General features: G+C 37.9%; 44 protein-coding genes and 1 tRNA gene (1 of these 45 cut by a window edge). 26 read left to right on the plus strand and 19 right to left on the minus strand.

Annotated features, from left to right (window positions below; genetic code table 11):
* From LC419_RS21560 to LC419_RS21590, 7 genes are all read left to right on the plus strand, one after another.
* A protein-coding gene (locus tag LC419_RS21560; RefSeq protein WP_223609281.1) for a HAMP domain-containing sensor histidine kinase crosses the window boundary here: on the plus strand, positions 1–696 show its final stretch. The gene continues 2,301 nt to the left of window position 1, outside the view; 696 of the gene's 2,997 nt are visible here — the last part of the coding sequence; its start codon lies off the left edge, out of view; it ends in the stop codon at positions 694–696.
* Entirely contained in the window at positions 689–1,303 is a 615-nt protein-coding gene (locus LC419_RS21565) for a response regulator transcription factor (protein ID WP_223609282.1), read from the plus strand. Before LC419_RS21560 ends, LC419_RS21565 begins: the two co-directional genes overlap by 8 nt.
* 270 nt (positions 1,304–1,573) lie before the next feature.
* The gene (locus tag LC419_RS21570) at positions 1,574–2,689 is read left to right on the plus strand and encodes a hypothetical protein (protein ID WP_223609283.1); all 1,116 of its coding nucleotides are present in this window, start codon (positions 1,574–1,576) and stop codon (positions 2,687–2,689) included.
* Positions 2,690–2,764: 75 nt separating this feature from the next.
* Positions 2,765–3,691, plus strand: coding sequence for a hypothetical protein (locus tag LC419_RS21575; protein WP_223609284.1), 927 nt, complete (start codon positions 2,765–2,767; stop codon positions 3,689–3,691).
* A gap of 505 nt (positions 3,692–4,196) precedes the next feature.
* Entirely contained in the window at positions 4,197–4,553 is a 357-nt protein-coding gene (locus LC419_RS21580) for a hypothetical protein (protein ID WP_223609285.1), read from the plus strand.
* Positions 4,554–4,555: 2 nt separating this feature from the next.
* On the plus strand, positions 4,556–5,029 hold the full coding sequence (locus tag LC419_RS21585; protein ID WP_223609286.1) for a hypothetical protein: 474 nt from the start codon (positions 4,556–4,558) through the stop codon (positions 5,027–5,029).
* A 420-nt stretch (positions 5,030–5,449) separates the two neighbouring features.
* Positions 5,450–5,614, plus strand: a complete 165-nt coding sequence (locus LC419_RS21590) for a hypothetical protein (protein WP_223609287.1) — start codon at positions 5,450–5,452, stop codon at positions 5,612–5,614.
* A gap of 464 nt (positions 5,615–6,078) precedes the next feature.
* Here the strand turns inward: LC419_RS21590 and LC419_RS21595 are convergent.
* Positions 6,079–6,152: transfer RNA gene (locus LC419_RS21595), tRNA-Arg, on the minus strand.
* 290 nt (positions 6,153–6,442) lie between these two features.
* On the opposite strand from LC419_RS21595, the gene LC419_RS21600 reads away from it, so the two are divergent.
* On the plus strand, positions 6,443–7,540 hold the full coding sequence (locus LC419_RS21600) for an alpha/beta hydrolase (RefSeq protein WP_223609288.1): 1,098 nt from the start codon (positions 6,443–6,445) through the stop codon (positions 7,538–7,540).
* A 78-nt stretch (positions 7,541–7,618) separates the two neighbouring features.
* Here the strand turns inward: LC419_RS21600 and LC419_RS21605 are convergent, their stop codons facing one another.
* Positions 7,619–9,388 (minus strand): TonB-dependent receptor, encoded by a 1,770-nt coding sequence (locus tag LC419_RS21605; RefSeq protein ID WP_223609289.1) that lies wholly within the window; start codon positions 9,386–9,388, stop codon positions 7,619–7,621.
* A gap of 99 nt (positions 9,389–9,487) precedes the next feature.
* The gene (locus tag LC419_RS21610) at positions 9,488–12,451 is read right to left on the minus strand and encodes a lipopolysaccharide assembly protein LapB (protein WP_223609290.1); all 2,964 of its coding nucleotides are present in this window, start codon (positions 12,449–12,451) and stop codon (positions 9,488–9,490) included.
* Between the two features lie 236 nt (positions 12,452–12,687).
* Between LC419_RS21610 and LC419_RS21615 the strand changes: the two genes are divergently transcribed.
* The 3 genes from LC419_RS21615 to LC419_RS21625 all read left to right on the plus strand — a co-directional run bounded on the left by LC419_RS21615 (position 12,688) and on the right by LC419_RS21625 (position 17,220).
* Positions 12,688–14,928, plus strand: coding sequence for a CocE/NonD family hydrolase (locus LC419_RS21615; RefSeq protein ID WP_223609291.1), 2,241 nt, complete (start codon positions 12,688–12,690; stop codon positions 14,926–14,928).
* A 114-nt stretch (positions 14,929–15,042) separates the two neighbouring features.
* Positions 15,043–16,719, plus strand: coding sequence for an APC family permease (locus LC419_RS21620; RefSeq protein WP_223609292.1), 1,677 nt, complete (start codon positions 15,043–15,045; stop codon positions 16,717–16,719).
* 144 nt (positions 16,720–16,863) lie between these two features.
* Positions 16,864–17,220, plus strand: a complete 357-nt coding sequence (locus LC419_RS21625) for a DUF962 domain-containing protein (protein WP_223609293.1) — start codon at positions 16,864–16,866, stop codon at positions 17,218–17,220.
* Between the two features lie 167 nt (positions 17,221–17,387).
* On the opposite strand, the gene LC419_RS21630 is transcribed toward LC419_RS21625, so the two are convergent.
* Entirely contained in the window at positions 17,388–19,409 is a 2,022-nt protein-coding gene (locus LC419_RS21630) for a hypothetical protein (protein WP_223609294.1), read from the minus strand.
* A 139-nt stretch (positions 19,410–19,548) separates the two neighbouring features.
* Between LC419_RS21630 and LC419_RS21635 the strand changes: the two genes are divergently transcribed.
* The 5 genes from LC419_RS21635 (at position 19,549) to LC419_RS21655 (ending at position 27,874) form a co-directional block, all read left to right on the plus strand.
* Positions 19,549–19,896 carry a DUF4377 domain-containing protein gene (locus LC419_RS21635; protein ID WP_223609295.1) on the plus strand — a complete coding sequence of 116 codons (348 nt, stop codon included), beginning with the start codon at positions 19,549–19,551 and terminating at the stop codon, positions 19,894–19,896.
* Between the two features lie 332 nt (positions 19,897–20,228).
* Entirely contained in the window at positions 20,229–22,448 is a 2,220-nt protein-coding gene (locus LC419_RS21640; RefSeq protein ID WP_223609296.1) for a peptidase domain-containing ABC transporter, read from the plus strand.
* A gap of 9 nt (positions 22,449–22,457) precedes the next feature.
* Positions 22,458–25,109: a lantibiotic dehydratase gene (locus tag LC419_RS21645; RefSeq protein ID WP_223609297.1), complete on the plus strand. Its 2,652-nt coding sequence runs from the start codon at positions 22,458–22,460 to the stop codon at positions 25,107–25,109.
* Positions 25,110–25,113: 4 nt separating this feature from the next.
* On the plus strand, positions 25,114–25,986 hold the full coding sequence (locus tag LC419_RS21650; protein WP_223609298.1) for a thiopeptide-type bacteriocin biosynthesis protein: 873 nt from the start codon (positions 25,114–25,116) through the stop codon (positions 25,984–25,986).
* Positions 25,964–27,874, plus strand: coding sequence for a lanthionine synthetase LanC family protein (locus LC419_RS21655; RefSeq protein WP_223609299.1), 1,911 nt, complete (start codon positions 25,964–25,966; stop codon positions 27,872–27,874). Before LC419_RS21650 ends, LC419_RS21655 begins: the two co-directional genes overlap by 23 nt.
* 181 nt (positions 27,875–28,055) lie before the next feature.
* On the opposite strand, the gene LC419_RS21660 is transcribed toward LC419_RS21655, so the two are convergent.
* The 5 genes from LC419_RS21660 to LC419_RS21680 all read right to left on the minus strand — a co-directional run bounded on the left by LC419_RS21660 (position 28,056) and on the right by LC419_RS21680 (position 34,366).
* Positions 28,056–28,250, minus strand: a complete 195-nt coding sequence (locus LC419_RS21660) for a pinensin family lanthipeptide (protein WP_034725104.1) — start codon at positions 28,248–28,250, stop codon at positions 28,056–28,058.
* Between the two features lie 98 nt (positions 28,251–28,348).
* Positions 28,349–30,538 (minus strand): TonB-dependent siderophore receptor, encoded by a 2,190-nt coding sequence (locus LC419_RS21665; RefSeq protein ID WP_223609300.1) that lies wholly within the window; start codon positions 30,536–30,538, stop codon positions 28,349–28,351.
* A gap of 11 nt (positions 30,539–30,549) precedes the next feature.
* Complete coding sequence (locus LC419_RS21670; protein WP_223609301.1) at positions 30,550–31,998, minus strand: ABC transporter permease; 1,449 nt, start codon at positions 31,996–31,998, stop codon at positions 30,550–30,552.
* Positions 31,988–33,421, minus strand: coding sequence for a DUF3526 domain-containing protein (locus LC419_RS21675; RefSeq protein ID WP_223609302.1), 1,434 nt, complete (start codon positions 33,419–33,421; stop codon positions 31,988–31,990). Before LC419_RS21675 ends, LC419_RS21670 begins: the two co-directional genes overlap by 11 nt.
* A 243-nt stretch (positions 33,422–33,664) precedes the next feature.
* Positions 33,665–34,366 (minus strand): ABC transporter ATP-binding protein, encoded by a 702-nt coding sequence (locus LC419_RS21680; protein WP_223609303.1) that lies wholly within the window; start codon positions 34,364–34,366, stop codon positions 33,665–33,667.
* A 126-nt stretch (positions 34,367–34,492) separates the two neighbouring features.
* Between LC419_RS21680 and LC419_RS21685 the strand changes: the two genes are divergently transcribed.
* A complete protein-coding gene (locus LC419_RS21685) occupies positions 34,493–34,873 on the plus strand; it encodes a Fur family transcriptional regulator (protein WP_223609304.1) in 381 nt (126 codons plus the stop codon).
* Between the two features lie 391 nt (positions 34,874–35,264).
* Here LC419_RS21685 and LC419_RS21690 read toward each other — a convergent pair whose 3' ends face one another.
* On the minus strand, positions 35,265–36,620 hold the full coding sequence (locus tag LC419_RS21690) for a deoxyguanosinetriphosphate triphosphohydrolase (RefSeq protein WP_223609321.1): 1,356 nt from the start codon (positions 36,618–36,620) through the stop codon (positions 35,265–35,267).
* A 70-nt stretch (positions 36,621–36,690) separates the two neighbouring features.
* On the opposite strand from LC419_RS21690, the gene LC419_RS21695 reads away from it, so the two are divergent.
* Both LC419_RS21695 and LC419_RS21700 read left to right on the plus strand, forming a co-directional pair.
* On the plus strand, positions 36,691–37,425 hold the full coding sequence (locus tag LC419_RS21695; RefSeq protein ID WP_223609305.1) for a DNA-formamidopyrimidine glycosylase family protein: 735 nt from the start codon (positions 36,691–36,693) through the stop codon (positions 37,423–37,425).
* Between the two features lie 176 nt (positions 37,426–37,601).
* Positions 37,602–38,228, plus strand: coding sequence for a bifunctional 2-polyprenyl-6-hydroxyphenol methylase/3-demethylubiquinol 3-O-methyltransferase UbiG (locus LC419_RS21700; protein WP_223609306.1), 627 nt, complete (start codon positions 37,602–37,604; stop codon positions 38,226–38,228).
* A 2-nt stretch (positions 38,229–38,230) separates the two neighbouring features.
* Here LC419_RS21700 and LC419_RS21705 read toward each other — a convergent pair whose 3' ends face one another.
* Positions 38,231–38,956: a LytTR family DNA-binding domain-containing protein gene (locus LC419_RS21705; RefSeq protein ID WP_223609307.1), complete on the minus strand. Its 726-nt coding sequence runs from the start codon at positions 38,954–38,956 to the stop codon at positions 38,231–38,233.
* Positions 38,953–40,026, minus strand: coding sequence for a sensor histidine kinase (locus LC419_RS21710; RefSeq protein WP_223609308.1), 1,074 nt, complete (start codon positions 40,024–40,026; stop codon positions 38,953–38,955). Before LC419_RS21710 ends, LC419_RS21705 begins: the two co-directional genes overlap by 4 nt.
* Positions 40,027–40,224: 198 nt before the next feature.
* Here LC419_RS21710 and LC419_RS21715 point away from each other — a divergent pair, with 198 nt between their 5' ends.
* Together LC419_RS21715 and LC419_RS21720 are read left to right on the plus strand one after the other, a co-directional pair.
* Positions 40,225–40,653, plus strand: coding sequence for a hypothetical protein (locus LC419_RS21715; protein WP_223609309.1), 429 nt, complete (start codon positions 40,225–40,227; stop codon positions 40,651–40,653).
* 4 nt (positions 40,654–40,657) lie between these two features.
* Positions 40,658–41,629: a DUF6268 family outer membrane beta-barrel protein gene (locus tag LC419_RS21720; protein WP_223609310.1), complete on the plus strand. Its 972-nt coding sequence runs from the start codon at positions 40,658–40,660 to the stop codon at positions 41,627–41,629.
* A 216-nt stretch (positions 41,630–41,845) separates the two neighbouring features.
* Here the strand turns inward: LC419_RS21720 and LC419_RS21725 are convergent, their stop codons facing one another.
* Complete coding sequence (locus LC419_RS21725; RefSeq protein ID WP_223609311.1) at positions 41,846–42,181, minus strand: multidrug efflux SMR transporter; 336 nt, start codon at positions 42,179–42,181, stop codon at positions 41,846–41,848.
* 1,531 nt (positions 42,182–43,712) lie between these two features.
* Between LC419_RS21725 and LC419_RS21730 the strand changes: the two genes are divergently transcribed.
* The 5 genes from LC419_RS21730 (at position 43,713) to LC419_RS21750 (ending at position 47,891) form a co-directional block, all read left to right on the plus strand.
* Positions 43,713–44,432: an AAA family ATPase gene (locus LC419_RS21730; RefSeq protein ID WP_223609312.1), complete on the plus strand. Its 720-nt coding sequence runs from the start codon at positions 43,713–43,715 to the stop codon at positions 44,430–44,432.
* Positions 44,429–45,163, plus strand: a complete 735-nt coding sequence (locus LC419_RS21735; protein WP_223609313.1) for a YggS family pyridoxal phosphate-dependent enzyme — start codon at positions 44,429–44,431, stop codon at positions 45,161–45,163. The genes LC419_RS21730 and LC419_RS21735 overlap by 4 nt, the downstream gene beginning before the upstream one ends.
* A 121-nt stretch (positions 45,164–45,284) precedes the next feature.
* Complete coding sequence (locus LC419_RS21740; protein WP_223609314.1) at positions 45,285–45,851, plus strand: hypothetical protein; 567 nt, start codon at positions 45,285–45,287, stop codon at positions 45,849–45,851.
* Between the two features lie 219 nt (positions 45,852–46,070).
* A complete protein-coding gene (locus tag LC419_RS21745; protein WP_223609315.1) occupies positions 46,071–47,531 on the plus strand; it encodes a S41 family peptidase in 1,461 nt (486 codons plus the stop codon).
* Positions 47,532–47,741: 210 nt separating this feature from the next.
* On the plus strand, positions 47,742–47,891 hold the full coding sequence (locus LC419_RS21750; RefSeq protein WP_167375220.1) for a hypothetical protein: 150 nt from the start codon (positions 47,742–47,744) through the stop codon (positions 47,889–47,891).
* Positions 47,892–47,963: 72 nt separating this feature from the next.
* Here LC419_RS21750 and gcvP read toward each other — a convergent pair whose 3' ends face one another.
* From gcvP to LC419_RS21780, 6 genes are all read right to left on the minus strand, one after another.
* Complete coding sequence (gene gcvP, locus LC419_RS21755) at positions 47,964–50,822, minus strand: aminomethyl-transferring glycine dehydrogenase (RefSeq protein WP_223609316.1); 2,859 nt, start codon at positions 50,820–50,822, stop codon at positions 47,964–47,966.
* A 631-nt stretch (positions 50,823–51,453) separates the two neighbouring features.
* A complete protein-coding gene (locus tag LC419_RS21760) occupies positions 51,454–52,101 on the minus strand; it encodes a J domain-containing protein (RefSeq protein WP_223609317.1) in 648 nt (215 codons plus the stop codon).
* A gap of 391 nt (positions 52,102–52,492) precedes the next feature.
* Complete coding sequence (locus tag LC419_RS21765; protein WP_223609318.1) at positions 52,493–52,759, minus strand: hypothetical protein; 267 nt, start codon at positions 52,757–52,759, stop codon at positions 52,493–52,495.
* 90 nt (positions 52,760–52,849) lie between these two features.
* The gene (locus LC419_RS21770) at positions 52,850–53,182 is read right to left on the minus strand and encodes a hypothetical protein (RefSeq protein ID WP_223609319.1); all 333 of its coding nucleotides are present in this window, start codon (positions 53,180–53,182) and stop codon (positions 52,850–52,852) included.
* A 13-nt stretch (positions 53,183–53,195) separates the two neighbouring features.
* A complete protein-coding gene (locus LC419_RS21775) occupies positions 53,196–53,774 on the minus strand; it encodes an RNA polymerase sigma factor (RefSeq protein ID WP_047451537.1) in 579 nt (192 codons plus the stop codon).
* A gap of 460 nt (positions 53,775–54,234) precedes the next feature.
* Positions 54,235–54,941: S9 family peptidase (locus LC419_RS21780; RefSeq protein WP_223609320.1), on the minus strand; the 707-nt coding region annotated here is incomplete at its 5' end.

Raw genomic sequence — 54,941 nt, forward strand, 5'->3', positions numbered from 1 at the left:
CAGCTCCATAATGAGATTGAACAACAGAAAAAGCTCATTGGTACCATTACCCACGATATTACTACTCCGATAAAATTCATTGCTCTTACCGCAAAAGAAGTGCTGGAAAATAAAGATTTTGATCAACACCGGGCAGAAAAGATACTTACTTCCATCTATAAGTCATCGGATCAGCTGTATAATTTTACAATGACATTAAAAGAATATGCGGACATCTACAGTCATAGGTCTGATACAATAGAATCTTATTCTCTTTATCATCTTATTGAAGAAAAAATAATCCTTTTTAATCCTATTGCAGACAACCATAATACAGCAATTATAAATAATACAGATCCCTATTTATCTACAAATATCAGTAAAAATATCCTGGCCGTTATTCTCCATAACCTGCTGGATAATTCTGTAAAATACACGAAAAGCGGCACCATTACCATACATAATACCACTGAAAATGAAAATACTATTTTATGGATTACAGATACGGGTATTGGGATGGATGAACAAAAAATAGAATACTATACCAGACTTCAGGACAATATTGAAAATGAAAAATTATTACTCCAGAAATATGGTATGGGGCTACATCTCGTATTGCAGTTGCTACAAATGATTGAAAGTAAAATTGTCTTTAAAAAAAGTGCAGTTCAGGGCACTTCTTTCAAACTAATTCTAAAAAATAAAAAAAATGAATAGATCTATTCTTATAGCTGATGATCATGACATTGTACTGGCAGGAACAAGCTTAATTTTAGAATCCAGAATACAAAATGTAATTATTCATCAAGCCGAAGATTATCCGGAAGCGATCCTTAAAATTTCCAGACAAAAGTACGACCTCGTTATTTTAGATATCAATATGCCTGAGAGCAAAAATAAAAAAATGATCTCCGAAATTAAAGAGCTGGACCCCGATATAAAAATACTGATCTTTTCTGCTTATGAAGAAGAAATAGCCGTTCAGTACATAAAGGAAGGAGCCAATGGATACCTCAGTAAACTCAGTAAGGTTGATGAAATCTCAGAGGCCGTAAAAAAAATATTCTCCGAGGGTTTTTATTATCCATCAAGTATCGTCAACCAACTTTTACAAACCTCTCCGCTGGATTCCATCAAAAATCTCTCAGAAAGAGAATATGAAATTTTCATTTTAATGGTAAAAGGATATGGCAATTTAGAAATTTCAAATACGATGAACATCCAAATGACAACGATTAGCACTTATAAAAAAAGAATCCATACTAAATTAAAAACCAATAACCTCGCCACTCTCATTAAACTTTACGAGACCTATATATCCTAATATGAAAAACTAGTTGGTCAGACACTTTTTTATTGAATTATTAATAACAAAACCCTTTAAAAATGTAATAAAATAAGCTATTATTTGGATCAATTTGCAAAGCGCCATGTAGAAAATTTTCTACATGGCGCTTTCTTTTATTCTACGTGCTGTTAATTTTCCCGTAGAAGTATTTCTATAATTTTACACCATTATAAAGTGTTACACTTATATGCTCTATAGACCATAAACAAAGGATTAATAGATTATCAAACAACTAAAAACTAATAAATGCACAAAAATTTTACAACATTATTAAAAGTAGTAGGATTGCTAACTGCTTCTATTGCTTTTGCACAGTCAGGAAATATAGGCGTAAATACTCTAAATCCGGGATCTACAATGGATATTAACGGATCTCTGGCAGCCAATTACACTGCAGTAAATACAACACCTTATACTTTAACTGCAACGGATTTTCATGTGTCGTATAATGGTAGCTCAAACGCTGTCTTTACTCTTCCATCTGCTATCAATGGCATTGGAAATTTCAAAGGGCGTATATACACCATCAAAAACAATACAAATTTTACACTTACAGTAAATCCAGCAGGTTCTGAAACGATCAATGGAAATGCCGGTGTTTCGGTATCACAAAATCAAAGTGTACAATTGATCAGTACCGGCCTTACCGGAGCTGGTTCTACGTGGGAAATTGTCTCAGCGGGTACTTCTTTAACCGCCAACAATGGTCTTAATGTTTTGGGCAATGAAATGAAGCTTGGGGGTACACTGTCTCAGGTTACAGATATTGCAACAGCAGGAAATAACCTCAGTATAAACGGAACTGGTAAAGTTTTAATAGGGACAAATAATGTTCCGGCGGGTGCTGGAGATGCTAAATTCATTATCGATAACGGTACAACGAATGGTGCTTTGCAAATTAAAGACGGATCACAGCAATTAGGATATGTACTGACCAGTGATGCTAATGGTTTGGCAACTTGGTCATCTACCGTTACTACTGCATTTGCTAATAATTGGACCGCCTATTCAGGAACGCTTGTCAATCCTTTTACCGGACTAACAGGTGGTGGTGGTTTGGTTACAGGAATATCAGTAACCATCCCGGCAAAGGGTTGGTATTTTTTCCGAAGCGGCATTGCTATCAATTCCGACTGTAATGACTATTTCTTTTACATTAATGGTGTTGGAGATGTGTGGAGAAGCTATTGTGGATCCAATACGGCAGCTTTTATGTTTCCAAGAGATCAAAACCGGGTACTATACTTTGCAGCCCCAGGAAACTATACGATCCTGGCTGGCAAAACTAATGGTGTAGTTCCCGTTAGTTTCAATGGAGGTAACCCTGTTTTCTATCTGGATTTTGTAAAGTTTCAGAATTAATATTCAGATCAGTTTCAAAATAAAATACAATCATTATATCATTCAATTTGAACATTTTGATAAAAACAATTTTATATGACTAAACATTCAATTTTTCTATTCTTATTGACAGTAATGGGTGGTGTTTTGGTATACTCTCAGGCTGGAAATGTAGGAATCAATACACCTTCTCCCGGCAGCAGGCTTACGGTGAACGGTTCATTTGCGGCAAGCTATAGATCGATTACCACGAGTGGGGCTGTAGATGCTCATGATTATTACTTAGCTTATAATGGCAATAGCAATGGAACATTGACTCTACCTACAGCCATAAACGGGACCGGTAACTTTATCGGAAGAACATACCATTTCAAAAACACAGGAACAGCAATACTTTCTGTTGCAGCCGGCGGATCTGAATTAATTGATAACCATACGGGAGTCGGTATAACATCCGTTAATGTTCCCCCAGGATACTATGCCTTTTTCATCAGCAAAGGAACAATTACAGGAACAACATGGGAGCTTATTTTACTTTCAAGCTCAGACAGTTTACCTGTGGCCGCATCCACATATCCTTTTTCCACAGTAAGTACCTCGACCAGACAGACTCTTCCGGCCTCTACCGGTCCCTATATTGTCTCTGAGATCAATTACCCTGATGGAACAGTCGTAAATACCGGTAATGTATTAAATACTTCGAATGGAAAATTTACTGCACCCACGAGCGGATACTATATGTTCTATGGATCAACACAGTTTGATAATGGGGCCGTTTCAGGGGCACCTGGCTTTGCCTGGGCCATCTTATATCTTATAAAGAATTACAGTACCACACCCAATAATATATTGGTTCAGTCTTATCAGTCTAATCCCGGAATGTTAGTTGGTACCAATGTCTCATGCATCACCTATTTAAATGCCGGAGAAACCGTTAGTATGGCTTCTGCAGCAGCAGTTACCGGAGGTAATATCTACCAGATAGTCGTTAGCTCTCTTTATGGTTACAAAATCGCTAATTAAATTTTAAACATCAATAGTTTATAGGGGTAATATTGATATCCCAAGATTCTAATAACACAATGAAAACCCAAAATATATAAACCCTCATTTTATGTATTTTAAACGAAAAAAGTAATCATCAGAAAATTTGACGGTTACTTTTTTGTTACGAAAAACTCTCTTTATTCATCCGTATTTTACCAGTCGTTACTGCCTTCGTATTTTTTATTCATTGCTACCTTTAACTCTGAAACAAAAGTCTCCACTTTTAATCTGGTTTTATATTTTACATCTTCCCAACATTGTAAATCAAGGTTACAATACTACCAGCCATTAGTCTTTGATAATATCCTCCATTGTTTGTCTTTTCAATCTCCTTTTCATTGAATAGTGAAAAAAATTCAAAACAATCGACTTTGGCACGGCATTAATTTTACAAAATATTAAAAATAAAGTTAATATACAATGTTTATATTTTAATAATATGAATTATCTTCACATTATCAATACCAAATTATATATTTTTATGAAAAAATTAATTTTTACGTTAATTTGTGCAACTTCGTTAGTTTTTACCAGTTGTTCAGACGATTCTCAGCAAGAAAAAGAGGTTCAAGGCCAGAAGCAGGCAGTAACAGCCAACAAGTCTGTAAGCAAAACTCAGCAAGAAATCGACAATCTGCTCAAACATTTTACAACACAGGATTATCATTCCTCTGTTTCGGGCTTAACCAAGGAGGAAGTGCAAAAGGATATGGCCATGAAATTACTGCCAAAATGCAAACAACTTCTTATGGAAAATGGATATACGGAAGATGCCATTAATAAATTGGGCGACGATTACAAAACTATTATACTTACAGCATTTAACTTAAAAAAATAATTATGAAAAAGATTCTTTTATCACTTACGCTTGTATTTGGCGCAGTAAATTTTGCAACGGCAGTCCCAACCTTTTATTATAATTTTGGAAGTTACAACGTAGAAGGTTTATTTGTTTATTACTCAAGTCCAGCTAATGGAATGGGTTGTTACGATGGAGACATACTTCCGTTGAAACTATCAAGTTCAAATGTTCTTACAAATATGAATACTGGTGTTGTAGTTCCAGCTAACCAACTTACACATGCCTATGTATGTGGTACATCTCCAACTCCGGTATGCAGTACTACACCGGATGTAGTATTTAGAGGCATGAGATTTTATACCACAGTAAGTAATTTTGCTGGAATGGCAGGAACAAGTTGTTCGTATTTCACACAGGTTCCAACACCTAACGGATGGAAAATAACAATGCCAGGTTTACAAAGTCTAACATTTGTAGACATGGGGTTCATGACACAATATATTTACCAATAGGAAAAATAGAGATCATACGCTCTTTTTTCTCTATTTATTCTGAAAAAAAACAAATCCCCGAATAATATCGGGGATTTTTCCTGTACGTACTTTTTATTTTCCTCTAAAAAATAAGACTTACTTTTTCCCTTCTCAAACTCTAATGATTTTCCGGGAACCATGAGTGGAAATTATCCTGCAGTTGTCCGACAAAGTTATGTGATCTGTTCAGTGGATGCTTTTAGGATCATTGTTCTGAAGCATTTACACGGTGAACATGCCACGAAGACCAGTTGAAGTCCTTTGGATAACTGCTGTAAAGACAATAAGTGTAACCAGTAAAAACAAAACAATTATCACAATCCACAACAAATAGCTACCCGGACAAGAGAAGAAATGTTTAATATTTGTTTTTGTCAATTATTTTCACTATATTGATATATGAAAAAAAGTGAAAATCAGGGCAGTATAACACATGCCGGTAAAATGAACGAACGAACAAGAGCTATGGAAGTTCTTGAAAAAGCTAAGCAAACACAAGGAAAAATCACATTCCTAAGGCAAGGTGCCGGAAGAAACTTTAAGCCAAAAAATGAGGAGTCCTAAGTTGAAATTGATTTAATTTACATATTCAACGAGTAGTATCTTTACACCATTGGCCGAGAAGAACTGGAAAACCAGCTATCATTTGCATTGAAAAACTTACAGCTCAATAGGTCAAACATTAATCCCTGAGCTGTAATATTATATTCAAGCTGTGTGCTATTTACCTCTGTGGTCCCTGCAACAGCACGAATCCTTTCGTGTGGTTTAATATTGTAAGTCAAATATTCCAAAAGAATTTATTTGTTTCCACTCCTACTAAGACAGCCAGCCTCTAACAGCAAAACTTATGAAATATAATTCTTCAGGATTATGGAATTTATAATTTACGATTCTTCAATTATTCTTTGGGAAAGATAACCCTTTGATATAATTGTGCAGTAGCGAGGAGCATAGCTTTATAGAAGAGAAGGCAAAAAAAACAAAATAACCTGCTGTTTTACAGCAGGTTATTTTGTTTAAAACTGTGACCGCGAAGGGATTCGAACCCCCAACCCTCAGAGCCGAAATCTGATATTCTATCCAGTTGAACTACGCAGCCTGTTTCATAAGCAGTGAATAAGAAGCTAGGAATACTTCCAATTCATATGTTACTATGATTTAAGACTGCGAAAATACTCTTTTTTTTACAATTTATAAAGCCTGCAAAAGTTTAATTCTAAAAATTATTTCAGGATTGCAGAATGATCCGTTGAAAGTAATATCCAACAAAAGAAACTGGCTCGGGGCAAACATTTAAAGGTCAGATCTTTAAAAACAAAATATGTAACATTCAAAAAAAACTTCAGACCTATACAGGAAACATTTGATACTTTTCACAGATTAAAAATTATGAGAAATAAAATATTGTCAGCGGTTCTATTGCTCTGGACAATCACATTTTTCGCGCAGAATAAGGTGGTTAATGATGAGTATGCTAAAGCAAAAGAAATCGTTAGAGATCTCGATTCTATTGTTTCACCCAATGGAATTCAGGAAAGCTATCCTGTCACTATAGGAAATATAAAGCAACAGGTGTACATAAGAGGCCAGAATAGAGAAAATCCGATTATTCTGTTCGTACATGGTGGTCCCGCATCGCCTATGAGCCCGGCTATGTGGATGTTTCAGAGGCCCATTGAAGAATATTTCACGGTGGTCAACTATGATCAGAGAGCGGCGGGAAAGACCTACTCGATCAATGATACCGTTAATTTAGGGAAAACCATACACATCGATCAGTATGTAAAAGACGTCATTGAGGTGGCGGAGTATATTGAGAAAAAATATAAGAAGAAAAAAGTCATACTGATGGGGCACAGCTGGGGAACTGTCGTTTCTATGAATGCAGCCCTGAAAACGCCAGATCTGTTCTACTCCTATGTCGGCATCGGGCAGATCATCAATACAAAAGATAATGAACGGCTAAGCGTGGAGTACGCCATGAAAGAAGCCATCCGCTCAAAAAATGATACAGCGATCAAAGAGCTGAAATCCATTGCTCCATATCCCGGAAATCAGCCGGTAACAAGAGAAAGAATTATCATCGCAAGAAAATGGCCGCAATATTATGGCGGACTTACCGCATTCAGGAATGATTCAAGGTATTATTTCCAGGCACCTCTCCTTTTCTCTGAGTATTCGGAAAAGGATCTTGATGCACTTGGCGCAGGAAGTCTATTTACATTGAAAAGACTTTTACCTGAGTTTTTGGAAGTTGATTTTAAAGGCATAAAAAGCTTTCCGATTCCAGTCTTCATGTTCATGGGCCGCCATGATTATACCACACCTTCTGAACCTACCGACACCTGGCTCCGAAATGTAAAAGCACCCGCAAAAAAAGGAATCTGGTTCGAGAATTCAGCTCATTTGATTCCCTGGGAAGAGCCCGGAAAAATGTTGGTTACCTTATTGAATGATGTCCTGCCAACTGTTACCGACAAAAAATAAAGCACAACAGTCATAAAAACAAAAAGCCTTACATTTTGAAATGTAAGACTTTTATTATCTTTGAATATGTCTTTACGCTTAGAAGGTAATCTTCACCCCTCCCAGAACTTGTGCACCTAAGACTTTATAGCCTTTGTAGGTCTGGTAGTTTGAGTTCAGAAGATTGTTTCCGATGGCAAAAACACTAAAGTTTTTATGGAATTTATATTCTGCAGAAAGGTTTAAATCTGCATAGCCCCCAACTTTATCATTTCTGTTCTCTGTAGACTGGTAAACCAGGTTCGGATTAGCTACTCCTTCAATCGCGAAAGAGTTTGTGGTTCTGTCACTTGCGAAGATTCCTTTGAATCCTAACAATAACTTTTTATCAAGCATCGTATATTTCGCTCCGATACTTGCATTCACTAAAGGAACGTTATAAATATCCGCATAATTCTTCAGATTGTACTTTGTAAACCTTACTTCTCCGTCTAAAACAAGATTTTCAAGCGGGAAATACTGTACACTTCCTTTGATATCGCTTACATTTCCGTCATCATACACGGCAGAGAATGTATTCGCAAAATTGTAGGCAGAACGGTTTAAAGTAAATACGTTGTCGAAAAGGTTGTTTCCCTGGAAGAACATAATATTCCTCATTTGTCCGTAACCTGCAGAGAAGTCGTATTTAAACGTTTCGTCGATATCACCTCGTAAACCTATGTAAAAATGATATTGAGTCTCTGTGGGCTTTAAAAACTGGTCAGAAAGCACGAATGGATTCGCCTGAAGAAGATCTCCGTAGGTATTTAGCTTCAGTCCGCCGTCTACCCCACCGTAGAATTTAAATTCTTTAGCAGCCGCCACCTGGAACTCAGCCTGTGGAAACCAGTAGGTTTTATTATTTTTCACTTCTCCTCCAAGGGCATCATTTGAATTTTTAGCATTCAGGAAAGAGAATCCGGAACCTAGCATTAAGTAGGAATCACCCTTTCTGAAGGTTACTTTCGGAGTAAGACTCGTATTAAAGAAATTGGATGAGTTTTTGTTGACAATCCCAAAATCGGTTTTCACCGCTTCTACTCCAACGCCCAAGTCAGCATTTAAAACAATTCCCGATTTACCGATCTCGACTGCATGCTTGGAAAGATTCGCCAAAATGGAAACCTGATTTTCCTGTGCATCAAAATGATCTTTCAGGAAAGAAGATTTTACCCTTACATCATTTAAGATTTCATTGGAATAAAAATCATAATATCCGTTCACCTTAAACTGGTTCACCCTTTGCTTCAGATCAACATCTGCAGAAGGCTCCATGGCATAAATTCCGTAATATCTGTTATTATCCAGTGCATACTCAGCATTCAGATTGAATTTTCCTTTTTCACCATATGAATTCAGGTAAGCTCCAATCGCTGTAGAACTCTGCTTGGAATCCCAGGTATATTCTTTTTTCAGACCCAGAGTGGAAAGAAAATGGAAATCCGCTCCTACTTCCAGTTTATTGTCAAGGGTTTTGGAAATATTGGCATCACCCAAAATTTTCCCGAAGTTCCCCATTCCAAACTGCACATAGTTGTTCTGAGCCGTTCCTTCAAATTTCGGAGTCACATCCTGTCCCTGAATGGTAGATGTTTTAAAATCCGAAACCGCAGGCACATCTACGATGGTATATTTCACAGGGTTCTGGGATTTCTCTTCCGGCGGATAATTCTTGATGGTCTCCACAGAGGTTTTCTTCTTCTCGATCTTCCTCACCTCCGGCTCCCGCTTCTTATTAAGAATCAGTTTTTCCTCCTTGATCTGGGAAAACGCAAACTGCGAAAACCCTAAAAATAATATGGATAATAATTGAATTTTTCTGTTCATTGCTCAATATTTGTATTAATGTATAATGTCGGATGTATAATGTATCTATCGAATTGTGTACTTTGTACATTTTACTTTTTACATTATACTTTATACACTTTACTTTTTAATCTGCTTTTTAACCTCTTTTGCTTCTGCTACGATCTCCGGGAAATCTTTATAGTTCTCGATGATCTGGTCGCATGTATAACTTGCCTGGTAATTATCTTTCAGTCCCACATAGTTTTTAGCCATCAGTACCAAAGCTTTTGCTCCCCAATAATCTTCAGAGGCATAATTGTTCGCTAGCTTAAAGATGGTCTCGTTGGAAGACTTGAACGCCTTTCCTTTATTCTGATAATAAGCTTTTGCATAAATAGCTTCTGCCGCCACCGATGTATTGGACGATTTTTCAAGAGAAGTATACGCTGACTGTGCATCTTTATCTTTCCCTGAATTCATAAGGCTTCTCGCTTTGATCACTTTCGCTGTTTCAATAACTGCGGCCGAGTTTTTCGTATTCGCGATTACTGCATCAGCTAGTTTTTCAGCCTGAGAGAAGTTTTTCTCGCTGGCATAAACCTTCATCAACTCAACATTCGCATAATTTTTAATGCTGATATCTGAAGAATTTTTGATATTCTCAAGGTATTTTTTAGCTTCTGCCGTATTCCCCTGAGCCACGAAGATCTGTGCCAGACGCGTTTGCGCATCATCCTGATAATCGTTCTGTACCGAGGCTACTTCCTGAAGAACAAGAAGCGCTTTCGTAGCATTATTGGTTTGATAATAGCTTTCTCCCAGCTCGTATTTAGCCTGATAAAGGCCTTCTCCGGTAGGATTCTGCGTTAGATATTTTTCGTAGTAAGAAATAGCATTTTTGTAGTCTTTCTTCGTGAAATACTGTTTCCCGGTAGAAAGGTTGATCTCATCTATTTCTGAAGCATCCACATTTACCCCAATATTTTTTGCAAAAGTTTCATATCCGGAAACATCACCGTTTTTCGTGAAAATAGGTTTGGCCGCCTGAACGATCTTCTCAGCATAAGCCGTATTTTTATACTGTTCGCCTAAAGATTTAAGCTCGGAAAGAGCTTTGTCACTCTGGTTCTGATCAATATAATTCTGTGCTCTGTAGATAGATGCATTCGCAATAAGATCTTTATCCGAAGACGTTTTGATTACTTTTGCAAAATAATCATTGGAATTCGCAAAATCATCCTGTGCGGAATACGCTGTTCCCATTTCATACTGGGCATCGTCATAATATTCAGAATCCGGGTATTTGGACAGAAGATTTTTCAGATTGGTGATTTTCGCCTGTGTATCGCCTTTAAATCCTAAAGCCATAGCTTTTTGGTACAAAGTATAGTCGGTGGCGTCTTCATTTTTATCGTAAATCGCAATCGCCTCATTCAGATCATTGTTGGCGTAATGAATATCTGCCAGACGAAGTTCTGCATCATTTTTAAATTCAGGCTTCGGATTGCTCAGATACTGCTTGAAATACGTCTGTGCCTGATCAAATTTTTTAGCTTTAAAATAAGCATATCCTAAATCATAAGGCAACTGTTGCTTTTCAGGGAAAGTTTCAGTAAGAAGCTTCTCATAACGGGCAATGGCAGACGGATAATTTCCTTTCTGGTAATACACCTGTCCTAACCAATATAGTGCTCTGTTGTAAAATTCTTTATTGATATTAAATCCTAAGCTTCTCAGAAAATACCTTTCCGCTTCGTCATAATTTCCTTTGTTGAACTCCTCTGTTCCCAATAAATAGGAAACCTCCTGATCTACTTTATTGATCTCAGGGGTAGAATTCTGAAGTCTGTCGATCGCGTTCAGCGTTTCTTTATAGTTTCCGGAATACAGATATGATTTCACAAGAAGTGACCGCATTTCAGGCGCATTCGTGTCATTCTGATTCTCGTTGATATAGCTTTGAATCACTGCAGAAGGACTTTCAAACGGGTTTCCGATATCGTAACTTAGTTTTGCGTATTGTTCATGGGCTAATTTTTTAACCTTCGCATCGTAATTCATCTGGTAAGAAGATCGGAATGCTGAAAGGGCTTCCTGCTTTTTATCTACCGCCAGATAAGCATTTCCTAACTGATAATAAGCATTCTGTGCCAGCGCTGAATTACTGTTGACAAGTTGGTTGTAATAAGAAACCGCTTCATCGTATTTTTTAAGCTGAGCGGCCACAAATCCCATTTCATAAAGGTCATTTTCAGACGGGTTCTGCTGTACACTCAGATAATCTTTGAGGTGCGGATAAGCCGAAGTATAGTCATTTTTCATGAAATAACTCTCCCCGATGATCTTATGAACCTCTGCTTTGTAAGAGTCCGAAATACTTTCGTTCAATAAAGCCGTTCCTTCAGAAATAGCCTGATCATAATTCTTATCATTGTAATACATCTGTACATAATAAGGACGTACCAGTTTGGAGAATTTAGGCTGATCTTTTACAGAATCGAAATACTGGAATGCTTTATCATTCTGCCCACCCGAATAATACAGGTGTCCCAGCATGTAAGCGATATCTCCTTTTTGGGATTCATCAGCTGTTTTATAGGCCTCTTCCAATGCATCGGTAGCTCCTTTGGTATCACCGGTCATGAATTTAGCATAACCCAACTTCAGAATATACTGTGTATTTTCTTCTTTTGAAAGCTGATACTGATTCACTTTTTTCAGGGTTTCCAAGGCTTTATCGAAATCCTTTTTAGCCAGATAATAATCTGCCAGTGGAAGATTAGCCTGAGCAAAATACGCAGAATTCGGGTATTCTTTCATAAAGGCTGTCAGTCCTTCCTCTGCATGGTTTTTCTGCAAGATCACGCCAATCACATTATCAAAAAACTGCGCCGCCTCTTTTCTCGATCTGGACAAATTCTGATTGTAGAAATATTGTCTTGCATATTCGAATTGAGAAGCATTGTATATTTTGGTCTGATAAAGATTTTCTGCGAGATTAAACCTGTAATTTTCTTTCTGGGTAAAGTACTGTGACTGTTGCGCTCCGGAAATTCCGAAATAAAGCACGGCAGCTGAGAGAAGTATTTTTTTTGAATTCATTCTTTTTCTGAATAAAAAGATTAGCTATATAAGTTAACGAAAATATTAAAAACTTATTGTTTAAGCAAGTTTTAAAGGTTTTATAACATAAATTAACAATTGATTACATTTCACTATTTGATGATAAAAAATGATTACTTTAGTGTCATAAAAATGAAATGGATATCAATTTGGAACCTTCAAAAAAGTTTTCTGACGGAATCCTCAATCTACACCAGCTAAAAACATACCATTACATGAAAATTAAAATACTTTTAGCATTAATATTTGCCAACCTACTGCAGGCTCAAAAGTTTTATTTTCCTAAAACAGCTGTCACTGACACACTTATTTTGGAAAAACAAATGCCCCGGTTGGCTTCAACACTGATCACTCAGGCTCCATTGCTGAAGCTTAAAAAAACCAACAAACTGGCTTATCTGGATAATCTTCTGCGTTTAGAATTGCTTGCTAAAGATTACAAAAAATCCAATGCCACTTTAGTGGAATACCGCAAGGAATTTGCAGATCATGACATGGTGGGGAATAAATATATTGCCTACGAATTTTACAGCATGGCAAAAATAATCGAAGCAAAAGAAAAGATTTCTTTCCCGAATGCCCTTCAAAAAGCCTTCAATACAAAATATGAAAGTCTCCCTGATAAACTGATCACCAAAGTGAGTATTGCAGTAGATGGAGATGTCATGGCCGCACGAAAACTCCTGAAAGAAACGCTGGACAAGCAGAAAGATAAAGACAGTATAGATTACGGATCCGCTCTGGCTTTATGCAGAAGTTATCTGAATTACAAAACTTTCTCCGCCACTAAACCTCAGATCATGCAATTGGTTGTCGCAAAAGACGGGGAAAAATTCATTACAGAAACCAAAGATATTAAAACCAAAAACGGAAGTACCCTGACGATCACCATTGTCAGAAAGAAGACCAATACCTCGCCACTTCCTGTTGTGCTCAGCAGTAATATTTATGCCGGACCAATTGATGGCTATTTTGGAAAAAGAGCGGCCGTTTATAACTATGTAGGTGCTGTTGTGAATACCCGTGGCAAAAGAAACAGCAATGACGTGAACAATCCTTTCGAGCACGAATCTCAGGATATTTACGAAGTCATCGACTGGATCAGCAAACAGCCCTGGTGCAACGGTAAAGTTGGAATGATCGGTGGAAGTTATCTGGGCTTCAGCCAGTGGGCTGCTGTCAAAAAAATACATCCGGCATTAAAAACAATTGTTCCACAGGTTGCCGTAGGAATCGGAATAGACTACCCTGCCCAAAATAATATCTTCATGAGCTATATGCTACAATGGATCCAGTATGTGACGAACAATAAGCTTACCGATGAAGCAGATTTCAACAACGCTAAAAAATGGGATTCTGTTAATACGGCCTGGTACAAAAGCGGAAAATCATTCAGAGCTCTGGATACCATCAGCGGGAAGCCAAGCAAGATATTTCAAAGATGGCTGGATCATCCCGGCTACGACCAATATTACCATAAAATGGTACCTTATAAAGAGGATTTCGCCAAGATCAACATCCCTATTCTAACAACCACGGGATATTATGATGATGATCAGATCGGGGCACTGTACTATTTTAAAGAACATCATCAGTATAACAAAAATGCCAATCATTATCTGGTAATCGGTCCTTATGATCATGGAGGGGCACAAAGCTTTGGATATACTCACGTCAACGGAAATCCTATTGATCCAGCAGCTAGAATAAGTATTGATGACCTTGCTTTTTCCTGGTTTGATTACATTATGAAAGACGGGAAGAAACCGGAACTTTTAAAAGACAGGATCAATTTCCAGGTGATGAATACCAATACATGGAAACATGCGCCTACCCTTGAGAAAATGCATACTTCAACGCTTAAGTTTTACCTTCAGAATCGTAAAGGGACTGCATCGGTTTTCACTCAACCCACGGAAAAAAGCTTCGTTAAACAGACGGTTGATTTTAAAAATCGTGATCAAAAGGACACTTATCACGCAGTAAGTAAGATTGACAGTGTAAAAACCACAAACTCCGTTTATTTTGAAAGTGAAGTTTTAGACAAAGACCTTATCTTCAGCGGAAATCCGGCTGGATTCTTCAATGTTTCCATTAATAAAAAAGATTTTGATACGGATATGTATTTGTATCAGATCAGGCCTGATGGAAAGACTTTCCTATTATCCACACATATTGTAAGAGCTAGCTATGCAAATAATAATGCGGTACGTCAGCTCCTTAAACCGGGTAAAGAAGTACAGATCCCGATAAAAAACTCAATGTTCATGAGTAAAAAGATCGAAAAGGGAAGCAAACTGGTTCTACTGGTGGGTGTCAATAAAAACCCAAGCTGGCAGATCAATTACGGATCCGGAAAAGATGTAAGTGACGAAACGATCAAAGATTCCGGTGAACCACTGGAAATAAAGTGGTATAACGACAGCTATGTGGAAATACCTATTTACCAAGAATAAAGGCGTTTAGCCATGAGAACCTCAGTCTTTTTAACGAAATATTATGATTACAGCCAACACCAAAATAAAAAATGATTACATTTGCTTTTTTTCAAACTCAAATATAAATATTGAATGAATCAACTTTTCAGAAGAAAAAACTATTCAGAAACAGATACATCTACCAGTCTTTTAAGGGTTCTAGGTGTTTGGGATATCGTTTTTTTTGGTATTGCGGCCATTATAGGAGCAGGAAGTTTCAGCAGCTTAGGTGAAGCAGTTTTCAGAGGTGGCCCCGGAGTTATTCTACTATATTTAATTTGTGGTTTTGCCTGTGGATTTACGGCATTGTGCTATGCTGAATTTGCGAGCAGAATTCCTACAGCCGGTTCTGCGTATACGTATGCTTACGCCAGTTTCGGGGAACTGATTGCCTGGGTGATCGGATGGGCATTGATCATGGAATATTCTTTCGGGAATATTTACGTGGCTTTTTCCTGGTCCGACTATTTCACCAGCTTCTTAGAGCGTCTGGGCATGCATATCCCCGATTACCTTACCTGCAGCTACACAGAAGCCCGAAAAGCTTTCCAGAACGGTTCTGAAAATAAAGAACTGTTAAGTGCATGGAATACTGCACCGCTAATCGGTAACTTAAAACTCATCCTTGACCTTCCTGCACTGGTCATCAACGGCCTTATCACATGGCTTTGTTATGTAGGGGTGAAAGAAAGTAAGAACTTTAATAATTCCTTGGTTATTTTAAAACTGGCCGTGATTGTTTTAGTAATTCTGGTAGGCTTTGCCTACATCAATACAGACAACTGGACGCCTGTCAATCCGGACACTCAGGTTGCTTCTTTCATGCCGAACGGTTTTGCAGGAGTTATGAGTGCGGTTTCAGGAGTTTTCTTTGCTTACATCGGTTTTGATGCATTAAGTGTTCTTTCCGAAGAAACCAAAGATCCTCAGAAAACACTTCCGAAAGGGATGATCATATCTCTGGTGCTTTGTACGGTTATTTATATTGCTTTAACACTGGTCCTGACAGGAATGGTTGATTACAGGAAGTTCGATGGTATCGGAGACCCACTTTCATTCATATTCGAAAAATCAAATGCCAATGTAGCCTGGATGGAACTTGTGGTTTCTTTCGTAGCTATTGTGGCCATCACGACCGTGTTATTGGTATTCCAGATGGGACAGCCGAGAATCTGGTATGCGATGAGCCGTGACGGACTGATGCCTGAAAAATTCAAGACGGTACATCCAAAATATAAAACACCTTCATTTGCTACCATTATTACAGGTATCGCTGTAGGAGTTCCTATTCTTTTTACGGATAAAACATTCATCCTGGATTTCACAAGTATTGGAACCATCTTCGCTTTCGTACTGGTATGTGCCGGGGTTTTAATGCTTCCAGCCAAACAAAAGATCAAAGGCAGATTCCACCTTCCTTATATTAACGGTAAGATCATATTCCCGGTTATCATTATCGGAGGATTAATCGGGTTCTATATCTGGCAGCCGGAATTTTTCACCAACTTAATGGACTGGAATGATCCTAAAGAGGGTGAATTCAGAGCGTCTATTTTTGTTTTCATCCTGATCAACTTGGTACTTTGTGTTTTTACGTTTATTAAAAATTTCTCTTTAATTCCTTTGATCGGCTTAAGCTCTTGTTTATATCTTCTTACGGGAATGAGCCATGAGAACTGGTTCTGGTTCGGACTTTGGTTTGCACTGGGTCTTGTAATCTATTTCTGCTACGGTTATAAACACAGTAAGCTTAGAAAAGAAACAGTTTAAAATACTGATTGACAAATCATAAAATATAAAAGGCAAATTTGCATCCCCGCAGATTTGCCTTTTTTCTTTTTCACGCTTGATCTTCCTTATCAAATCGGCAGAATTATTGCATAGATTTCAACACAACTATAAACTAATTTTGCCATGTCAGACAGAATCAAAACATACGGAGAATTTTATCAGTTCTATCTTACCGAACACAGTAAAACAGGAACGAGAATCTTTCATTTTATCGGAACGCTTCTGGTATTTCTTGTGATCTGGTATGTCATCAGTTCAGGGAAAGAAAGGTTTCTATGGTACATTCCGATCTTTGGATATGGCTTTGCCTGGTTAAGTCATGCCGTTATTGAGCGAAATAAACCGGCAACTTTCAAATACCCTCTATGGTCATTGATTTCGGATTTCAGACTGTTTTTTGAGCTGCTGATCGGTAAACAAAAGTTTAGAGGGATAGCTCCGAAGCCAAAAGATGGTGATGTTTCTGAGGAATTACACTGATTTTTTTTACCACACAAGGCACAAAAGTCTTATTGTTTTAAACAATAAGGACACTAAAATGGAGAGTATAAGGTTTAAGATTTCGGCGGCCTTCGGCCGCCGAAATCTTAAAATATCATCTTGAATTTAAACTTTAAATATTTAATACAAATTACTGAATATCAAATTTATTTAAACCTCTTCTTAAAGTTAAACTTAATCATATTCATTAAACCAGGTTCTATAATATCAATCCCCAATCCGAAGTTGCTGTCTGCCACTTTATGATGGTCTTCTCTGAAAGCTTCAAACTGATCCTGCGGAATTTCCAGATTCACGAGAGGATTGTATTCTATAGAAACGGTGGCACCATTCTTAGTGATTTTTTTACGGTTTTTATAGTCGAAATACGGATTGCTGATCGTACTTTCCTGAACCGTATATTTTTCTTCAGTATCTATTTTCTGATCTGTATACAAACTGATCTCGTATTTTTCACTGTCGAAATTATGCCAGAAAGGAAGATCTTTATGCATAAAATCTCTGGCGCTTGCCTTGATAACGTTCCTGTCAAAATACATCAGGAAGCGGTTGTTTTGTGGATCTACGTAATAAGGATTTTCTACGGTAGCGGTATAGTGAATCTTGAATTCATTTAACTTCTTATCATCGCTCACAATATCAATGGATGCATCTTTGAATATATTCCTGATATCGGTTCCGTTTCTGTCATTGGAATAATTAAGCCCATAAAACATGAAACTGTTCCAGCTATCGATGATCTCTCTTTTATTTGTACTTTTAAAATACCTTCTCATAGCATTGGCGCGGTTGCCTTTATAGGTGGTGGTAAGTTTCAGCCGGCCTGTTGTATTCTGGGCATTCAACTCAACTTTTTCATCAATACAGCAATAAGGGAATTTATAGGGCTTCCTTTGCTGTAGCACCTGATCCGGTTTTACTTCCAGATAATGCATGAAATAAATAAACCCGCGGTTTTCTATTAACCCGAATTCATCACGAACTGTAGCATCAACAAAATACTCCTGGCCTTTATAATTGATTTTAACCACTACATGATTAAAGCTCAGCAGTGATGGCAGATAATATTTGATATAATAATCCGTATGGAAATTGACAAGAACTACCGACGCTTCCACTCCGATATAATCCAGAATCACTTTCAGCAAAACACACTTTGCTTTACAGTCGCCCTGTTTATTTTCATAGGTGACTGAAGGTTCCTGTGGCTTATGCCCATTCATCTCATCCGCATTGAAAATATAGTAAATATGATTCTGCACATATTCTATCGCCAACTGAAGTTTTTCATCCTGACCATTCACTGCATCCAGTTTTTCAATTAGATGGGGTGCAAAATCTTTCAGCAAATGTCTACTAAAAACCTCATTGTAGATCGGGACAATATAGTTGGAAAGCTCTTTCCATGTGTTTTCCGTAGCAAAATCAATGAATGGAAAAATCTCACGACCGGCATCTACCGGATTGATATAGTTGCTTTCTTCAATAACAAAGCGCTCCCCTTTCTTTAAATGATGAATTTCAGGCTCCAGTACATTCCCCTGTGCATCTCTGAAAAATGTTTTTTTATAATCAATATTCTCCTCACGGTCGTTGATGAACGTAAACTTAAAGCTTCCGTATGCCCAGTAATTATCAGGACTTACCCAAACATATTTAGAAAATTCCTTTCTCAGAAAATCTCTTTCCGTAAAAGCTTTACATCTCGAATCTTCCATGATCAGGACATCGTAAAGCCTGAGATCTTTAATAGTAATATTGATCTTTTTATTACTGCTTAATATCCCTCCGCTGCTCTGGTTCTCACTATCGAGTACCTTAATATTCGTATCAGAAATCTTGTCAATCAACACTCCGTCTCTCCATACACTGATTCTATGAATGCTGTACACTTCATTTTCCTCCACGACAACCTCAGAAACGGAAGCCCGTTCAAGATTCCCAGGTTCATTCAGGGTGTATGCCATACAGACATATTCGCTGTTTTCTTTATTGCTGGTGTAATATTTTTTATCGAGAAAATAGCAGTAATCTCTTCCTTCATCAATCTGTTTTGCGGCAAATTCAGAATCTTTTATTTTGTCAATCAGTTCTTCATCTGTGATATTTCCTGCCCATATTTCAGGTTTTTGAATTTTGTAATTTTCAATCTGAATCGGATTATTCATATAATAATGTGGTATTTGTGTCCTTTGGTTAAATTTCTAGAAGCGCTCAAATTAAATAATTATAAACTAAAAAACAATAGAAAAACTGCGTCAAAAACTTCGGCACAGTAATTGCGAACTAAGGTTTAAAATAAAGTTTATGAAAATTATAGCATCCATTCTAAAAGGAGCTCTTCCTGCAGCAGTACTATTCGCAATGACACAATGTACCACTACGGCCAATACTGCCGGAGCTGACGAAAAAACGTTCATCGTAGGACCTGAAACTGCAGACTGTACCGGAGTAGCACCCATGAAATGTTTGCAGGTAAAAGAAAAAGCTTCAGAAAGCTGGACCAATTTCTATACGAATATCGAAGGATTTACGTATGAGCCTGGATATGAATATGTTTTAAAAGTAAAAACAGAAAAGATTGCCAATCCGCCCGCTGACGGATCATCTATAAAATACACACTGATCAAAGAGGTTTCCAAAACCAAAAAATAAAACCAAAAACTCCCGAAAATTTCGGGAGTTTTTATTTTCTACTCTCCTCATCTAAAGACTCGATTCTTACGGGTATTTCGTAAACTTTTGAAATTTCTTTTTTCTGATACTCCCAATTTTCTCCTGCCTGCTTCCTCTCAAGCTCATTTCCGTTTCATCTTCAGCTTTTTCAATAAAGCAAAACATCCAATGATAAACGATCTTCAGATTTTATTGAAGAAATAAACGCTAGGCACTGTTATTTTTTATAAATTGCAACATAATTGCATTAGCAATAATATTGCGATTAATGAAATTTATACTAAACCACAATTAACGTTGGATGAATCAAAATGGAGAGTAAAGTACTGAGAAAAATTCCCTCTTATTTTAAAGGAAAACATTATCCTTTTTTCCGACAGCTGGACACCATGGATTGCGGACCTACCTGCCTAAAAATGATTACGGCCTATTACGGAAAAGAACTGTCATTAAACCATCTACGGGATCTTTGTGATGTACGAAGCCAAGGAACTTCAGTCGCCGGAATCACCCATGCAACAGAACAGCTTGGACTCAAAACATTAGCCGCTGAACTCAATCTGAAGATTCTTTCTGAAAAAGCACCACTCCCCTGCATCCTTCACTGGGATCATAATCATTTTGTCGTGCTGTGGCATCTTACAGAAAAACATGCCTATGTGGGAAATCCTGCATTGGGAAAGAATATGCGTTACACCCTTCATGATTTTATAGAGCATTGGATTGGCCCCGGACAGGACAATAAAGGGATCGCCATATTTGTGGAACAGACAGAAGCTTTTAACCGGATTGAAGATCAGCCGGATCCCTCTGTCAGCCTGTTTTCACTACTAAAAAAAATAGATGATCACAGGAATATTTCTTATGTGGCAGCCGCACTTCTGGCAGCTACTCTTATGACACTGGCCATTCCATTATTAACCCAAGCCGTTGTTGATCAGGCCATATCTAAAAAAGATATCGGGATATTATCTCTGATCTGTGCAGGACAGCTTCTTTTGTTCACCGGAAGAATTTTAACCGATTTCTTTCGGAGCAGGATTCTTTTTAAGCTAGGCATGAATATCAGTATTAAACTTATCTATGAATTCGTAGACAAACTCATGCAGCTTAAACTTTCTTTCTTTGAATACAGAAGCAGCGGGGACAATTTACAGCGAATCTACGATAATCAGCGCGTAGAGGAATTCCTTACCAAAAACTGTGTAAGTGCGGGACTTTCCGTCATCATTCTTATCGTGAATGGCGGGTTGTTATGCTATTATAACTGGAAGCTTTTCATCCTGTTTCTAGCTGCCAGTATGATCAGTGTGCTTTGGACCCATCTTTTTGAAGAGAAAAGAAGACGTCTGGATCAGCGGACTTTCAGTCTTCTTGCCAACGCTCAGCGTCATCAGATAGAAACCTTTGAAGCGATGACAGAAATAAGGCTGACCGGAGCAGAGCAGGAAAAAAACCAGTTATGGAAGACCATGCAGGAAGAAACCTACCAAGTGAAAATGGAAAACCTGAAACTGGATCAGCGGATACAGGGTGTAGCCCTTTTCATCAATGAAACCACAGGGGTATTAACTACTTTTTTAACCGCTTCCCTGGTCATCAACGGAAGTCTGACCCTCGGAGCCATGCTGGCTATTACGTATATGTACGGTTCATTAAATGGGACGGTCAATCAACTGTCAGATTTCATCCGCTCCATGCAGACGGCCAAATTCAGCCTGCAACGGATTTCGGAAGTGGAATATGAAGAGACCGAAGATGCTCATTCCAGCCTGAATTTAGCACGGGGAAATTCCGGCTCCATTGAATTAAAGGACGTCAGTTTCCGGTATGGGAAATTATCGCCAGACGTGTTGCACAATGTATCCCTAACGATTCCTGCCGGAAAAGTAACCGCTATTGTAGGAATGAGCGGAAGTGGAAAAACGACCCTTTTAAAACTGCTGCTTAAATTCTTTCATCCCACACAAGGGATGATCACTTTCAGCGGACTGGATCTCAAAACCATCAATGCCAGAAGCTTGCGGAGACAATGCGGAGCCGTTATGCAGGATTCTTTCCTCTTTACAGATACCATCGCCGGAAATATCTGGGTGGGAAGTGTGGAGAAAGACCTGATGAGGGTACAAAATGCCTGTAAAATGGTCAATATGCAGGACTTTATTGAAAGCCTTCCCTTTTCTTATGAAACTCAAATCGGAAGTGAAGGAACCGGACTCAGTGAAGGACAAAAACAGCGTCTCCTTATCGCCCGACTGATTTACCGCCAGCCGGATTATATATTCATGGATGAAGCCACCAATTCTCTCGATGCCAACAATGAAAGACTAATCGTTGAAAACCTGAACCGCTTTTTTCAGGGCAGAACAGTCGTTATCGTGGCCCACAGGCTGAGCACGGTAGTTCATGCAGACAGAATTATAGTGCTGGACAAAGGTCATATTGTTGAGCAGGGAACGCATGAGACCTTAACACAATCGAAAGGAGCTTACTATCATTTAGTTAAAAATCAACTTGAACTCGGAAAATAAATTTTGAATATGAGCCTGACTATTTTACCCTACATTTTTACCCGATACGCCGCCTTACCCGTAAAAAGCTTCAATGCACTTAAAATCCCGGAAATTAAAGATCTATCGGAGCAATGGCAAATGACTCTTGACCATGATCAGCATTGTAATGAAAAGCTCTGCGACGAAATGTATACACTTATTCAACAGTCTTCTGATGATCAGGAACGGAAGCTGCTGCTCAATCTGAAACGCTCGGTGTACAACAGACGATCCAATGCAGATGCTTTGTTACAGAAAATACCGTCTGAAACTTTTATGGCCTTTAAAGAAGCTTGGGGAAACTGGTTAAATGCAGGTAAAAAATGTAAAGAATTCGAGCAATATTGGGAAAAAGGTTTCAATGATTATCTATGGACTCACAGAGAAAATATCCAAAAACTGACGGGAGAATATCCATTCAGAAACGGAGTTTTGCTTTCGAGTAAAGATCTGTATGAGCAGCTGGACAGTTTTACCAATGCCGATGTGAAATCACTCAATAAAGACAGCGAACGTATTGAATTCAGTGTACTCCGGTATCTTACCCGGATGGCTTATAAAACATCTCCATTCAGCACATTTACGTATTTAGGTCTTACCAAAATGGTTCCGGATGATCAATCACAATTCTCATCAGCTCCAGACATCGTTAACTGTAAAATAAGACTGAACAATAAGCTGTTGAAACGCATCAAAAAGCTGATGGAAAGACATCCTGACCTTCAGGGCCTATTGTTTGTAAATATCAACAGCAGCATTACAGAAAATAATGGACGTTTCAGTTTTCTGATGAATTGCGCGAATATTGAGGTTTTTCAGGAGATTCAGGCGACTCCGGTCAATCAGTATATCAAAGAACTGATCTATCATTCGGAGGAAAGCATTTCCTTGTCATCATTCATTGACCTTCTTTCCGGGCATATTGAAGCGGATGTTTCAGAATTACGGCATTATATTTTAAAACTGATTGATTCAGGTTTTTTGGAACTGACTTTGGAGTGTTCAGAGATTGATCCGGATTGGGATCTTCATCTTTTAACATTTCTTGAGCAGCACAAAAAAACAAACGAGGCTGCAGAACAGGTTTACGAGCTTGTCACTATTTTACAGCTGGCCAAAAACAAATTTGAGACCGCAGACCTTTTTTCCCGGGAGATTCTTTTGAACAACACTTCAAAGATTTTTGACAGCACCATTTCAGATCTTGAAAATCAGGCCGGCATCGTCAAACTTCCAAAAGAGGAGATAAAAAACGTACTTGAAGGTATTCTCGAGAAATACAGAAATGGTCAGGGGTTTGAGAAACTCCCCTACATTCCGGTTGATTATCGGCAGGAAGGATTTATCTATGAAGATGCCTACACGGATCAAATCAATACGGTCAATGAAAGTACAGTCAATGAATTGGGTCAATTGCTATCTGACCTGAGCAATCGTTTAACCGCTTTTGATATCCGAGGTAAGGAAAAAACCAGCATTAAAGAATTCTTCCTCTCCACATACAGCAAGGATCAAAAGATTCCTCTGGTTACTTTTTATCATGAATACTATCGTTACAAAAATGAATCTGAAACGGAAGGCAGCTCAACGCAGGACAACTTATGGTCTGAACTTTTCCGGAAAGATCTTCAATTGGAAGAACAGCAGTCTGATGAAATACAGATTCAAAGGAAAAATTTAGACCCACTCCCTTTATCCAATAACTCTGCACCAATAGGTTCAGCATTCCTTCAGTTTTTTGATCAGCTGTCAGAAACGGGAACTAAGGCTGTAGTGAACGGACTGATGCAGGGAATGGGCAAAATGAGCGGCCGCTTTCTTCACTTATTTGATAAAAAGATTTCTGAAGAACATAGAAATTATAACAATCGGTTATTTTCAGATCAATTGCTTATCGAACTTAATGATGATTCCAGTTTTAATGCCAATATTCATCCGCCATTGCTTGATCATGAAGTGAAAATGCCGGCCTCCAATACACAGATGAAAAAGCCTCAGCAGATTCCTTTGGACCGGATATCTGTCGGTTATAATGCAGATCATAATTCGCTTTTTCTGATGGACACCGTTCTAGGAAAAGAGATCTATGCATTTGATCTGTGTCTGGAAACCATCACAAACAGATCCAATCTTTATCAGCTGATGTCTCTGTTCAATCCCTGTACTTATGTGAATTATTTTCCACTGATCAAAACGATTGATGATCATTATTCCAAACAGTTTAAAGATCAGGACATTCAGATATTTCCACGAATTGTCTTTGAGAAGAAACTTGTGCTCCGCCGTAAAGGATGGCTGATCAGTCTCAATATTATTCCCCGTCAAAACAAAGATGAAAGCAGCAGCATTTATTTTTTACGTTTTCACCAGTGGCTTTCACAAAACAGTCTGCCTTCCTCTGTATTTCTTTATTTGCAGTCCTCCTACATCCCTGAAGATCAATCACCGGAAAAAGCTACGGGAACCAGAGATGATTACAAACCTCAGTGTATCGATTTTGAACAGCCTTTACTGTTTCACTTGTTCATCAAGCTTCTCAACAGAGCCGGATCCCACATTTACATGGAAGAATCCCTGCCCTCTGTCAATGGGTCCCAGGAAAGAGTCGCCGAACATTTAATCCAATGGTATAATTTTTAGAATAATGCAAAAGCACTGGAATACTTATTACATCTATCATACCGGGAATGCGGATGACTTCCTGAAAGAAATCGTGCACCCCTCTGTTTTGGATATCAACGAAAAACTGGCAAAAGAAGTACAATTTTTTTTTATCCGATATTTTGAAAACGGTTATCATATCCGGTTACGATTACTTTTAAATGTTGAAGAATCAACTTTATTTCTTACGATTTTAAAGGATTACATTTCAGGTTATGAACATCTTAACAAAGTCCATTTGGAACTGAAGCAGGCAGAATACATTCCGGAAACAGAAAGATATGGTAACGATCATACCATTGCGTATGCTGAAACCCAGTTCTGGGCGTCATCCCGGTTTGTGCTGCATCATTTGGAGCAAAATATTCCATTAACAAACTCGGAAAGATATCTTCTCGCCCTGAAAACCCACTTTGCATTTTTTAAAGGCATGGGATTATCACGAAACGATAGTCAGCAACTCTGTGACAAATTTGTTCAAAGCTGGCTTCCGTTACCTTTTTCCAACGATCTGGGTGAACAGGAACAAAACCGAAAGACGGTGTTATCTGCATTTCAGCAGCAGTTTAAAGCTTATCAAGCTCTATTACAGGAAAGCATTGAAGAATTCTGGAATTCTCTGGATACCACCGCAGATCTTTCTGTACAGCAGTATCTGGAAATGAATGAAAAGGTTTGGAAAGGCTATGTTCAGTCTCCATTATCTTCGGAGGCCTTAGATGAAGCACTCCTCAGTTTTATTCATATGACCAATAACCGGCTGGGAATTGTCAATGCTGAAGAATCCTATCTGCTTTTTTTAATTATGCGAACGATCCCTCTAATAAAAGACTATGATCAACAACCAAGAACTTAATGACCTGCAATCCGGCTTGAATGAAATCAGTGAATTTCTTCTCTCAAAAATGAAACATGATAAAGAGGGTTTCTACTGGGAAACCATTTCCCGCGATTCTAAAAAAGGAGCACTTTCTTTTACTTTCAATCCTTCCTTATGGAATGGAACCGGAGGTATTGCCTGGTTTTTTCTGGTGCTTTTTGAACATACCAAAAACGAAAAACATCTTGATGTGGCTGAAGCTGCTTTTTCAAAAGTATACAGCTATTCTACCCACCAAACCCTGTTAAATCCTAGTCTTTACGATGGAATAAGCGGAATTATTTACTTAGGTTTAGAGCTGTTCAGAGTGACTGGAAAAGAACTGTATCTCCAGCAAGCCTTGAATCTGTATGAAATGTACAGACAGAAAATACTGGCGGAACAGACTGAGGATATGCTGATTGGGATTTCAGGGATTTTAATGATGATGGCTAGTCTTTATCATTATACAAAAGATCAGAAATTATGTGATGACATTGAAGCATTGATCACTACCCTTTTGGAAAAATCACTCGTTGCAGAAGCTGGAATTAAATGGGGAAACAATCTTCTTTCAATGGATTCTCTGTGCGGTTTTTCACATGGTAATTCAGGAATTGCATTCTGTCTGCTCCAGCTGGGAAAATATTTTGATAATAAGGAATTGATTTGGCTAGCTGAAGAGGCATTCCGTTATGAAGATCTGTACTATGATCCAGCTCAAAACAACTGGATGGATTTAAGATGGGAGGAATCCAAAAACCATCTTCCTAGTCTGTTCGATTGGAACAAAAACACTTTTCTTCAAGAAGATTTTGACCTCAATGCCTGGGCGCACGGAGCCTGTGGGATTGGAAGTGCGAGGATTCGGGCATTCACAATTACGGCTGAATATGTATACAAAGAAGACTGTAGAAAAGTATTTGAACGATGTAAGCACGATATAAAGACAAGATCTAAACGAAATCACATCCTGTTCAGTGGCTACGGCGGACTTTCCGATTTTTTGTTACAGTATAGCGAAGTATTTGACAATAAAGAAGCTTCGGAACTTGCCACAGAAATTGTTCTGGAAGGTTTACAAAAAAGCAGATCACATGATCATTCCGAATGGGGAATTCAAAACAGTGAAGACCTCGGACTGATGACCGGTACAGCAGGCATTGGACTTTCTTTATTGGCGGTAATCAAGGGTAAATCTTTGAACTCTATTCTTCATCCTGAACTTCCTGTCAGTGAAACCGGAAACAATACGATTTTGAAAAATTTCAAAGTTAAAAAAGCAATTTTTGAACGATTTTATCCTAAAACACTTGAGATTTTAAAGACATTTATTCCACTTAACGAACCCCTCTATGATTCTCAGACCATAGAAGAATTTGGAAATAATTTAGCGGATATCATCGGCAATTTAACAGAAGCTGAAGCAATATATGTTTCAGACCTCCATCAATGGGAAACAGTACAAATCGATATCCGGAAAAGACAGAAAGGCGCTTTGTGTTTTCAAACGCGGCTGACGATTTTAAAAAATGAATGGTCTGCATTTTCGGAAAATGATCCGACTGAACTTCTGAAAAAGCGCTTCGTCCGCAATCCGTTTATTGATATCTATGAAACCCGATGGAACTGGAAAGAAGACCACAACAAAGGCCTCGAGGCCGGAAAATACAACAATGTTTTTTACAGTACAGATCAGGAAATGTTTCATCTTCTTGTAGAACCTTTCCCTGCAGCGGTTATTCAGCTGTTGGAAAATCCGTTAAGTATTGATGAGTTGGTGGAATGTTTTCAGTATTCTGAGAATGAACAGGAAATGATGAAGAAAAAGTTATCGGAACAGATTGTGGAGTTGCTGAAAAGTTTTTTTATAAGAATAGTTTAAACACGAATTACACTAATGTTTTGCACTAATAACACGAATTTTCACGCTATGATAGTGATATTCGTGAACCTATTTGTGGCATTTATGTTTTTAAAAATTTAAGCATTTAAAGATTCTTGTAAAATAAAAAAGGGCCGCTTTACGGATAAAGCAGCCCTGAAATTATTTTTCGCTCACTCAATTAGCACTGAACAGTTCCGCAAACGTGAAGTCTGTCCTGAGTTTTAATGGTATGAGTCGGGTGATCATGATCTCCTGCAGGAGCAATTCCTAAACCACCTTGTAATTTTTTAGACAAATCTTTGTCCAGAGCTGTTACGAAGCTTTCGATCTTAAGATCGTCGATGTTTAGCTTCATCTTTTTGTTGTTTTCCATAATAAAACATTTTTTTAATTTGGCCTACTCTTTAAGGGTTTCGGCTTTCCCTTGTTGTAAAGATACTTATTTTATTGCAACAAAGTTGCATTTAAATGTTAAAATTTTAGTCCTAATTGCAATTTAAAATTGAACGGGTTACTTTCTTTATACATCCACGCCTCTCCTACCACAGCAGTCCAGTCGGAATTGTATCTCGCCTGTACATTTCCGTCAGTGATGTATCTTTTATTCAAAAGATTATCCAATATTCCGCGGACAAACCATTTTTTGTATTGATACATGATACTGGCATCCAGTTTTATAAAATCAGGGATACGGACTCCCGGCACATCGGTTTCACGAACCAGTGCAGCAGTCTCACCCAACGCTAAAGAAAAGCCGCTCAGTTTTCCTTTCTGGAATTTGTACATCACCCAGGTATTGATCTGATGTCTCGGTACACTTGAAAATCTCTTTCCAACCAATTCCGATGCATAAGGATCTTTTGAATACACAGAATTAATGTATGAGTAATTCGCTGTCAGGGTAATATTGGGATAAATGGAACCGATTACATCGATCTCGATTCCTTTATTTCTCACCTGATTAAGCTGAGTCATGATTCCGGTAGCCGGATTCTGAGAAAATGAATTATTCCTGATGATTCTGTAAGCACTCACAGAAGTTGACAATAAACCATCAAACCAATCCTTTTTTATTCCGATTTCAGTATTATAACTTTCCAGAGGTTTCCACTCTTTTCCCTGTGGATCCGTTCCTGCCATCGGGTCAAAACTCTGATCATAAGAGAAGAAAGCCGCAAAATTCTTTTGAATCATATACGTAACACCAACCCTCGGATTGAATGCATGATGTCTGAAGGTTTTGTTTTCCCCTTCCGGATTATAAGGCCCTTTAAGATAACGGTCTCTCGTATTTTTACTGTACCGGAATCCTGCATCTACAAATAACCGGTCCCAGAATTTAATCGTATTGTATATGTAACCACCAACAGTTTTGTCTTTCGAGGTGGTGTAATCAATCTGATCATCGGCTTCCGGCTGGGTCAGCAAATCACGGTCTATCCCATAATTCAGCAGGTTTCGGTTAAAGATAAATTCATTAGCGCCCTGAATATGTTCCGTATTGCTTTTACTGCTGTTAAAATCTATCCCCGAAAGTACGGTATGAACGATATTTGGAGTAATATTGTAGCTTCCGCTCACAAATAGTTGGGTATTGTAAGTCAGGTATTTCTGTTTATTTCTGAAGCTGGAACGAATTGCATTTCCTTCATCATCAAACATCGGCGGTGTATAGCTGGCTGTTCCTCCCAGCAGGCTCCACTGATCTAGCGGAGTACTTTTAATAGAAGACTGGGAAACTATTTTCCACTTATCATTAAAATTATGATTGAACACCAATCTTCCGTAATGTTCATCAAGTTTCGAAGTCGGTAAATTCGGGTCACCCTGATAATTGGCTTTCCATGAATGCTTTTGAACCGTTTTCTCCGTTTCATACTGAATAAAATTGCTCGATTCCAAAGCTCTTCCCTGAATCATATTCCATTCTGCAAGTAAGAAGGTATTTTTACTGATATTGTACTGAACAACAGGGGCTACAACGAATTTTCGTCGCTTTGCATATTCTGCATAATAACCCTGAGATTCATAAGCCGCATTGAACCGAAAAGAAAATCCTTTTTCCTTAACAGCACTTCCCAGATCCACCGCAGCCCGGTAGAATCCAAAACTGCCGGCAGCGATATTGGCCTCCCCGATTCTGTTGGCACGCGGAGCTTTGGTATTAATATTTAAAGAACCGCCGCCGGTACCCATAGAATTGACAAAACCGGCAGGTCCTTTAATCACATCCACCTGCTCTATTAAGGACACATCTTCCTGCGAAAGTCCTCCTGCAAAAGAAGGAAGTCCGTTCCTGAAAGTGCTCACAGGACTAAAACCGCGTAGCTGGGCATTGTATGTTCCGGCAAAAACATTTCCCGCTCCGGTAGCATCACCAATATAGATTCCGCTCACATTCCGAAGCGCATCCTGCACATCAAAAGCACCCTGAAGATTCAGCAGATTGCTTTTGATACTCACCATATTCTGCGGAATTTCCAGCAGCCTGCCATTTCGCTTCAGATTTCCGGAAAGACTGTCTGTTTTGATCTGCTTCATGGCCGTTAATACTACTTCATCGATATTCTTTGCAGACAGGGAATCTTTCTTTTCCTGTGCACATACTAAAGAAAACGACCCCAAAAGGGCAGCCGTCAATAGGACGTAATTTTTCTTCATTTCGTCAATATTTATTGTTTAAATTTTCTGATCATGATCAGTCCCCCGATAAAGCAACCTATGTTTATGATCCACAGGAACAGTGTTCCCCATATGAAATCTGATATTTTGACTTCGTGATGCTTCACTTCAAAAGTGGGCAGTTTTGTGAGTTCTTCAGGGGTGAGTTTGGATATTTCCCGTTTTCCGTCTTTCATGGAAAAAACCCGGTCATAGAAGAAGGTCTGCCACACGTGACGGAAATCTTTAACGTCCTGTTTATATCCCAAATAATCTACCCGGCTTGTCCTCGCCAAAAGAGTAAAAAGATGTTCCGTACTCTGAACAGGATTACATCTGATTAATCTGTATGCTGTCTGATTAGCCTTGTTGTCTCCTTCCCACAAAGAATCAATGACCGCTTTCATACGGTTTTGTTTGATATAATAATAACCTGCGAAAAAAGCATCATTTTGATTGTCAATGGTATCCGAAGGGCTATAAGCCGGAGCATATCTTGGAAAGTTTTTGTAAAAGCTATCGACGACCATCTTAGGTTTCATAGCCCAGACTTCATCACTGATCTGCCTGTCTTTTTCTTCAAGATCAAGGAGTTTCAGATCGGAAGGATGTTTCATTTGTGCAGTCTTATTGATCGCCAGAGGCAACAAAAACATCAGGAAAACCCAGAATGCTATACAGGTAAACAAATTGAATACACTGTTTCCGTCCAGAGTAATAATGACAAAACATAAGGATATCCAGAGTACACAATAGGAAAACAGTAAAAAGAGCCAGAGAAAAGCATCCTTAAACGATGGAAATCCCGACGGAGACAGCAACATCCCCAAAACATTCACCATGGAAGCGGCTAAAAAAACAACAATTAACCGGGTCAGAAGTTTTCCGAGTAACACCCGTTTTAAGGTCCCGCCCTGAACAATCAGAAGATTACTGATTCCCTTTTCTTTTTCGGAAGAGATGACATTATACACCAAAACAATAATCAGAAGCGGAATTAAATACAGATTAACATACAAAAGATCCAGACGTCCTTCGAAAAGTATGGAAGGATTGGTCATTTCCCTGTCAACAGCTGCATAATCCGTATAATAATTCACCTTTTCCGTAACCGGCGTAATATCTTTTATTCCAGAAGCTAAACCCGTCAATGGATACGGTTGGTCATAAGCAATACGCGGATATCTGTAATCGATTACATAAGGATTTCCTGCATTTTCGGCCTGTTGCTTTTTCTCAACGCTTACCGTATCTGTAAAGGCCTGCAGTGTATTACGGTAGTCTTTCATAGATTCTTTTCCTGCTTCATCAATGGCTGTCAGTTTCTTTTGGGTCAAAACATTTCCTGAATAAATGGCATATCCTCCAATTACAAAAAAGAAAAAGAACAGCATCCAAACAGCAGGCTGCCGGGCAATGTGTTTCCATTCGTATAACAGCAACATGATCTTATCCTTCATAGCTCACAAAATAATTTAGTTTAATAATTAATCCGAAGGATACGATCAATAGTAAGGTCCAAAAAAGCAGAGACCAAACCGCCGTCATATGATGCGAGATCACAGACCCGACAGACGGATATTCATATTGAAAATCCGGAAGACTGCTGTAGAAGTCACGGTTTTTTATTTTATTTTTATCAGAAACGGCAAGTTGAAGCTCTCTTTTGTTAAGTCTGTTCATCATATCATTTCTGTAGTGCTCAGCTTTATTGAAAAAATCAATATGATGGTATACATCTGTTCCGGCAAGGCCCATGGATAATTGACGCACCGCGATAAAAGGATTGATCAGTCCCATATTATCCATCAATTTTTGCTGCTGCTCAAACTGGTCTTCCACCTTTTTAGAATAAAATTTATTCACTTTATTTTCATAGGCTTCGGCCTGTATCAGATCAAGGGCAAACCGGATTTTTTCAGGTAATTGACTGATATTATTCACATTAAACTGATTGAGATGCTGTTTCAGATAAGCTTCAGATCTTTCCGTATAAGGTCCGTCCTGACCAAGTCCTTTATCAAATCCTGTTTTGACATTATGGTCAAATTCGTGGTAAGACGGAAGAGGATACAGACCGTCAGCTGCCGAACTACTGAATTTGGGAATAAGCAAAACACAAAGGATCCACAACGTTATATTAGTCATCAACGACGACCACGAAGAGCGGCTGAATGCTGAGATCAGCAGAACACCACCGGAAATCAGAAAGAAATAAATCATATACACACCGAACCAGCAAAATGCTCTTATCAAATGGTTGACAGGTTCGTTTTCAAAAACAAAGCCTGCTACAATAACAGCAAACGGAGGAACGGTAAATAACAGAACTGCCAGATAAAGGGCCATGAATTTTCCGGTAACCAGATGTCCAAACGTAGCGCCCTGCACGGACAGAAGTTTCAAAAAACCTTTCTCACGTTCGGAGGAGATGCACGAAAATCCCAAACCAATAACAAATAACGGCATCAGCCACTGAAAAAAAAACGCAGTATTAAGATCCGGTCTTCTCATAAAGGCTTCCAGATCCGGCAGTCTGTTAGAATGTATCTGTGGGCGTTTGTGCGCCTCAACTCTATAATAATTTTCAGAATAAACAGCCGTCCCCGATTCCAGAAGGGACAGATAACTTACAGGTTTAAAAAGGAAAGTTCCCCAGTGTGCCGCGCTGTGATTGCTCCGGTCCTGATCTTTCCATTCTCTGTCCACAAGTTCCTTAGCATTCTTATTTTTAAATGAAGTTGTACTAAGCTGTGTGTAATTGCTTGCCCACACACCCAGCAAAATCAGAATATAAAACATTACAAATATTTTCAGCCCATTTTCCTGAAATACTCTAAACTCATGTTTAGCCACTAAAAATGTTATCTTTAAATTTGTCATGTATTCATATTTGACTGTTTCACCTTTGGATAATCTCTGATATGAAACTTCTGAAACAATTTCACGGGCAATAAGAATCAATCGGTTTTCTCAAACCACTATTGCAACATTGTAGCAAAAGTAATCAATAATTTCAATAATGCACTATTGTTGCAATAAATTATTTAGCAAAAATTTTTATCCTGAATTTAAATATGGAATTTGGGTGAATCCGACAGAAGTATTAATTGGTATTATGATGAATCATCTCTGCATATAATCCATGTATATTTCCTCCAATTCATTGGCTGTGACTCCAGAAGTTTTCATTTCTTTTACCAATACTCCACTTTTAAGGATTCCAATGCGGCTGCATGTTTCTCTTACCCGGAAAATATCATGGGAAGCCATAAGTATAGCAGCTCCTTCATCAGACAGTTTTTTAAGCAAAGTGGAAAGTTCATTACTGGCCAATGGATCCAGACCACTAGCCGGTTCGTCCAGTAAATACACTTTCGCTTTTTTCGCGTAAGCAATGGCAATACCTACTTTCTGCCTCATCCCTTTGGAATACGCTCCGGTTTTTTTGTTGTGAGAATCTATTTGCAGCCCGCACGAACTAAGAATCCCGGAAAGCTCTTCCGTGCTGTAATTTTTCCCGGCGAGTTTGCAGAAATAATACAGATTTTCAATACCCGTTAAATAAGGATAAAGATTGACATTTTCCGGAATATACCCAATGATTTCTCGGGCTTCTTTGGCATTTGTACTGGTATCGATACCGTTAAGAAGTGTAGCTCCGGAATCGGGTTTTAAAAATCCCAACAGCATATTCAGAGTGGTAGATTTTCCGGCACCATTCGGACCTAGTAAACCATAAATTTCGCCCTGTGCCACAGATAAAGTAAGTCCTTTTACCGCTTCTTTTCCATGGTATGATTTCCTTATGTTTTCAATCCTGATCATAACCTATATTCTATTTGATTTAAATCCTCTATTGCTTTCTTTAATGCAATAATGTTTCAAAAATAAAGATTATATTTGTTACTGCAACAATATGGCATTAATTATATTGAAATTTATTCAGAAATCATGAAACAGTCGAGAAATACAATAGCAAGAAAAGAAATCACAAGGCTCATCCACGAATCGGGAGTAGCTTTGTCCCATGCGGAATTGCAGGGTCTATTGGATGGACTCTGTGATCGTGTAACAACCTACAGAGTACTGGAAAGACTAATGGATGAAGGCATCATCCATAAAGTGGTAGATATTGACGGTACCATCAAGTACGCAGAATGTCATACCTGCACAATGGAAATTCATCATCACGACCATCTGCATTTCAGCTGTGAGCAGTGCAAAACAGTGACGTGTGTAGAAGATGTGGAACCAAAGATTAAATTACCGGTAAGCTACAAGGTTCATAAAATCAATCTGACGGTATCCGGGATCTGTCCGAACTGCCAGTAATGATTAGTATTTTACCTTGAATTATTAAAACACGAATTACACTAATATTTTCACGAATAACACTAATGTCTTGGACTCAATAGTGGCTTTTGTGAAAATATTAGTGGTTTTTGTGGTTAAAAAAAGCATTTAAAATCTTACAATTTATTTCACGCAAAGCTGCTTTTGACTTCAAGGGGAGCGAAGAACGATGGCTTTGCCATTGACTAAGCGACCAATTTATACAGACGCTTCATCGAATCAATCAAAGATTGATTTTTTTCTTTGCACTACTTTAAACTATGCGATGCTGTGATAAAACTTTGCGTTTATAAAAACACGAATTTCACAAATATTTTTCACTAATAACACTAATATATTGAGACAAAATAGTAGTATTTCTGGTTAAAAATTAAACCGTCATTCCGATATCAATTCCTTTGATTTTTCTGTAAAGATCGGTGGCAAAATTATCCGTCATTCCTGAAACAAAATCGATGACACCAAGTACTTTCTGATAATCTGTCCCTTCTTCATAAACGAATTGTCTCGGAAGAAGTTTCAGTGCTTTTTTATCATAAGATTTTCTTTCATCCTCAGGTTTCAGAATGGAAGGAATAAAATGATCAAGAAGCTCGTACATTACATTATACCCGGCATTTTCGATTTCTACCACCGCTTTATGATTGTAGATCTTTTCAATAGAGAATGCTTCGATGTCCTGTAAAGCACGGTTTTCAGATTTATAGATATCAAGAAGCCCGTTGTCCAGATTTCCCTGGAGAATGGTTTCAAAATTATGTTTGTAGATCTCAAGCGATTTATTGATTAAAGCATTGATGGCTTTAGCACGCAGATAAGAGATTTTTTCATTTTCATTGGAAATGGAGGCCAGCTTATTTTTCACTTTGTCCATATCGCTGCTTTCAGATTTGATCAGTTCAAAAAACAGGTTTTCACAGTCTGCAGTAGATACGATTCCCAATCTGTGAGCATCTTCCATATCTATAATATTGTAGCAGATATCATCTGCAGCTTCTACCAGCCATACGAAAGGATGTCTTTTGAATATATATGGTTCTTCGTTTTCTAAAATTAAATTCGTCGCCTTTGCGATTTCAAGGAAAATAGCTTTCTCATTCTGGAAAAACCCGAATTTCTTTCTGTGAATAATTCCTTTTTTCTTAGCAACGGCTTCACACGGATATTTGGCAATACTGGCGAGTGTAGAGAAAGTCAGCTGAATTCCGCCTTCATCTTTCCCCTGCTGACGTTGCGCCAGAACTCGTATCGCATTGGCATTTCCTTCAAAATTCACGAGATCTGCCCATTCTTTTTCATTAAACTTCTGCTTCAGGTCTTTTTCATTTCTTTCAAAGTAGCTCGCAATCGCATCTTCTCCTGAATGTCCGAATGCAGGATTTCCCACATCATGGCATAAACAGGCAGCAGCAATAACGTTTCCTAAATTATGAAGATAAAAGTTTTTTGAGTCTTCGGTAAGCTCATTTTTATAGGCATCAAAGATAAATTCTCCGATAATACTTCCCAAACTACGGCCTACAGACGAGACTTCCAGCGAGTGCGTCAGCCTGTTGTGTACAAAAACACTACCGGGAAGAGGAAAAACCTGGGTCTTATTTTGCAGTCTTCTGAACGCAGAAGAGAAGATAATTCTGTCGAAATCTCTCTGAAAATCAGTTCTTGAAGCTTTAGTATGCGGATTGTTCCCTGTACGCTGATTCGTGAAAATCTGGTTTAAATTCATCATTTTTCAAAATTACTCCAAATTTTATTTTTACGGAATAGTATTTGAACTTTTCTTGAAAAGCAAAGCCATGCCTGAAGGTCCATCTATACTTTTAATGAAAGAAAACCTGCTGCCTTTTGTCGGAAACACAGTGACAGAAGCTTCGGGTAATGCCAAATTCGATAAAGAACCGCTTATTGGCCAAACACTTAAAGAGATCCGCACTTTCGGAAAGCAGACCTACCTTGTTTTTGATACCATGGCGGTCCGGATTCATTTACTGATGTTTGGATCATACAGTGTGGATGAACAGACGAAACCGGATACCAGTCTCCGTCTCTCTCTTCATTTTAAAAAAGGCAGTCTCTATTTTTACACCTGCTCTGTAAAAGCGGTAGACCTGAAATATCTATCAACGATTGACTGGGAAGCTGATATTATGAGCGATGCCTGGAATCCTGAAAAAGCAGAAAAAAAACTGAAATCCAAACCTGAGATGATGGTCTGTGATGCCCTGATGAATCAGGATATCTTTTCGGGTGTGGGAAATATCATTAAGAATGAAGTCCTGTTCAGAATAGGAGTTCAGCCTGAAAGTCTGGTGGGAAATCTTCCTCCCAAGAAACGAAAGGAGCTGATTGCTGAAGCCAGAAATTACAGTTTTGACTTTCTTAAATGGAAACGGGAATTTACTTTAAAGCAACATTGGCTCGCCCATACAAAAATCATTTGCCCGATATGCGGTCAGAAGCTCGTAAAAAAGCAGACCGGGCTCGGGAAAAGACGGAGTTTTTACTGTGAAAAAGATCAGAAGCTGTATTAAACTGCCTTTATCTCCGATTCATTCAGAATCCTTATTTACAAAATCTATTTTGACCAGTGTTTTTTCCATTCACTGAAACGGCTGGAAACGTCCTATATTTGGGGGAAATTCTATACATTCTGATTCATTGATCATCAATGAACAACAATAACCTCAAAAACTTAAATTCTTAAACAATGACCGACAACACATGGCTAGACCGATGGAACGACAGGTACAGCAGCGAAGAGTTCGCTTATGGCACAGAACCGAATACCTATTTAAAAGAACAGCTGGAAAAATTACAACCGGGTTCTATCCTTTTTCCCGCTGAAGGAGAAGGACGGAATGCTGTTTTTGCCGCTACAAAAGGATGGAAAGTCTCTGCTTTTGATATCAGCAGCGAAGGGAAAAATAAAGCGTTACAGCTTGCTGAAAATCATCAGGTAACCATTGATTATCAGGTAGGAGAACTTCAGACTTTGAATTTTAAAGAGGAACAGTTTGATGTGATTGCCCTTATCTACGCTCATTTTCCGGCAGATATCAAATCCTCTGTTCATAAAGCACTTGATCAATATCTTCGTAAAGGAGATCTGATTATTTTCGAAGCTTTCAGTAAAAGCCATCTGGATTATGTTCTGAAAAACGAAAAAGTGGGTGGTCCGAAAGATATCGGATCTTTATTCTCCATTGAGGAACTCAAAGCTGATTTTCCCGATTATGATCATATTGAACTGGAGGAAAAAGAAATTGAACTTAATGAAGGTTTATTTCACAACGGAACCGGTTCGGTGATCCGTTTTACAGGGAGAAAACGCTAAGTTTACGCTTCAGGATTAAGGAACCCGCCAGCATATTTTGTAAAAAAGTCAGATCTGTATACTTCACCCAGAGGAATTTCCGATTCGTCTATATAGATATTATGATTGTCAAATGAATCGATGAAATCCATATTGACCACATAGGATTTACTTACACGCAGAAACAGTTCCAATGGAATCTTCTGGTGAATGGTTTTAAGATTCATGGCTGTAATAAGCTTCTGCTGGCGGGTATGAATAACAACATAGTCTTTTAAAGCTTCAATAAATTTTATATCTGAAATATTGACTTTATAAAATCTGCGGTCTGCCTTAATGAATAAAAATTCAGGAGTATTGGACTCTACGGTGTTTTTCACAGTATTTTTAGACAGCAATTCTGTATACTGAACCGCTTTTTTTATGGCTTTATCCAACCTTTGAGGATCAATAGGTTTCAGAAGATAATCTACCGCCTCCAGGTCATAGCTCTTTACTGCGTACTGTGAATATGCTGTTGTAAAAATAATCAGGCTCTGCTCAGGCAGCATTTCTGCGAATTCCATTCCGGTGACCATGGGCATTTCAATATCCAGGAAAATAAGATCTACGTCATTGTTTTTAAGGAAATCAAGAGCGGAAGGGGCATTGGAAAAATCTCCAAGAATCTCCGTCTGTGAGATTTCATTGATCAGCGAGCGCATTTCTGCTCTTGCCAGGGGTTCATCATCTACAATTATACAATTCATACAGGCGTTTTTAAATTGACGGTATATTCTTTTTCTCCGGAAATAATATCCAGTTCAAATGCATTGCCGTACAGGAGTTCAAGTCTTCTTTTGATATTGGCCAGCCCCAGTCCGCCATAATTGGCATTGGGGACCGTCATACCCGGGTTCATGGAATTGGTGCAGGTAAAGTAAAGGGTTTTATTTTCTACCCGGATCTCTATTTTCACGTAAGATGCTTGACTGCTGATATCTACACTGTGCTTCACTGCATTTTCAACAAAGGTAGTGAACAAATTCGGGGGAATAAAAGTACTTTTTACCGTTCTGTCACCCGTATCTGCGCTGATAGTGAATTGAAAATTATCCCGTCTTATTTTTTCAAGGTTCAGAAAATTAGACAGAAAATCTATTTCTGAAACAAGGAGTGTTTTCTCCTCTCCATTCTCGTACAGCTGATATCTTAAGAATTCGGAAAGCTTGACGATAACCACAGATGCTTTTTCCGGATCTGTTCTGGTAAGTGCTTTCACATTATTCAGCATATTAAACAGAAAATGCGGATTGATCTGATTCCGGAGTTCATTCAGCTCCATCTGTAGGGTAAGATTTTTAAGCTCTGTAATCCTCTTGGTATCACTGATCCATTTCTGCAGCAGTTTCACGGTAGTTGTGGTCAGAATAATAGGAACACACATCAGGATGCCTTCATAGATACTTCCTCTATCCCCTTCCTTTTTGATATTTTCCACTCTGAAGTCTTCAAAGAAAAATTTAAAACTATAGCCTATCATATTCAGTCCGGCAACTCCCATTATGATCAACAGGACCAGATACGTCACATATTTTGTTTTAAAGAAAAACCTAGGTACGAGAATATATATATTAATGTACACCATTCCAATCAGTACACAATAGACAAAGAATAGAACATAATACTGATAGATCCCGGAATACCAGTGCCAGAACCTAGCGCTGTACATCATCAGAAAAAAGAAAATAAGGAACAGCACATGCCTGCGGAACCTGAACCGGTCTTCCACCAAAAAGTCCATGACAAGTGTTTCCTTAAATTTTGGCGTACCGTTCATAATATTCTGTCTGTTTTAATACAAAACAAAAATAGAGAATAACGTAAAGAATATCCATAATATTATACCAACCCTGCTTTTTTTTATACGAATTTTAAAAGAGGTGGATTTCGTATAAATTAGAACCCGTTTGGTATAAAAACAAATTTCCGCGGCTTAATTCTCTTTTCCTTTGTCCTGTTCAATTTTTTTATGCTTATGGAATTAGCCGTTTTTCAGGACCTTACAGAAGAAATAACCTTAGAATGTTTTTATATGACAGAATCCCAGCAAGAGGAGAAAGTAATACAGCTGATCGATCTGCATCACTTTGTGGAATGCTACCATTCGGAGATCAGGATTTTAAGCTATATCCAACATCCTATTAATATTGTAGAAGAAAATGGGGTTAAAAAAGGAATTTTATTTTTTGACCTTAAATATTTAACACCCTTCGACTGGAATGCTTTTGAAGAGTTTAAAAGACGAAATCATATCAGGGAGCTCTGGTTTGTCTTTGTGGAAGAAGATCCTATTTCTGATACCCTCCGCCATACCGATTTTATCATCGAAAACAGTTTAGAGATTTTTTACGATAAAATATTCGTGTTCAATTTCTTTCAATCTGTCATTCAACCTTTAAAATAAAACCATGAAAACACTGAGAAGAGTTCTTCTTCCCCTTGCGATGTTCCCGTTAAAGAATATTGCCTATGCCCAAAAAAGAGACAGTATTCCGCTAAAAGTAAGGGCTTATTTTGCAGATAAATTTCCCCAGAACCGGGATCTGAATATTGAGTTTACACAAACAGCTCCTTTTCAGTTTTCTTCAAAGCTTGACGGAAAAGACCTGCCTGACAACAAGATGAAAAGTTTTCAGCAACTGAGTGCAGGGGTCAATATTTATCTGGTGAAAAAGAAAACCTGGCTCCTCAGTACCTCTTTAAATTACCGTTATACAGCCTTCAATACCGAAGAACCGATTATGCCGGAAACAGATCGAAAGAATGACTTTCATTACCATTCTGAAGGCGTTAATTTCAGCTACTTTTCAAAACTGTTCAATAAGGTAGCGATATATTCAGCTACTGCTTCTGTGGACGGAAGTGATCAGCATTTTGAAAGAATGAGAGGAATGGTTACGGCTTCCGTAGTTTTAAAAGCTACTCCAAAAACAAAAATGCTCATCGGTATTGCCGGCTTTATTGATCCGAGTGCACAGATTCCTGTCCTTCCGATTTTTACCTATGAAAACAGGTTCAATAACGGCTGGATGCTTGATATTCTTCTTCCTAAAAAAATACTGGTAAGAAAAGATGTTTTCGCCAACGGAAGAATTTCCCTGGGAACAGAGATGGATAATACTTCCTTTTATATGTATAAAAACGACAGGACGTATGAATTCCGGCAACTGGAAATCAATTCCGGAGCGATCTATGAACACAATTTAGGCAGTAATTTTATAGGAACTTTAAAAACGGGAATCAGAGCGGTGCCGCGGGCGAGAGCTTTTGATAAGGAGGAATCTTTTAAAGACTATATTTTTGAAGCGAGTTATAAACCCTCATTTTATTTCAATGTCGGAATATCTTATAATCCTTTTGGAAAGCCTCGAGCAAAATGATTTCAAATTTCTGGAAACCTTTAAAGAGCTTTGGAAAAAACAAGATCATGATTTTTGAAGGTTTTAGGATAATTTTTAGATTTTGGCTCAAGCCAATTGGTTTTGCTTTTTTGGAAGTAAGTGAGCTAAAGCCCACTCCTATTGAATTTTAACAAGGTTCTTTTAATACTTTAAATAGTTAAATGGCTAAATTCTTAAATCTTTAAATCAAACCCCTCAATGCGTTCCCATCTTTGAAAACACATTAATAACGATTACCCCAATTACAATCAATGCAATTCCTATAATGGCAGGCAGATCCGGAACCTGCTTGAAAGCAATGATCCCAATCATTGTGATAAAGACAATCCCAACTCCCGACCATATCGCATAGGTGATTCCTACAGGGATGTGGCGCAGCGTCATGCTTAGAAAGTAAAATGCAGCGGCATATCCTATCACAGTCACTACAGATGGCCAGAGTTTTGAAAATTCTTCAGATTTTTTCAGAAAAGTAGTCGCGATGATCTCAAATATGATCGCTAAAGCAAGAAAGATATAACTGCGTCCCATAAGGCTTGTTTTCTACAAAAATAAGGAAAAACGGTTTCTTTTCACAGGAAAATGACCGCTAAAATCTCCGAAAGCTTCAAATTCTCAGGTTCAAAACAGGTACCTGATTCTCTTTTATTCCCAATCCTTTCCTGAGCATTTCGACATGAAAATCAGGATGTTAAAAAGAGCCACATCAATACACCAACCGGTGATATTTTTTTTAAAAAAATTACTCTAAAGTATTTACGCGGTATAAAATAATCTGCTATAAAAAAGTCTGACAGTGAGCGTTTCAAACCTGTCAGTATTTCATATATATGTGACAAATGGTTACAGTTGATGTCACAAAATCTAACAGGTTTTAAAAATTTCATGCTAAAATGGAGTCACAAATAATAAGTTTTCTTAACATAATATTTGTCTCACTTCCCAAAATCTGACGTTTTAAAACAAAGCTAAATGTGAGTGTTATGCATCGCATTTCTTATTTTTTGTTTTATCAAGTCCAATATAGAAGTGTTCAAACCGTTGTCAACTTTTTATTTTTTTACAGATAAGACAATAAATATATTAATAATTTCCTAAAAACATATTAATTTTTTGTAAACAAACATTCATCAGAAATTAAGTTTACAAACACTTAACACACTGATATACATCATGATTATTTGCTTTGGCACGTGATTTGAAAACTGTAATATTGCAATTAGAAAATTGATAAAATAAAGTCAAATAATTAAATAAAACAAAAATGGTAACTTACATCGGTATCGCAACATGTTTAGTAGTGTTCACTTCTTATTTCATGACAGTAAAAAGAGAACAAAGAAACTAAGTTCTATTAAAAGAAATTTTATAGAGCATCTATATTAATTGTATTGTTTATGTTTTTAATCTGAATACTCAGATTCTGCTCTTTTACTCATTGGAGTAAAAGGGCCCAAAAACATAATCCCTTAACTGAATTTCATAGCAAATTTTATATATCCAAATAGTCAAGCCGAACAAATTGTTCGGCTTTTCTTGTTGATATCGTCGTACAATTTAGATTTTGGCTAGAGCCTGATGAAGGATAATCTTGTAAACAGGCTAAAGCCCGTTCCTATTGAATATGGGGCGGATTTATGATTTATATTTTTAAAACCAATCGAAAACTGCTTTCTTTTATATTTTTTCCTGTTCTTTTGTCTTGAAACAAAATGAACCAAAAGTTCAAGGCTGGAATCTTTCGCTAAAAATAAATGTTGTTCTCTAAAAATTCTAAACTTGCGGGCATTCCTTATAGGTTATTCGACTCGAAAATAGTTTCGCGCTTCTAACAGAAGATTTTTTTTAACGTTCACAATATTTATTTTTTTAACACTACAGCTTCCTAGGCCAGGATCAGCCTTAACATTCAATGAAAGTTTTGTTATTCAATTTTCTTTGGTTACTATTTTTATATGTTCCATTCTCTTCGCTGGTCTACCCGCTTATTGTATTTCAGGTCCCTGAAAGTCATTCTATAAAGCTTTATCTTTGTACAGATAAGAATTATTTTTAGTGTAGTATGAATCTGTACAATCTCATCATTCAGGATAAAGAGGAAGTAACCCTCAACGACGTATTTCTTGGTAACCATAACCGTGACCAACTGGTACAGCTTATTAAGGAGCATAACTATGTCAAAGAACTGCAGGAATACGGACTTCCTGTGAACAATAAGATTCTTCTGGAGGGAAATTCAGGTTGTGGGAAGACGATGACCGCTAAAGCTGTTGCCAATGCTTTAGGCAAGAGTATTCTGATATTAAATCTAAGCAATATCGTTTCTTCTCGGATTGGGGAAACTTCGCAGAATATTAAAATGATCTTTGATAAAGCAGCCAGAGAAAGATCTGTTCTCTTTCTGGACGAACTGGATCAGATCGGAAAAGCGCGTGGCAGTGACGACAAGGATGTAGGGGAAATGAGAAGACTTGTCAATACGCTGATTCAGCTGATTGATTATTATCCCGAAAATGCTTTACTGCTCTGTGCCACCAATCATGCGGAGATCATAGACACTGCCCTATTGAGACGTTTCCAACTGAAGATCAATTATGAAATGCCTTCCGCTGAATTTCTGGACACCTTTTATGATGATCTCTTGTCTAAATTCCCAGAGGATCTGAGAAGTATAGACCGCAAATACAGCATTTCTTTTGCCGAAGCGAAAGACCATGCATTGACAGCCGTAAAATCAGCCCTGATTAAAAAACTGGAATCCCAGGAAATCACACAGCCATGAAAGAAGACATCCTCCATAATCTTAAGATCATCAATGACCGAATAAGGAAATCCTGTGAAAAATCAGGCAGAGATCCAAAAGAAGTCAGATTGCTGCTGGCGACGAAAACAGTTTCAGCAGCACATATTAAAACAGCTTTAGAAAACGGACAGACCTTAATTGCTGAAAATAAAGTGCAAGAGCTTAAAGAGAAATATGAAGAACTGAAAAGTACACCGCATGAAAATCACTTTATCGGACACTTGCAGACCAATAAAATTAAGGATATTTTAAAATATGAGGTGGTTTGTGTACAGTCTCTGGACCGTCTGGATCTTGCAGAAAAACTTCACCAAAAGCTTTCAGCAGAAGGAAAAACAATAGACGTTCTGATCCAGGTGAATACATCCGCTGAGGAAAGTAAATTTGGAGTACATCCTGATGAAGCTCTAGAACTGACCCGAAAGGTTTCTGAATTCAGCACATTGAAGATCAAAGGATTAATGACTATTGGTCTTTTCAGCGCGGAAACAGAAAAAGTAAGGCCCTGCTTTAAAATCCTGAAAAAACTGCAACAGCAGATCATCAGCCAGAATATTCCTAATGTGGAAATGAAAGAGCTTTCCATGGGAATGAGCGGAGATCTGGAAACTGCGATTGAAGAAGGATCCACTATTGTTCGTGTAGGAACCGCGGTGTTTGGTGCGAGAGTGTATCCGGATTCTTATTATTGGAACGAGGAAGGAGTTTGAGTCTGAGGGTATGAGAGTTTTAGCGTTTGAGGGTTTTAGAGTTGTGTCATTTATTTCCGGATTATTAGTTTTTGTAGAAAAAATTAATAATTCTGAGAAGATCATTTGAAATTATAAAAATATGCTGATCGAAAATAAGGGAATAGAGACCAATAGGTTTTATATACCATCATTTAAATTGGATGCTGGTGAAATTGTTGTTTTAAATGTATTCAATGGTGCCCACTTTTACGAAACGGCTCTATTTCTCAAAGACATTTTTTGTGGCAGGATACAAAATGAAAACGTGACAGTTCATCAAAACTTGACGTTCATTGAGCCTTTTTCTGAAGCAAAAATCAGAAGATTTTTTTATCCCATAACGGTTGGAGAATACTTAAAAAAGAACGCTAATTCAGTAAGTCCGTACACAACAAAAATTTATGAGACTGAATGGATCCATGAAAAGACAAAAGTCAATAGACTTGATGAAAAGCATAGAAAAATACTCTCTTTATATGCCAACCTTTCAAAGACTAAAAGTATTGTATTCGATTTACGCGGACAAGGTCCTCAAGGAGCTAAAGAAATTTATGATGTAATAAAAGATATAGTAAAAAAAGGAGGTTCGACAATTTTACTTGACGGCTTTGATGATATGAAAAACGACTGTACAAAATATGTCGAAATTCAATGGAAAAAAGACTAAGAGAATATTAAATTTGAAGTTTTACCTTCAGCTTTTTTTGTTAAGCATCTTCATTAAAAAGTATTGATTCCATTAGGCATTGATTTAAAAATTGCTTTTCACCCGATATTTATTTATTTTTAGCGCTCATCCGGATTGACTGATTACATCGACTTAAATGAAAGTAAAAGCATGTAATATTTTCTACAAGCCGGATGTCCTTATACTATAATTAAGCCCATGAAAAACTTAAAAACCGTCTTCATCTCATCTTTATTTACATGTTTAACAACATCGGTATACGCCCAGAATTGTGATTGCACAAAAAATTATGAATGGGTAAAGAAAACTTTTGAGACCAACGATGCAGGTTTTGAATACGCACTCAAGCAAAAAGGCCATCAGGCCTACGAAGCCCATAATAAAACCATAGCCGAGAAAGTAAAATCAATTAAAACTTATACCGAATGCGGACCTGTTCTTTACGAATGGTTATCTTTTTTCCGTTCAGGACATATTGCTATAAGACCCATTAATAAGGAAACACCAAAGCAGACTAATAATGCGAAGCCGGAAAGCCCATCTGTCAATTGGGAAACCTTAGCCGTAGAAACACAGGATTTTAAGAATTATCTGGACAAAAAGAAAACATCCGACTATGAAGGAATCTGGGTAATCGAACCCTATACCATCGGAATTAAAAAAGTGGGAAATCAATATGTAGGATTTATCGTAGAATCGGGGGCGGAAACCTGGACAAAAGGACAGGTAAAACTGAAACTCAATTCTTTGGAGGGTAAAATGAGCTCTGTTTATTATATGCGTGACCGTTCCGCAGTGGAATCTAAAGAAATCACATTGACCGGAAAAAATCATTTGCAAATCGGGGATTTCAGCCTTTCAAGAGTTTATCCTAAGATTGACGATGAGCCAAAATATGCACAATATTTTAAATCAATAGGTGCCAACAAACCTTATATAGAAAAATTAAACGAAACAACACTCTACTTAAGAATTCCTTCTTTCCAGGCTTCTGAAAAGCAAAAAATTGACAGTGTCATTACCGCCAACAAAGATAAAATCACCTCCACTGAAAACCTGATCATTGACATCAGAAACGGAACCGGAGGAAGTGATGCCAGTTATAGCAATATTCTTCCTTTGATTTACACTAATCCGGTCAGAACTGTAGGCGTAGAATATCTTTCTACAAAACTGAATAATCAGAGAATGCTGGATTTCATCAATAAACCGGAATACGGATTCAGTGAGGAGAATAAAAAATGGGCCCAATCTGCATTTAATGCACTGGAAAAGGAACAGGGAAAATTTGTCAACCTCAATGAAGGTATAGTGAGCATCAATAAGTTTGATACCATTTATCCTTATCCCAAGAATGTAGGAATTATCATTAATCAACGAAATGGAAGTACCGACGAGCAGTTTTTGCTTGCGGCTAAACAAAGTAAGAAAGTAAAGTTATTCGGAACCACAACTTATGGTGTTTTGGATGTTTCCAATATGTATTATGTTCCTTCGCCGTGTAAGGAATTTGAATTAGGCTACTCGCTTTCAAGAAGTATGCGTATTCCTGATTTTACGATCGATGCAAAAGGATTGCAGCCTGATTTTTTTCTGGACAGAAGTATTCTGGTGTATGAATGGACGGATTATGTGAATAGTGTGCTGAACGGGAAATAAAATAGTTATTCCGGTATAAAATAATAAACCCTTTTCTGTTTTGAGAAGGGTTTTTATTTACAATTTCAAATCTATCTTTTCAAATATTTCCTATTCACAACATACAGAATTCTTATTACCACCGAATATCCGGTATGTTTTTTGCTCGTAAAACATTAATAACCAAACAAATATACTATGATTAAAAAATTACTCTTTGGCTGTCTATTCATGACAGCAGTATTCTTGTCTTCATGTGAGAAATCTCAAAATACATCATCAGCAAAAGACAGTGAGCTATCCATTAAAACAGTTTCAATGGTCACTTTTGGTGCCATGGCTGTTGCACTTCTTGTAGCATACAGCTATCGAAGAAGGTAAGAAAAAATAAAAATATAACAAAAAAACACCCGTTTAGAGTCTAAACGGGTGTTTTATATTTATAATCAATGATTACATATAAGCTTCAATCGGCTCACAAGTACATACTAAGTTTCTGTCTCCATAAGCTTCATCAACTCTGGATACGGAAGCGAAGAATTTGTGGTCTCTTACCCAGTCTAACGGATAAGCTGCCTTTTCTCTGCTGTATGGTTTATCCCAAGAATCCGAGATCACCAGCTGCTCAGTGTGTGGAGCGTTTTTAAGCACGTTGTTCGCCTGATCTGCCTCTCCGTTAGCAATCTCATCGATTTCTTTTTTGATAGAGATTAATGCTTCTGCAAAACGGTCGATTTCAGACTTGCTTTCAGATTCTGTAGGCTCGATCATTAATGTTCCTGCTACAGGGAAAGAAACAGTTGGAGCATGGAATCCATAGTCCATTAGTCTCTTCGCTACATCAGCTACTTCAATTCCTAAAGTTTTGAACTGACGGAAGTCTACGATACACTCGTGAGCTACTCTTCCACTCTCGTTTGAATACAAGATCGGGAAGTGCTCTGCTAAAATTTCCTTAAGATAATTCGCATTCAAGATCGCATGTCCTGTTGCCTTTTTCAATCCATCTGTTCCTAACATTTTGATATAAGAATAAGAAATGTTAAGGATCAGACCAGAACCGTAAGGTGCTGCAGAAATACCTTCGATGGCTTCTTTAGAACCAACTCTGATATTCGCATTGGAAGGAAGGAAAGGTACTAAGTGTTTAGCCACACAGATTGGACCTACTCCAGGACCTCCACCTCCGTGAGGAATCGCGAAAGTTTTGTGTAAGTTCAGGTGACAAACGTCTGCTCCGATGTTTCCTGGACTTGTGAATCCTACCTGAGCGTTCATGTTCGCACCATCCATATATACCTGTCCACCGTGCTCGTGGATTAAACTTGTAATTTCTTTAATGTTCGCATCGAAGAATCCGTAAGTAGACGGATATGTGATCATTACACAAGATAAATTCTCAGAATGCTGCTCTGTTTTAGCTTTCAAGTCTTCGAAATCAATTTCTCCGCTTTCAAGGTTTTTAACGACAACAATCTTCATTCCTGCCATCGCTGCAGATGCCGGGTTGGTTCCGTGTGCAGACTGAGGGATCAATACTACATTTCTGTGGCCTTCACCTCTTGAGATGTGATATTCTCTGATGACCATTAATCCTGCATATTCACCCTGAGCTCCAGAGTTTGGCTGAAGAGAAGTTCCTGCGAAACCAGTGATTTCAGCTAAATCTTTCTCCAATTCTCTGATCATTTCCTGGTAACCTCCAGCCTGGTCCACCGGTACAAATGGGTGAACAGCTCCCCAGTTATCCCATGAAAGAGGCAACATTTGAGTAGCAGCGTTCAGTTTCATGGTACAAGAACCAAGAGAAATCATTGAATGTGTTAATGATAAATCTTTTCTTTCCAAACATTTGATGTAACGCATCAATTCCGTTTCCGTATGGTATTTGTTGAATACGCTTTCTGTAAGAATTTCGTCTTTTCTTAAATTCTCCTCAGGAATGCTGTATCCTTCTTTTATTTCTAATTTGAAAGTCTGTTTGTCTTTGAACTGAGCAAAAGAAGCCATCAGATAGTTTAATTTCTCCAATGTTGTACTTTCGTTGATCGCAATACTTACCACCCCTTCTGTAAAATAGTTCAGGTTAAGTTTGTGATCAAGCATCATTCTCATCAATCTTCCTTTCTCATCCTCACTCATCGTGATTTTCACAGTATCGAAGATTGGCTCTTCAACCGTCTGGTATCCTAATGCTTTAAGCCCGTTTTTCAAAGCATTCGCTTTAAAGTGGATCTGATCAGCGATATAGTTCAATCCTTTTGGTCCGTGATAAACCGCATACATTCCTGCCATTACCGCAAGAAGTACCTGTGCCGTACAGATATTGGAAGTCGCTCTTTCTCTTTTAATGTGCTGCTCTCTGGTCTGAAGCGCCATTCTCAATGCACGTTTTCCGTACATATCCTGAGAAACCCCGATGATTCTTCCCGGAATGTCTCTTTTGTAATCTTCTTTACAAGAGAAAAATGCAGCGTGAGGTCCTCCGTAACCTAATGGAATACCGAATCTCTGAGAAGTTCCAACGGCACAGTCAGCACCCATAGAAGCAGGAGATTTCAATTTAACCAAAGCCATCGGATCACAAGCTACAACTACCTGTAAATCTAATTTTTTATAGTTTACAATATCTTCAGTATAGTCTAAAACAATACCGTTTTTCCCCGGATACTGTAATAAAACACCGTAATAGCTTCCGTCAAACTCATGAGTTTTATGGTCACCTTCCACGATTTCGATTTCTAAACCTTCAGCTTTCGTTTTTAAAACGGCAACTGTTTGAGGTAAAACAAGATCGGAAACGAAGAATTTGTTGGCATTGGCTTTCTTCTGGTCCTTCGTTCTGTTGTTAAAGAACATGTGCATTGCTTCTGCAGCAGCTGTAGACTCATCTAGAAGAGAAGCATTAGCCAGTCCAAAACCTGTAAGATCGCACACTACTGTCTGGAAATTAAGAAGAGCTTCCAGCCTTCCCTGTGCAATTTCAGCCTGATAAGGAGTATACGCCGTATACCAGCTTGGGTTTTCAAAGATGTTTCTCTGAATAGCTGATGGCAAAAGTGTATTGTGGTATCCAAAACCAATGTAGCTCGTATAATCAGTATTCTTCGATGCCAGATCTTTCGAATGGTTCAGCATCTCGTATTCTGAAAGCGGTGCAGAGATCTCAAGATCTTTCTCTAAACGGATAGAAGAAGGAATGGTCTGAGAAATTAGTTCTTCAATACTTGAAACGCCCAATCTTTCCAACATTGCCTGTTTATCGGCTTCATTAAGGGAAATGTGACGGCTCACAAACTGTTCTGTATTCATTTTTATTTATTAGATTTTGTTCGTAAAAAAGATTCGTAAAATTACATTTTTTTAAACGATTGTACAACAGTTCAAAATTGTCAAAACAATAACGAAAATCTATATCATTTTTAAGATAAATTACTGTAATAATTGTTTAATACTTAAAAACTAACCCGTTTATTCTCCAATCTTCATCATAATGTTTTATTAAATCAACATTAAAACTTAGAATTTATACGTTTGATATTTAAAATAAGTACACACTAAGTTCATAATGGTTCATCAATAATCATCAGACTCATTTAAACAAATCTGTGTTCAGAGCATTTTTAATGTGATGTTGTTTCACTTTTCGGGAAGTCGGATGCTTCTAAAATCTTCATTTTCCATCAAAAATAAAGGGCTCAGTTGTCACCGAATACGCTGATCAACAGGTCTTGTCAATTTTATGAAAATTTATTAATTATATTTATTCTAAATTAATATATTTGTAGCATGAATATGATAGTCCCTTTTAAAGTACCACCTTTAGCTCCTGTATTTGCATTTAATAATGAAGATATGTATTGTGAAAAGAAATCCTGCTGCAAGAAATTCAAGAAAGGAAAGAGATGTAAAAAGTGTCCGGGAAGAAAAAAGATGGCTTAAATTAGCTGAAATTCCTGACTAAAAAATATACCGCCAACGCCAGAATAATAATTCCCCAGATCAGCATCATGATCTTTGGCTGGCCGGATTTATTCATATGTGTTCTGGGCTGAGGCTTGAACATTTCCTCTACGCTATTTTTAAACTGAGCACCATCATTTTCAAAGACTTCCGTAATGGTGATTCCCTGCACCGCCGTTTTGTGCAGCAGCGAATTGGTTGCATGAAGTAAAATCTGAAATTTCCCGTCCTTAAATTCAGTAATCTTAAAGATTCTTTCCCCGAAAGGCTTTTCCAGACCGAAAGGCAATACTTTCACCACATCCGCATTGCTCGTCTGCCAGTTGATGATGATCTCCTCCCCTTTTTTTGCATGAATTTTATTCGCTGTAAACGTTTTAATACTTGGTGGGGTGTTATATCTGAAACTTTTCTGATGGTTCTCTAGATTCTGATCGTATGTACGTCTGCTTCCGGAATCACTTAATATTTCATAAGCCTCCTGAATTTCACGAAAACGCCCGGCAAAGAAATCGTCGTTGTCATTTTTATCAGGATGATATTTTAAAGATAGCTTTCTATAGGCTTTTTTGATGTCTTCTTCTGAAGCATCCGGAGAAATCCCGAGAAAATAGTAGTAATCTTTCATTGAGCTAGGCAAAAATAAGGAATTATTTTTTTTCGGGTTTATTCTTCAGGGGAATATTTCAGTAAAATGCTAATGCTTTTCTAAACACGAATGACACGAATGTTTTCAGCAATGGACACAATATTGTTGTAATGGTGATTTCTTTTATTACAAAGTTTCTTTGATAACTTAATGTTTTAAGTTCGTGAAGGTATTTGCCCAGCAGGGTTCAAAATATTCAGGTATTTATTTTTCAGTTATGAAATTGCTCATTCCTCTGGTGGCTATAAACTCTCCTTACACTTCTGGTGACTGAGGCAGTCGAAGCCACCTTTGCCTATAAAAAGTTCCGGCGCGGGAAGCTTTGCTTCCCGCGCCGGAACTAAACAATTTCAATTTAGTGAATGATTTTTTATGCTTCTACAGTATTGTCCTTACTGTCCTTTCTGCAACATCTTGAAGAGAATTCTTTTTTGAACTTCCCTTTCAGTTCCTGATACTGCTCATCATTCATTTCTCTGATCCTGTCTGCAAGACCGAAAGGTGATCTTTCCTTGATTCCGTATTCATTAAAAATACCTTGCATAAATCTTTTTCTCTGTGCTATTTTTTTGGCAGCCAATGCGATGCCCACAACAGCTAGTGCTCCAAGAGCTCCTTTTAATGCTGAATTTTTCATTTTTTCAAAATTTTAAATTTTACTACTTCTTGTTTTTTATATAGACGGATGAATTTCAATTTTACTTTACTACTTCTTAAAATTTTTAAATTATCCGTTGTTTCTGTTGAAGAACCCTCCTGAACATTTATTTCTCCAAACTTCTTTGAATTTTTCCCTTTCTTCAGGGGACAGTTCGGCCATTCTCTGTCTCATTTTTCTTTCCTTGAAATCTCTCATTCCTTTTCCGAAATGGAAACCTCCAAAAAGAATTTTACTTAAGACCAATATTCCCATCGCCTGCCAGAATGTAATGGATTTTACACCCAGGATCTCAGGAAGCAGGCAGTTCCAAAGCGACATTACAATAAATGTAACGGCCAATAAGATCAGCGGCGGACATAAGAATAAAAAAATCCAGCCTTTTTTGTGTTTATGATTCATAATTTCTTCTTTACTAACTATTTAAATCTTCGTATAATCTTCTCAGTCTGTTTCTTAAATGCTTCACAGCATAATTTTTTCTACTGATAATGGTTTTGATATTTTCGCCCTGTTCATCTGCGATCTGCTGCAGGGTTTTGTCGTTCAGTTCGTTTTCTACGTACACCAGTCTTTGTTTCTCAGGAAGTTCGTCCAATGCCTCAAAGAGCTTTTTCCAGATCTCATCCTGAAACATTTTCACTTCAGGCCCTGCACTCTCGTCCAGCAATAAGATATCCTTGATAGAAAAGCTTCCATCTTCGTCTTCATACACGAAATCTTCAAGATTTTCGGTTTTCTTCTTGCGGTAACGGTCTGTGATTTTATTCGCAGTCACTCTGTACAGCCAGCCACCGACATTCACAATCTCCGAAAGATTGGTCAGACTGCTGAACTGGAACCACACTTCCTGCAGAATATCTTCCGCATCTTCGGTGTTTTTCACTTTCGGACGAATATAAGACATCAGCTTTCCTCCGTACTTTGAAACGGTTTGTGAGATGATACTTGCTTTCTCCTCCTGTGGCATTGTTATTTCTTCGACAACCTCCATATTGCTATGACGATCTGCCTTTTGGTTTTACTTTAATAAATTTAAAAAAAATTATTGATTGTCAGGATTTTCTTTTGTAGAGCGGGCTTCCGGCGTACGAGATTCGGAGTTTAAAGTTTTAGAGTTTTAGAGTTTTAGAGTTTTAGAGTTTTAGAGTAAAATAATATCGAAACCGGAACATTAAAAATATGATACGGGGTTCGTGTTGCGGGTTACTAGATGATGACTTTCAACTATTGACATGCCAAATCACCTCTTTTTCATCTCAATCTCAATCTCAATCTCAATCTCAATCTAAAATCTGATGTCTGATGTCTGATGTCTGATGTCTGAAATCTAATATCTTGCATCTTGGCTCCCGATTCTTGCCTCTATTCCATAATTTCTAACTTCTAATCTGTTTTAAAAACAAAAAACGGAAAGCCTAACACTCTCCGTTCCTATAATGATACAATCTGTATTATTTCTTGTTGAAATTTTCGGCAAAAAAGCCCATCATATATTTGTACAGTTCTATTCTGCTTGGCTCTTTTCTGAATCCGTGCCCTTCATCATATTTTACCATGTACGGAACTTCAACTCCTTTTGCACGCATTGCTTTTACAATCTGATCTGATTCATTGATATTCACCCTCGGATCGTTGGCTCCCTGAACTACAAATAAAGGTTTTTTGATTTTATCGATGTGAAACACAGGAGAAACTTCTTTAGCAATTTTTGCTTCTTCCGGATTATCCAGATCATACCAGATTTGTTTTACCATTTCTTTGTAAGGTTTCCAGTATTCAGGGAAAGATTCAAAGAATGTGAAGATATTGGAAACTCCTACATAATCTACTCCACAGGCATACAGATCCGGAGTTTTAATAAGTCCCATCAGGGTTGCATATCCTCCGTGGCTTCCTCCGTAGATTGCAATTTTATTTTTATCGATCCAGCCTTGTTCTATTACATATTTTACTCCGTCTTCCACATCATCCATCGCTTTACGGCCTATCTGCTTGTATCCTGACTGTTGAAATTCTTTTCCATAACCTCCTGAAATTCTGAAATTCACATGCAGTGTGGCATATCCCCTGCTTGCAAAAAGCTGGTCTTCAGGATTGAACCCCCATTCATCTCTAACGCCCTGAGGTCCACCATGAGGATTAACAATTAACGGAACTT

This window comes from Chryseobacterium sp. OSA05B (assembly GCF_019970065.1).
Classification (GTDB): Bacteria; Bacteroidota; Bacteroidia; order Flavobacteriales; family Weeksellaceae; genus Chryseobacterium.

Bases quoted from the DNA above. Each gene is read 5' to 3' on its own strand.
- LC419_RS21565 (WP_223609282.1), top strand. From the start codon at position 689: ATGAATAGATCTATTCTTATAGCTGATGATCATGACATTGTACTGGCA.
- LC419_RS21570 (WP_223609283.1), top strand. From the start codon at position 1,574: ATGCACAAAAATTTTACAACATTATTAAAAGTAGTAGGATTGCTAACT.
- LC419_RS21575 (WP_223609284.1), top strand. From the start codon at position 2,765: ATGACTAAACATTCAATTTTTCTATTCTTATTGACAGTAATGGGTGGT.
- LC419_RS21580 (WP_223609285.1), top strand. From the start codon at position 4,197: ATGAAAAAATTAATTTTTACGTTAATTTGTGCAACTTCGTTAGTTTTT.
- LC419_RS21585 (WP_223609286.1), top strand. From the start codon at position 4,556: ATGAAAAAGATTCTTTTATCACTTACGCTTGTATTTGGCGCAGTAAAT.
- LC419_RS21590 (WP_223609287.1), top strand. From the start codon at position 5,450: ATGAAAAAAAGTGAAAATCAGGGCAGTATAACACATGCCGGTAAAATG.
- LC419_RS21600 (WP_223609288.1), top strand. From the start codon at position 6,443: ATGAGAAATAAAATATTGTCAGCGGTTCTATTGCTCTGGACAATCACA.
- LC419_RS21605 (WP_223609289.1), bottom strand. From the start codon at position 9,388: ATGAACAGAAAAATTCAATTATTATCCATATTATTTTTAGGGTTTTCG.
- LC419_RS21610 (WP_223609290.1), bottom strand. From the start codon at position 12,451: ATGAATTCAAAAAAAATACTTCTCTCAGCTGCCGTGCTTTATTTCGGA.
- LC419_RS21615 (WP_223609291.1), top strand. From the start codon at position 12,688: ATGAAAATTAAAATACTTTTAGCATTAATATTTGCCAACCTACTGCAG.
- LC419_RS21620 (WP_223609292.1), top strand. From the start codon at position 15,043: ATGAATCAACTTTTCAGAAGAAAAAACTATTCAGAAACAGATACATCT.
- LC419_RS21625 (WP_223609293.1), top strand. From the start codon at position 16,864: ATGTCAGACAGAATCAAAACATACGGAGAATTTTATCAGTTCTATCTT.
- LC419_RS21630 (WP_223609294.1), bottom strand. From the start codon at position 19,409: ATGAATAATCCGATTCAGATTGAAAATTACAAAATTCAAAAACCTGAA.
- LC419_RS21635 (WP_223609295.1), top strand. From the start codon at position 19,549: ATGAAAATTATAGCATCCATTCTAAAAGGAGCTCTTCCTGCAGCAGTA.
- LC419_RS21640 (WP_223609296.1), top strand. From the start codon at position 20,229: ATGGAGAGTAAAGTACTGAGAAAAATTCCCTCTTATTTTAAAGGAAAA.
- LC419_RS21645 (WP_223609297.1), top strand. From the start codon at position 22,458: ATGAGCCTGACTATTTTACCCTACATTTTTACCCGATACGCCGCCTTA.
- LC419_RS21650 (WP_223609298.1), top strand. From the start codon at position 25,114: ATGCAAAAGCACTGGAATACTTATTACATCTATCATACCGGGAATGCG.
- LC419_RS21655 (WP_223609299.1), top strand. From the start codon at position 25,964: ATGATCAACAACCAAGAACTTAATGACCTGCAATCCGGCTTGAATGAA.
- LC419_RS21660 (WP_034725104.1), bottom strand. From the start codon at position 28,250: ATGGAAAACAACAAAAAGATGAAGCTAAACATCGACGATCTTAAGATC.
- LC419_RS21665 (WP_223609300.1), bottom strand. From the start codon at position 30,538: ATGAAGAAAAATTACGTCCTATTGACGGCTGCCCTTTTGGGGTCGTTT.
- LC419_RS21670 (WP_223609301.1), bottom strand. From the start codon at position 31,998: ATGAAGGATAAGATCATGTTGCTGTTATACGAATGGAAACACATTGCC.
- LC419_RS21675 (WP_223609302.1), bottom strand. From the start codon at position 33,421: ATGACAAATTTAAAGATAACATTTTTAGTGGCTAAACATGAGTTTAGA.
- LC419_RS21680 (WP_223609303.1), bottom strand. From the start codon at position 34,366: ATGATCAGGATTGAAAACATAAGGAAATCATACCATGGAAAAGAAGCG.
- LC419_RS21685 (WP_223609304.1), top strand. From the start codon at position 34,493: ATGAAACAGTCGAGAAATACAATAGCAAGAAAAGAAATCACAAGGCTC.
- LC419_RS21690 (WP_223609321.1), bottom strand. From the start codon at position 36,620: ATGAATTTAAACCAGATTTTCACGAATCAGCGTACAGGGAACAATCCG.
- LC419_RS21695 (WP_223609305.1), top strand. From the start codon at position 36,691: ATGCCTGAAGGTCCATCTATACTTTTAATGAAAGAAAACCTGCTGCCT.
- LC419_RS21700 (WP_223609306.1), top strand. From the start codon at position 37,602: ATGACCGACAACACATGGCTAGACCGATGGAACGACAGGTACAGCAGC.
- LC419_RS21705 (WP_223609307.1), bottom strand. From the start codon at position 38,956: ATGAATTGTATAATTGTAGATGATGAACCCCTGGCAAGAGCAGAAATG.
- LC419_RS21710 (WP_223609308.1), bottom strand. From the start codon at position 40,026: ATGAACGGTACGCCAAAATTTAAGGAAACACTTGTCATGGACTTTTTG.
- LC419_RS21715 (WP_223609309.1), top strand. From the start codon at position 40,225: ATGGAATTAGCCGTTTTTCAGGACCTTACAGAAGAAATAACCTTAGAA.
- LC419_RS21720 (WP_223609310.1), top strand. From the start codon at position 40,658: ATGAAAACACTGAGAAGAGTTCTTCTTCCCCTTGCGATGTTCCCGTTA.
- LC419_RS21725 (WP_223609311.1), bottom strand. From the start codon at position 42,181: ATGGGACGCAGTTATATCTTTCTTGCTTTAGCGATCATATTTGAGATC.
- LC419_RS21730 (WP_223609312.1), top strand. From the start codon at position 43,713: ATGAATCTGTACAATCTCATCATTCAGGATAAAGAGGAAGTAACCCTC.
- LC419_RS21735 (WP_223609313.1), top strand. From the start codon at position 44,429: ATGAAAGAAGACATCCTCCATAATCTTAAGATCATCAATGACCGAATA.
- LC419_RS21740 (WP_223609314.1), top strand. From the start codon at position 45,285: ATGCTGATCGAAAATAAGGGAATAGAGACCAATAGGTTTTATATACCA.
- LC419_RS21745 (WP_223609315.1), top strand. From the start codon at position 46,071: ATGAAAAACTTAAAAACCGTCTTCATCTCATCTTTATTTACATGTTTA.
- LC419_RS21750 (WP_167375220.1), top strand. From the start codon at position 47,742: ATGACAGCAGTATTCTTGTCTTCATGTGAGAAATCTCAAAATACATCA.
- gcvP (WP_223609316.1), bottom strand. From the start codon at position 50,822: ATGAATACAGAACAGTTTGTGAGCCGTCACATTTCCCTTAATGAAGCC.
- LC419_RS21760 (WP_223609317.1), bottom strand. From the start codon at position 52,101: ATGAAAGATTACTACTATTTTCTCGGGATTTCTCCGGATGCTTCAGAA.
- LC419_RS21765 (WP_223609318.1), bottom strand. From the start codon at position 52,759: ATGAAAAATTCAGCATTAAAAGGAGCTCTTGGAGCACTAGCTGTTGTG.
- LC419_RS21770 (WP_223609319.1), bottom strand. From the start codon at position 53,182: ATGAATCATAAACACAAAAAAGGCTGGATTTTTTTATTCTTATGTCCG.
- LC419_RS21775 (WP_047451537.1), bottom strand. From the start codon at position 53,774: ATGGAGGTTGTCGAAGAAATAACAATGCCACAGGAGGAGAAAGCAAGT.